Origin of the sequence: Sphingomonas sp. 10B4 (assembly GCF_035019905.1) — a bacterium.
In the GTDB taxonomy this organism is placed as follows: Bacteria; Pseudomonadota; Alphaproteobacteria; order Sphingomonadales; family Sphingomonadaceae; genus Sphingomonas; species Sphingomonas glacialis.
In genome coordinates this window covers 1-53,176 of record NZ_JASJVC010000024.1, presented here as the reverse complement: position 1 = coordinate 53,176, position 53,176 = coordinate 1, and the positions used below count along the sequence as shown (strand labels likewise).

39 protein-coding genes are annotated in these 53,176 nt (G+C 67.7%); 20 read left to right on the top strand and 19 right to left on the bottom strand.

All coding sequences use genetic code 11. From position 1 onward, the window contains the following. From QN347_RS09430 to bchF, 4 genes are all read right to left on the bottom strand, one after another. A partial coding sequence (locus QN347_RS09430; RefSeq protein ID WP_322161876.1) for a magnesium chelatase subunit H occupies positions 1-3,203 on the bottom strand: 3,203 nt, incomplete at its 3' end. Continuing rightward, positions 3,193-4,848, bottom strand: a complete 1,656-nt coding sequence (bchB, locus tag QN347_RS09425; protein ID WP_322161877.1) for a ferredoxin:protochlorophyllide reductase (ATP-dependent) subunit B — start codon at positions 4,846-4,848, stop codon at positions 3,193-3,195. The genes bchB and QN347_RS09430, both read right to left, overlap by 11 nt. Positions 4,849-4,888: 40 nt before the next feature. Continuing rightward, positions 4,889-6,175 (bottom strand): ferredoxin:protochlorophyllide reductase (ATP-dependent) subunit N, encoded by a 1,287-nt coding sequence (locus QN347_RS09420; protein ID WP_322161879.1) that lies wholly within the window; start codon positions 6,173-6,175, stop codon positions 4,889-4,891. Further along, on the bottom strand, positions 6,172-6,699 hold the full coding sequence (gene bchF, locus QN347_RS09415; protein ID WP_322161881.1) for a 2-vinyl bacteriochlorophyllide hydratase: 528 nt from the start codon (positions 6,697-6,699) through the stop codon (positions 6,172-6,174). Before bchF ends, QN347_RS09420 begins: the two co-directional genes overlap by 4 nt. A gap of 353 nt (positions 6,700-7,052) precedes the next feature. Between bchF and QN347_RS09410 the strand changes: the two genes are divergently transcribed. The 7 genes from QN347_RS09410 (at position 7,053) to QN347_RS09380 (ending at position 13,579) form a co-directional block, all read left to right on the top strand. Beyond that, on the top strand, positions 7,053-7,820 hold the full coding sequence (locus QN347_RS09410; protein ID WP_323494018.1) for a cobalamin B12-binding domain-containing protein: 768 nt from the start codon (positions 7,053-7,055) through the stop codon (positions 7,818-7,820). 70 nt (positions 7,821-7,890) lie between these two features. Next, positions 7,891-9,315, top strand: a complete 1,425-nt coding sequence (gene ppsR / locus QN347_RS09405; protein ID WP_322161884.1) for a transcriptional regulator PpsR — start codon at positions 7,891-7,893, stop codon at positions 9,313-9,315. Between the two features lie 77 nt (positions 9,316-9,392). After that, a complete protein-coding gene (gene chlG, locus QN347_RS09400; protein ID WP_322161886.1) occupies positions 9,393-10,304 on the top strand; it encodes a chlorophyll synthase ChlG in 912 nt (303 codons plus the stop codon). Next, positions 10,301-11,620 carry a BCD family MFS transporter gene (locus QN347_RS09395; protein ID WP_322161888.1) on the top strand — a complete coding sequence of 440 codons (1,320 nt, stop codon included), beginning with the start codon at positions 10,301-10,303 and terminating at the stop codon, positions 11,618-11,620. The genes chlG and QN347_RS09395 overlap by 4 nt, the downstream gene beginning before the upstream one ends. After that, on the top strand, positions 11,617-12,798 hold the full coding sequence (locus QN347_RS09390; RefSeq protein WP_322161889.1) for a geranylgeranyl diphosphate reductase: 1,182 nt from the start codon (positions 11,617-11,619) through the stop codon (positions 12,796-12,798). Before QN347_RS09395 ends, QN347_RS09390 begins: the two co-directional genes overlap by 4 nt. Continuing rightward, entirely contained in the window at positions 12,795-13,298 is a 504-nt protein-coding gene (locus QN347_RS09385; RefSeq protein WP_133191457.1) for a TspO/MBR family protein, read from the top strand. The genes QN347_RS09390 and QN347_RS09385 overlap by 4 nt, the downstream gene beginning before the upstream one ends. Continuing rightward, positions 13,295-13,579 carry a hypothetical protein gene (locus tag QN347_RS09380; RefSeq protein WP_322161891.1) on the top strand — a complete coding sequence of 95 codons (285 nt, stop codon included), beginning with the start codon at positions 13,295-13,297 and terminating at the stop codon, positions 13,577-13,579. Before QN347_RS09385 ends, QN347_RS09380 begins: the two co-directional genes overlap by 4 nt. 60 nt (positions 13,580-13,639) lie before the next feature. On the opposite strand, the gene QN347_RS09375 is transcribed toward QN347_RS09380, so the two are convergent. The 7 genes from QN347_RS09375 to QN347_RS09345 all read right to left on the bottom strand — a co-directional run bounded on the left by QN347_RS09375 (position 13,640) and on the right by QN347_RS09345 (position 24,512). Next, a complete protein-coding gene (locus QN347_RS09375; RefSeq protein ID WP_229839376.1) occupies positions 13,640-14,200 on the bottom strand; it encodes a c-type cytochrome in 561 nt (186 codons plus the stop codon). Positions 14,201-14,319: 119 nt separating this feature from the next. After that, positions 14,320-15,546 (bottom strand): DUF885 family protein, encoded by a 1,227-nt coding sequence (locus QN347_RS09370; protein WP_322161893.1) that lies wholly within the window; start codon positions 15,544-15,546, stop codon positions 14,320-14,322. After that, positions 15,543-19,328, bottom strand: coding sequence for a LamG-like jellyroll fold domain-containing protein (locus QN347_RS09365; protein WP_322161895.1), 3,786 nt, complete (start codon positions 19,326-19,328; stop codon positions 15,543-15,545). Before QN347_RS09365 ends, QN347_RS09370 begins: the two co-directional genes overlap by 4 nt. Further along, the gene (locus tag QN347_RS09360; RefSeq protein ID WP_133191460.1) at positions 19,318-20,616 is read right to left on the bottom strand and encodes an MFS transporter; all 1,299 of its coding nucleotides are present in this window, start codon (positions 20,614-20,616) and stop codon (positions 19,318-19,320) included. The genes QN347_RS09365 and QN347_RS09360 overlap by 11 nt, the downstream gene beginning before the upstream one ends. Before the next feature lie 61 nt (positions 20,617-20,677). Further along, a complete protein-coding gene (locus QN347_RS09355) occupies positions 20,678-21,472 on the bottom strand; it encodes a 2-keto-4-pentenoate hydratase (RefSeq protein WP_189676375.1) in 795 nt (264 codons plus the stop codon). A 107-nt stretch (positions 21,473-21,579) separates the two neighbouring features. Continuing rightward, positions 21,580-23,019 carry a mannitol dehydrogenase family protein gene (locus QN347_RS09350; RefSeq protein ID WP_322161896.1) on the bottom strand — a complete coding sequence of 480 codons (1,440 nt, stop codon included), beginning with the start codon at positions 23,017-23,019 and terminating at the stop codon, positions 21,580-21,582. After that, on the bottom strand, positions 23,016-24,512 hold the full coding sequence (locus QN347_RS09345) for an altronate dehydratase family protein (protein ID WP_322161898.1): 1,497 nt from the start codon (positions 24,510-24,512) through the stop codon (positions 23,016-23,018). Before QN347_RS09345 ends, QN347_RS09350 begins: the two co-directional genes overlap by 4 nt. Positions 24,513-24,636: 124 nt before the next feature. Here QN347_RS09345 and QN347_RS09340 point away from each other — a divergent pair, with 124 nt between their 5' ends. From QN347_RS09340 to QN347_RS09305, 8 genes are all read left to right on the top strand, one after another. After that, positions 24,637-25,662, top strand: a complete 1,026-nt coding sequence (locus QN347_RS09340; protein ID WP_322161900.1) for a LacI family DNA-binding transcriptional regulator — start codon at positions 24,637-24,639, stop codon at positions 25,660-25,662. Between the two features lie 79 nt (positions 25,663-25,741). After that, positions 25,742-27,184, top strand: coding sequence for a glucuronate isomerase (gene uxaC / locus QN347_RS09335; protein ID WP_322161902.1), 1,443 nt, complete (start codon positions 25,742-25,744; stop codon positions 27,182-27,184). A 17-nt stretch (positions 27,185-27,201) separates the two neighbouring features. Continuing rightward, positions 27,202-28,044: a 5-dehydro-4-deoxy-D-glucuronate isomerase gene (gene kduI, locus QN347_RS09330; RefSeq protein WP_322161904.1), complete on the top strand. Its 843-nt coding sequence runs from the start codon at positions 27,202-27,204 to the stop codon at positions 28,042-28,044. 118 nt (positions 28,045-28,162) lie between these two features. Next, entirely contained in the window at positions 28,163-28,918 is a 756-nt protein-coding gene (gene kduD / locus QN347_RS09325) for a 2-dehydro-3-deoxy-D-gluconate 5-dehydrogenase KduD (protein ID WP_322161906.1), read from the top strand. 112 nt (positions 28,919-29,030) lie between these two features. Then, on the top strand, positions 29,031-30,035 hold the full coding sequence (locus QN347_RS09320; RefSeq protein ID WP_322161908.1) for a sugar kinase: 1,005 nt from the start codon (positions 29,031-29,033) through the stop codon (positions 30,033-30,035). Continuing rightward, entirely contained in the window at positions 30,022-31,590 is a 1,569-nt protein-coding gene (locus tag QN347_RS09315; RefSeq protein ID WP_322161910.1) for a carboxylesterase/lipase family protein, read from the top strand. The genes QN347_RS09320 and QN347_RS09315 overlap by 14 nt, the downstream gene beginning before the upstream one ends. Before the next feature lie 218 nt (positions 31,591-31,808). Next, on the top strand, positions 31,809-34,754 hold the full coding sequence (locus tag QN347_RS09310) for a TonB-dependent receptor (RefSeq protein ID WP_322161912.1): 2,946 nt from the start codon (positions 31,809-31,811) through the stop codon (positions 34,752-34,754). A 148-nt stretch (positions 34,755-34,902) separates the two neighbouring features. Next, positions 34,903-35,922, top strand: a complete 1,020-nt coding sequence (locus tag QN347_RS09305) for an oxidoreductase (protein ID WP_322161914.1) — start codon at positions 34,903-34,905, stop codon at positions 35,920-35,922. Positions 35,923-36,118: 196 nt separating this feature from the next. Here the strand turns inward: QN347_RS09305 and QN347_RS09300 are convergent, their stop codons facing one another. Next, complete coding sequence (locus tag QN347_RS09300; protein ID WP_322161916.1) at positions 36,119-37,189, bottom strand: LLM class flavin-dependent oxidoreductase; 1,071 nt, start codon at positions 37,187-37,189, stop codon at positions 36,119-36,121. Then, positions 37,186-38,094, bottom strand: coding sequence for an aldo/keto reductase (locus tag QN347_RS09295; protein ID WP_229839375.1), 909 nt, complete (start codon positions 38,092-38,094; stop codon positions 37,186-37,188). The genes QN347_RS09300 and QN347_RS09295 overlap by 4 nt, the downstream gene beginning before the upstream one ends. Before the next feature lie 35 nt (positions 38,095-38,129). Between QN347_RS09295 and QN347_RS09290 the strand changes: the two genes are divergently transcribed. Next, complete coding sequence (locus tag QN347_RS09290) at positions 38,130-39,206, top strand: Gfo/Idh/MocA family oxidoreductase (protein ID WP_322164161.1); 1,077 nt, start codon at positions 38,130-38,132, stop codon at positions 39,204-39,206. 103 nt (positions 39,207-39,309) lie between these two features. After that, a complete protein-coding gene (locus QN347_RS09285; protein WP_322161918.1) occupies positions 39,310-41,670 on the top strand; it encodes a TonB-dependent receptor in 2,361 nt (786 codons plus the stop codon). Positions 41,671-41,818: 148 nt separating this feature from the next. On the opposite strand, the gene QN347_RS09280 is transcribed toward QN347_RS09285, so the two are convergent. Then, on the bottom strand, positions 41,819-43,060 hold the full coding sequence (locus QN347_RS09280; protein ID WP_322161919.1) for an MFS transporter: 1,242 nt from the start codon (positions 43,058-43,060) through the stop codon (positions 41,819-41,821). A 207-nt stretch (positions 43,061-43,267) separates the two neighbouring features. On the opposite strand from QN347_RS09280, the gene QN347_RS09275 reads away from it, so the two are divergent. Then, positions 43,268-44,308, top strand: a complete 1,041-nt coding sequence (locus QN347_RS09275; RefSeq protein ID WP_322164162.1) for a YeiH family protein — start codon at positions 43,268-43,270, stop codon at positions 44,306-44,308. Between the two features lie 156 nt (positions 44,309-44,464). Here the strand turns inward: QN347_RS09275 and QN347_RS09270 are convergent, their stop codons facing one another. Both QN347_RS09270 and QN347_RS09265 read right to left on the bottom strand, forming a co-directional pair. Beyond that, entirely contained in the window at positions 44,465-45,472 is a 1,008-nt protein-coding gene (locus tag QN347_RS09270) for a LacI family DNA-binding transcriptional regulator (RefSeq protein ID WP_416194480.1), read from the bottom strand. Positions 45,473-45,553: 81 nt separating this feature from the next. After that, positions 45,554-47,179 (bottom strand): alkaline phosphatase D family protein, encoded by a 1,626-nt coding sequence (locus QN347_RS09265; RefSeq protein ID WP_322161920.1) that lies wholly within the window; start codon positions 47,177-47,179, stop codon positions 45,554-45,556. Between the two features lie 98 nt (positions 47,180-47,277). On the opposite strand from QN347_RS09265, the gene QN347_RS09260 reads away from it, so the two are divergent. Beyond that, positions 47,278-48,708 carry a DUF2029 domain-containing protein gene (locus tag QN347_RS09260; protein ID WP_322161921.1) on the top strand — a complete coding sequence of 477 codons (1,431 nt, stop codon included), beginning with the start codon at positions 47,278-47,280 and terminating at the stop codon, positions 48,706-48,708. A 48-nt stretch (positions 48,709-48,756) separates the two neighbouring features. Continuing rightward, complete coding sequence (locus tag QN347_RS09255; protein WP_322161923.1) at positions 48,757-50,223, top strand: hypothetical protein; 1,467 nt, start codon at positions 48,757-48,759, stop codon at positions 50,221-50,223. Here QN347_RS09255 and QN347_RS09250 read toward each other — a convergent pair. From QN347_RS09250 to QN347_RS09240, 3 genes are read right to left on the bottom strand one after another with little or no spacing between them, the layout of a single operon-like run. After that, positions 50,208-51,410, bottom strand: coding sequence for a glycosyltransferase (locus tag QN347_RS09250; RefSeq protein WP_133191479.1), 1,203 nt, complete (start codon positions 51,408-51,410; stop codon positions 50,208-50,210). The genes QN347_RS09255 and QN347_RS09250 overlap by 16 nt on opposite strands. A gap of 7 nt (positions 51,411-51,417) precedes the next feature. Next, positions 51,418-51,942: a DUF2141 domain-containing protein gene (locus QN347_RS09245; protein ID WP_322161925.1), complete on the bottom strand. Its 525-nt coding sequence runs from the start codon at positions 51,940-51,942 to the stop codon at positions 51,418-51,420. 2 nt (positions 51,943-51,944) lie between these two features. Further along, the gene (locus QN347_RS09240) at positions 51,945-52,799 is read right to left on the bottom strand and encodes a hypothetical protein (RefSeq protein ID WP_240698962.1); all 855 of its coding nucleotides are present in this window, start codon (positions 52,797-52,799) and stop codon (positions 51,945-51,947) included. Positions 52,800-53,176 lie beyond the last annotated feature (377 nt).

Below are 53,176 nucleotides of genomic sequence, written 5' to 3'. Positions count from 1 at the left end.
CAGGCCAGTTCGTCGTGCGATACACAGGTGCGGCAGGTTTGGGCATCACGCCCATCTATCCCACTCGATTCCCTACGGGAATCCCCAACGTCAGTTTTGCAACAAAGCCGCTCGAAACTGTCGGCAAGCTCGTCGGGGTCGGTCCACGCGCCGGTGTCGATCATCAGATTGACGTTGGCGCCATATGCGCCCTCGGCATTCGAGAAGACCCGCAGCGCCGCGGTTTCGAGGTCGCAGCCCTGCGCCGCGGCATGGGCGCGGGCATGGCGACGGACGAAATTCTGCGCGTCGGGCTCGTCGGCTTCGGCCGCGAGCAAGGCGGCTTGCGCGAGCATCCGCGTCTGGAGCGGCAACAGGTCGCGGAACACCCCCGACAGCGTGACGACGACGTCGATCCGCGGGCGACCGAGCTCTTCCAGCGGGACCAGTTCGGCGCCCGCCAGCCGGTTATAGCTGTCGAAGCGCGGGCGCGCGCCCAGCAGCGCGAGCGCCTGCGCGATCTGCGCGCCCTCACTCTTGAGATTGTCGGTGCCCCACAGCACCATCGCGACCGTCTCGGGGAGGTGGCCCGAATCGGCGAGGCTGCGCTCGATCAGCCGCTGCGCCTGGGCCGCGCCGTCCTTGACCGCGAAGGCCGAGGGGATGCGGAACGGGTCGAAGCCGTGGATGTTGCGCCCGGTCGGCAGGATCTCGGGGTTGCGCAGCAGGTCGCCGCCGGTGACCGGGTGGATGTAGCGCCCGGCAAGCGCAGTGACGATGCCGTCGATCTCGCCATTGGCCGACAGTGCAGCGTCGAGCGCGGCCATGTCCTTGAGCAAGGGCGTGTCGGCGGCGCGCGTGCCGTCGACCAAAGCGACGATCGTCTCGGGCGGGAGCGTTTCGCCGCGCGCCTGGAGCGTGGCGGCGATCATCGCGATCCGCTCCTCGCGGCTCGCCGCTTCGCCGGCGACGTGGAGCCCTTGCGGGATCAGCTCGCGCTCGATCTCGTAGAGGCGCGCGGCGAGGTCGGCGATCCATGCGTCGTCCTGCGCCGGCGCAGCCCCGGCATCGGCCGGAGCACGCGCGAGGTCGAGGTCGTTGGCCTGGTCGCGGATCAGTTCGGCGAGGTCGCGCGCTTCGTCGCTGCCCGGTGCGGCGACACGCCAGCGCTCGACCGACGCCTTCAGCGCGGCGAGGCCCTTGTAGACGCCGGCGTTGGTCAGCGCAGGCGTGAGATACGATACCAGCGTCGCGCCCGAGCGGCGTTTGGCGAGCACGCCCTCCGAGGGGTTGTTGGCGGCGTAGAGATAGATGTTGGGCAAATCGCCGATCAGCCGGTCGGGCCAGCAGGCCGCGCTCAACCCGGTCTGCTTGCCGGGCATGAATTCGAGGCTGCCATGCGTTCCGAAGTGCAGCACCGCGTGCGCCGCGAAATCCTCGCGCAGCCAGCGGTAGAAAGCGGCGAAGGCATGCGTCGGGGCAAAGCGGCCCGCGAACAGCAACCGCATCGGATCGCCCTCATAGCCCAACGCGGGCTGCAGGCCGACGAACACGTTGCCGAACTGCCGGCCGAGGATCTGCACCGAAGTGCCATCGGACTGCAATTTGCCCGGCGCAGGGCCCCATGACGCCTCGATCTCGGCAAGCCAGGTCTCGCGTGCGACGATCGCGTCGGCGCCGACCTTGGCGTGGACGTTGGCCTCGGTCCCGAAGCGCGCGGCGTTCCCGCCGAGGATCGCCTCGCGGAGCGCATCGACGTCTGCAGGAAGCTCGACCTGATAGCCTTCGCGCCCGAGCCGCGCGAGCGTCGCGTGGAGCGAGGCGAAGACGCTGAGGAATTGCGCGGTGCCCGCGGCACCGGCGTTGGGCGGGAAGTTGAACAGCACGATTGCGACACGCTTCTCGGCATTCTCGGCACGGCGCAGCGCGATCAGTTTCAGCACGCGCGCCGCCAGCATGTCGGCGCGCTCGCTGCAGGGCTGCATCGCGCGCGGCGTCGTGGCGTCGGGGAAGCTGCAGTGGCGTGCGCAGCCGGTGCAGGCGGTGCCGTCGGACTTGCCGCCGAACAGCATCGGAACGGTGCCGCCGTCGAGCTCGGGGATCGCGATCATCATCGTCGATTCGAGCGGGAGCAGCCCTTGCGCATTCGCCGCCCAGGCCTGGAGCGACTGGAACTCGACCGGATGCGCGGCGATGTAGGGGACGTCGAGCTTGGCGAGCACCGCTTCGGCCGCCGCGGCGTCGTTATAGGCAGGACCGCCGACCAGGCTGAACCCGGTGAGGTTGATCACCGCATCGACCGTCGCGACACCGTCGTGCTGGAATAGCGCCTCGATCGCCGGACGCCCGTCGAGCCCACCGGCAAACGCCGGGATCACGTCGAGACCGCGCGCTTCGAGCGCGGCGATCACGCCGTCGTAATGGCCGGCATCCTTGGCGAGGATGTACGAGCGCAGCATCAGCAGCCCGACGGTGCCGCGCGCATCGCGCCGACGCGGCAGTTCGGTCGCGGTGGTGGCGATGCGGCCGGGCAGCGCGGGGTGATAGACGCCGACTTCGGGATACTCGCGCGGCGCCTGCGCCTTGATCGTCCCCCGCAGCGCGCGGCGCGGGCCGTCTGCATAGCGATCGACCAGCGCGCGGATCATCTCGACGACGTTGTCGTCCGACGCCGCGAGCCAATATTGCATCGTCAGGAAATAGGCGCGGACGTCCTGCGCGGTGCCGGGGACGAAGCGCAGGATTTTGGGCAGGCGCCGCAGCATCGCCATCTGCTTGGCGCCGCCGCTTGCCGCAGGCTTGGGGGATCCGCGCAATTTCTTGAGCAAGGCGAGCATTCCGCCGCTCGGGCGGTCCATGCGATAGTCGCCCATCCGCGTGAGCTTGACGACATCGCCGCCCGACATCAGCCCGACCATCGCGTCGCAGTCCTCGCGGCGCGCCTCGAGCTGCGGCAGAACCGCGCGGATATGATCCTCGAGGAAGAGCATCGTCGCCAGCACGATATCGCCGCGCGCGATGTCGGCGCGGGCGGCGGCGAGCGTTTCGGGCTTTTCCTCCCAATCGGCGGCGGCGTGGAGGCCGATCGTGATCCCGGGATTTTCGCGCGCCAGCCGCGCCTGCGCGCGCTGGACCGCGCCCGCCAGATGATTGTCGAGCGTGACGATGACGACGTGGACCGCGGTCGATCCAGAGCCGGCGGGGCTGGTTGCGCTAGCGGGCATAATGCGCCTTTGCGTCATAGAGCGTGTCGAGCGTGATCGCGGCGATGCCGTGCTCGGTGGCATAGCGCTCGGTGTTGCGGCGCGCCTTGCCGCGGACGAAGAACGGGATCTTCAGCAGCTCGCGCTCGGCCTCGGCGGACCAGCCCTCCTGATCCTTCCCTGCTTCGGCGGGGGCGGGGGCGGGGGACAGCTCGGCGCCTTCAGCCAAGGGGTGGAGGGGGGCGGGCGCGACACCTGCTGTCGCTTCCCCGCCACCGTTCGCTGACGGCGTAGGGGCCGCCTCCTGCGGTTCGCGGGGGAGGATTGGGGCGGCGCCATGCCCCAGATGGCTCGCCCCCGCATGGTCCGAAAACTCGAAATCGTCGCGGAACATCGTGAGCAGATGTTCCTCGAGCCCCATCACCAGCGGGTGGACCCAGGTGTCGAACAGCACGTTCGCACCCTCGAACCCCATTTGCGGCGAGTAGCGCGCGGGGAAATCCTGGACGTGGACCGGCGCCGAGATCACCGCGCACGGGATGCGCAGCCGCTTGGCGATGTGGCGCTCCATCTGCGTGCCGAGCACGAGCTCGGGCTGAAGCTTGGCGATCGCGTCCTCGACTTCGAGATAGTCGTCGGTGATCAGCGGCTCGAGCCCGTACAGCTGAGCGGCGGTGCGGATTTCCCGAGCGAACTCGCGATTGTAGCAGCCGAGGCCGACCACTTCGAAGCCGAACTCATCACGCGCGACGCGCGCTGCTGCGACGGCGTGCGTTGCATCGCCGAAGATGAAGACGCGCTTGCCGGTGAGATAGGTCGAATCGACCGAGCGGCTCCACCATGGCAGCCGCGACGTATCGAGTGCGGCGGTCGGATCTACGCCGGCAAGCGCGGCGACCTCGGCGATGAAGTCGCGCGTTGCGCCGTGGCCGATCGGCACGGTGCGGACGGTCTTCTGGCCGTGCGTGCGCTCGAGCCAGCGGCACGCGGTGTCGGCGATCTCGGGATACAGGCTGATGTTGAAATCGGCGTCGGGGATCCGCGCCAGGTCGGCGGGCGTCGCACCGAGCGGAGCGACGACGTTGACGGCAATGCCGAGCGTCCCGAGGAGCCGGGTGATCTCGACGACGTCGTCGCGGTGGCGAAAGCCGAGCGCGGTCGGGCCGAGGATGTTGGCGCTCGGCTTGTGTTGGCCATCCTTGCGCGGCTCGGCCTCGGCCTTTGCCGGCGGACACAAAGCGCGGACCAACTGGTAGAAGGTTTCGGCCGCGCCCCAATTCTCCTTACGCTGATAGCTCGGCAGTTCGAGCGCGATCACCGGGATCGGCAGCCGCAGCGCCGAGGCGAGCCCGGCGGGATCGTCCTGGATCAGTTCGGCGGTGCACGATGCGCCGACGAGCAGTGCCTGCGGCGCGAAGCGATCGATCGCCTCGCGCACCGCGGTCTGGAACAGCGCCGCGGTATCCTTGCCGAGATCGCGCGCCTGGAAGGTCGTGTAGGTGACCGGCGGGCGTTTGCCACGGCGTTCGATCATCGTGAACAGCAGGTCGGCATAGGTGTCGCCCTGCGGCGCGTGAAGCACGTAGTGAACGCCCTCCATCGCGGTCGCGATCCGCATCGCGCCGACATGCGGCGGGCCCTCATAGGTCCAGACGGTCAGCTGCATCGCAGCCCCCGGTCGAGCGGAGCGGACGCGGACACCGACGTCATACCTTCAACACGTCGCGCCGCCGCAGCGGACGCGCGAAGAGGTCGGCGAGATCGCCCGCCTGGTCGAAGCCGTGGATCGGCGAGAAGACGAGTTCGATCGCCCATTTCGTCGTCAGCCCCTCGGCCTCGAGCGGGTTGGCGAGCCCGAGACCGCACACCGTCAAGTCGGGTCGCGCCGCACGGACGCGGTCGAGCTGGCGGTCGACGTCCTGCCCTTCGCTGATCACCGTCTCGGCGGGCAGCAGCGCGAGCTCGCGCGCCATATGCGCGCGGTGGAGATAGGGCGTGCCGACTTCGAGCGGCACCATGCCGAGCTCTTGCGCGAGAAAGCGCGCCAGCGGCAGTTCGAGCTGCGAATCGGGGAGAAAGAAGATGCTCTTGCCGCCAAGCCGGTCGCGCGCATGCGCGATCGCGCGCTTGGCACGCTCGCGGCCGGGCGCGATCACCGCGCGGAAGTGCATCTCGTCGATCCCGAACGCGACCGCGGCAGCGTGGAGCCAGGCGGTCGTGCCCTCGGCGCCGAACGGGAACAGCGCATCGAGCCGCACCGCGCCGCGATCTTCGAGCGCGCGCGCGGTTTCGCCGAGGAAGGGCTGCGCGAGCAGGAAGCGCGTGTTGGGCCCGACCGGCGGCATCGCGCCGGAGCGCCGCGCGGGGAAGCTGTGGACGCGCGGGATCCCCAATTGCGCGAACAGCCGCAGGAACTGGTCCTCGACCACGTCGGGGAGCGCGCCGACGATCATCAGCTCGGGCGCCGCACCAGGTGCCGTCGCGGCAAGCTCGGGCACCAGCGCGGCAAGGCACGCATCCTCGCCTTCGGTGAAGGTCGTCTCGATCCCGCTACCCGAATAATTGAGTACGCGCGTCGCGCCCGAATGCTTGAGCGACAGCCGCTGCGCCGCGCGCGACAGGTCGAGCTTGATCACTTCGGACGGGCACGAGCCGACCAGGAAGAGCAGCTTGATATCGGGGCGGCGCGCAAGCAGCCGGTCGACGACGCGGTCGAGCTCGGCATTGCAATCGACCATCCCGGCGAGATCGCGCTCCTCGATGATCGCCGTGCCGAAGCGCGGCTCGGCGAACACCATCACGCCCGCCGCCGATTGCAGCAGATGCGCGCAGGTGCGCGAGCCGACGACTAGGAAGAACGCGTCCTGCACCTTGCGGTGCAGCCAGATGATGCCGGTCAGCCCGCAGAACACTTCGCGCTGGCCGCGCTCGCGCAACACGGCGCGCGGGGCGGGTGCGCAGTCGCTGCTCGCGGGCAGGGTCAGCGCGGTCATACCGTCACCGCCTGCAAGCGCGCGGCGTGGCCGTTGCTCTGCAGCCGGGCGGCGCGCAGCTTGAGCAGGAATTGCGTCGCGTTGACGACATAGGTGGCGTAGGCGGCGAGCGCGAGGAGCATCCGCCCGCGTTCGCTGCCGAGCCCGAACGCCAGCATCGCCAGATAAGCGGTGTGCAGGCCGAGCACGAGGAAGCTGACGACATCCTCCCAGAAGAAGGCGTCGGCGAACAGCCAGCGGTCGAACACCGCCTTTTCCCAGAACGACCCGGTGATCATGATCGTGTAGAGCGTCAGCGTCTTGAACACGATCGAGACGGTCGCCGCGGTCGCGCCGTGTCCGGTCGCGAGATAGCGCAGAACCAGCACCGTGCTGACCAGGAAGACGAGGAATTGCAGCGGCGCAAGCAGCCCCTGGACGAGCGTCCAGCGAGTCGCATCGCGCCGCAGCCGCTGTTCGGGCGTGTAGAGCCCCACAGCTGCCGGGGGGCTCAATTTCGTGCCGGAACGCCCGCTCTGCTGCATTTCCCCGCTCCACTTGTCGTGAGGAAAGACTGGGCCAGCCCATTCAGAGTGTCAATATAAATTGACGTCCAATAATTATGACATAATGGTGCGGTGCCGCATCGATAGTGCGTTGTCATGGACTTCCGAGAGGCATAGGTTGCGAGTCGCCGGACCAGCCAAACATGGCCGCCGACGTACGTCGCGTGATCAACCAGACCGGGAGAGTCGGGGTGGCTTCGGTGCTCAGGTTCGAAGAGTTCGTGCAGCGCGGTCGTGCGCGGTTAAGTCGCTTGCGCGATCGATCTACGCCCGAAAGGCGCGATACCACGCAGCCCGCGCCTCCGGCTGACAAGGCGCGCGCGCTAAATCACTTGATCGAATGCGAGATCATCCCGCGCTTGCTCGTTGCGCACGCCGCGCCGATTGCCGCGGCCGAGGGCATGCACAGCGATCGGATCGCCGAGACCGAGGTCGCGACGTTCGCGCCGCTCGCGCTGCAAGTCGAGGCCGACGAACTGCTCGCGCATGTCGAGGCGCTGCTGGCCCGCGGCGTGTCGCGCGAGACGCTGCTGGTCGATCTGCTCGCCCCCGCGGCGCGGATGCTCGGGCAGTTCTGGGAAGAGGATCGCTGCGATTTCGTCGATGTGACGATGGGCCTGTGGCGGCTGCAGGAGGTCGTCCACGAAGTCTTCGGGCGTACCACCCCCGATGGCCATATCCCGCATCTCGCACGGCGCGCGCTGTTCGCGTCGCTCGAGGGCGATCAGCACAGCTTCGGCACCGTCGTCATCGACGAGCTGTTCTGCGCCAATGGCTGGATGACCGATCGCATCGCCGAAGCGACAACGGCGCAGTTGCTCGAGCGCGTTCGCGACACTTGGTTCGACCTGGTCGGATTGACGATCACGTGTGACTGCCATATCGCGACCTTGCCTTCGATCGTGCGCGCTATCCGTGCGGCGTCTTGTAATCCGCGGATTTGCGTGATGGTCGGCGGACGAGTGTTTGCCCTTGATGCCAGCCGCGCGGCCGCGGTCGGTGCCGACGGGACGGCACCCGACGCGCGTGCGGCGGTTCGCGTCGCTGGCGAGCTGGTCGATGCGGTGGCACGGGAGGCTGTTGCGTCGATGACGGGCTGATCTAATTTCGGGTCGCGCGGGGCAGGCACCCCGCGGGACGAAGGACTTCAGGAGTATGAACGGTTCGGCGATGAACGATCGTCCCCCCCATCCTGCACCCAATGCCTTTTGCGATCCCGAAACGGTGGTGCGCACGCTTGCGCCCCACGCAGCCGTGTCGTTGCTTGCCTCGGTAGGCGATGTCGCGCTGGTGCTCGATTCCGCTGGCGTGATCCGCGACATCGCGGTCCCCAATGCCGAGCTCGACGCGCAGGGCGTGCGCGACTGGGTCGGCCAGCGCTGGCACGATGTCGTCACGTCGGAAAGCCAGCCGAAGATCGTCGACATGCTTGCCGAGCATGGCGAGTCGACGCGCTGGCGGCAGGTCAATCACATCCTGCCCAGCGGCGACGTGCCGATCCGCTATCTCGTCATGAAAACGGGTGCCGATGGCAGCATCATCGCGATCGGTCGAGAGATGCGCGCGGCGGCGGCGCTCCAGCAGCGCTTGCTCCAGACGCAGCAGTCGCTCGAACGCGACTATATCAAGCTGCGCCAGGCCGAGGCGCGCTATCGCATGCTGTTCGATCTCGGCACCGAGCCGATCCTGATCGTCGATGCCGCGACGCGCCGCATCCGGGAGAGCAATCCGGCGGCGCTCAATCTGCTTGGCGTCACGGACGGGGCCCTTGCGGACCAGTCGATCGGCGCGATCGTCGCAGCCGAGGATCGGGACAGCTTCATCGCGCATCTCGGCGCGGCGAGCGCGACCGACGATCTCCCGTCGATCGCGGTCCGGCTCGCTGGCGAACACGGCAATGCGGAAATCTCGGCGCGGCTGTTCCGCCAGGGGCGCGCGGCGCTGTTGCTCGTGCGGATCGTCGCTGCTGCGCCGCAGCCGGTGCTCGCCTCGCATGCCGCGGCGGTGGAGGATGTCATCGAGCACATGCCCGATGCCTTCGTGCTGACCGATGCCGACCTCACTATCCTTGTCGCGAACGCCGCGTTCGTCGAGCTGGCGGGCGTTGCGTCGGCCGAGCGCGTGATCGGCGCGCCGCTCGGCACATGGCTCGGGCGCCCCGGTATCGATCTCGACCTGATCCTCGCGCAGATCCGTGATCATACCGCCGTCCGCAACGTCGCGACGATTCTGCGCGGTCAGAACGGCGCGCAGGAAGAGATCGAGCTGTCGGGCGTCGTTGCGCCGCAAGGCGATTCGCTATGCTACGGCTTCACGATCCGCAATGTCGCGCGGCGCTTGAGCAGCGTGGCGCCCGAGGAGCGCGCCGCGCCGCGATCGGTCGAGCAACTGACCGAATTGGTCGGGCGGATGTCGCTCAAGGATATCGTCCGCGAATCGACCGACTTGATCGAGCGGCTCTGCATCGAAGCGGCGCTCGCTTATACCTCGGACAATCGCGCATCGGCTGCGGAAATCCTCGGGGTGAGTCGGCAAAGCCTCTATTCCAAGCTCCACCGGCACGGATTGGGCAATCTTGTCTCGGGCGACAATTGACGCACTGACAGCCCTGCTTGACACAGCAAGTGTCAAAATCATTTGACGTTGAAACGTGTCCGCCATAGCTTTGCGGCATGGCACGTGTGACGACTCCTTCGCTCGCTGCTCCGCAGCTTCCGCGGCTTCGCGACGTGCTCGAGCTGCTCAAGCCGATCACGTGGTTTCCCCCGATCTGGGCGTTCGGCTGCGGCGTGGCGTCGGCGGGCGTGCCGGTAGCGAGCCGGTTGCCGTTTCTCATCGCCGGGATCTTGCTCGTCGGGCCGCTGGTGTGCGGCACCAGCCAAGCGGTCAACGACTGGTTCGACCGCCATGTCGACGCGATCAACGAGCCTGGACGGCCGATCCCCTCGGGCCGGATCGCCGGCCAATGGGGTCTGTGGATCGCGATCATCGGCACCGTGCTGGCGCTTGTCGTCGCGGCGGCGACCGACCGCTGGGTGTTCGCTGCGACGTGCCTCGCGCTGGTCTTCGCCTGGGCGTACAGCGCGCCGCCGTTCCGGCTCAAGCAAAGCGGGGTCTGGGGGCCGATCGCGGTGGCGCTGACCTATGAGGGGCTGACCTGGTTTACCGGCGCGGCGGTGATGGCGGGGGCGTTCCCGTCGCCGCAGATCCTCGCGATTCTGCTGCTGTACAGTGCCGGCGCGTTCGGCATCATGACGCTCAACGATTTCAAGGCGGTCGAAGGCGATCGCGCGATGGGGATCCGCTCGCTGCCGGCGACGCTGGGCGTCGATCGTGCGGCGCGGCTCGCCTGTAGCGTGATGATCCTCCCGCAAATCGGCGTGATCGTGCTGCTCGGGCTGTGGCAGCACTCGCTCGTCGCGGCGAGCGTTACCGCCTTGCTCGTCGGGCAGCTGGCGTTGATGACGCGCCTGCTGCGCGATCCGCTGCGCTTCACGCCGTGGTACAATGCGACGGGCACGAGCCTGTATGTCCTCGGCATGCTGGCCTCGGCGCTCGGGCTCGGGGGAGTGCTCGGGCTATGACGCGCGCGGGATCGCAGGCGGGGCTCGGCTGGGTCGGTATCGTCCGGTTGGGGCTGGTGCAAAGCGCGATCGGCGCGATCGTGATGCTGGCGACGTCGCTGCTCAATCGCGTGATGGTGGTCGAATACGCCTTGCCCGCGGCGCTGCCCGCCGGGCTCGTCGCGTGGCATTATGCGGTGCAGCTCTCGCGCCCGCTATGGGGGCATCGCTCGGACAGTGGCCGGCGGCGGACGCCGTGGGTGATTGGCGGGATGGCGGTGCTCGCATGCGGGGCGATGCTCGCGGTCGCGGCGGTCGGAGTGGTCGCGCAGTCGGCCGCGATGGGGATCGCGATCGCGGTGCTCGGCTTCAGCTTGATCGGCGCAGGTGTCGGGGCAGCGGGAACGTCGCTGCTCGCGGTCCTCGCCACCCGCGTTGCACCCGAGCGTCGTGCGGCGGCGGCGTCTATCACTTGGATCATGATGGTCGTCGGGATCGTGGTGTCGGCGGGCGTGGCGGGCAAGCTCATCGATCCCTTCTCGTTCGCGCGGTTGCAGCTGGTGGTCGACGGCATCGCCAGCGCCGCCTTCCTGCTCGCGACGGTGGCGATCTGGGGGGTCGAAGCAGCGGGCGGGACACCGCGTCCAGCGACTCCTGCCGCGCGCGTTCCGCTCCGCCCGGCGCTCGCAGCGCTGTGGGCCGATCGCCGCGCGCGCGGGTTTACCGGCTTCGTCTTCCTGTCGATGCTCGCATACGCGATGCAGGACTTGATCCTCGAGCCCTTTACCGGGTTGCGCTTCGGGATGACGCCGAGCCAGTCGACTCAGGTTTCGGGGATCCAGCATGGCGGCGTGCTGCTCGGCATGATCGTGGTTGGGCTTGCCGGGGGCGCGTTCGATGCGCGGCGCGGCACTACGCTGCAACGCTGGATCGTCGGCGGGTGTATCGGGTCGGCGCTGGCGCTGGCGGGGCTCGCGCTGGCGGCGCGCGTCGGGCCGGGCTGGCCGATCCTTGCCAATATCTTTGCGCTTGGCTTTGCCAATGGCGTGTTCGCAGTCGCCGCGATCGGCGCGATGATGGCGCTGGCGGGCGCGGACGGCGAAGCGAAAGCGGGCTTGCGGATGGGCGTGTGGGGCGCGGCGCAAGCGATCGCGTTCGGGCTTGGCGGGCTGACCGGTGCAGTCGCGGTCGACGTCGGGCGTGCGATGCTCGGCTCGCTGCCCGAGACCTTCATGCTCGTGTTTGGCGCGGAGGCGCTGTTGTTCCTCATTGCCGCCGCTGTTTCGATCGATGCACCGCGCCGCGCCGGCGCGATTGGCCGCGAGGTGACGATATGACACCCGATTTCGACTGTGTTGTGATTGGCGGCGGGCCCGCGGGGGCAACCGCCGCGACCGACCTCGCGCGCAGCGGACGCCGCGTGCTGCTGCTCGACCGCGGCGGGCGGATCAAGCCGTGCGGCGGGGCGATCCCACCGCGCGCGATCCTCGATTTCGAGATACCCGAGCATTTGCTCGTCGCGCGTGCCACCGCCGCACGGATGGTCGCGCCATCGGCCAAGTCGGTCGACATGCCTGTCGGCGACGGTTTCGTCGGGCTGGTCGATCGCGCCGATTTCGACGAATGGTTGCGCGCACGCGCCGCGTTGGCGGGGGCCGAGCGGCGCACCGGCAGCTTCGCGCGGATCGAACGCGATGACGGGCATCCGGTGGTCGTGGTGCGCGGTGCGCGCGGCGAGGCCGAGCAGCGCATTTCGACGCGCTGCGTGATCGGCGCCGACGGGGCACGCTCCGAGGTCGCGCGGACCGAGCTGACGGGGGTTCCGCCGGTACCGTGCGTCTTTGCCTATCACGAGATCATCGCCGCCCCTGCCGATGGCAGCGCCGATTTCGACCCGGCGCGCTGCGACGTCTTCTATCAGGGCAAGCATTCGCCCGACTTCTACGCCTGGGTGTTTCCGCACGGCGACACCGCGAGCGTCGGCGTGGGCAGCGCACGCAAGGGCTTCGCGCTCCGCGCATCGGTCGCGGCGCTGCGGGCGCAGACCGGGCTCGATGCATGCGAGACGCTGCGCTGCGAAGGCGCGCCGATCCCGCTCAAGCCGCTCAAACGCTGGGACAATGGCCGCGACGTGCTGGTTGCAGGCGACGCTGCCGGCGTCGTCGCGCCGGCGTCGGGCGAGGGCATCTATTATGCGATGGCGGGGGGGCGCTACGCCGCCGAGGCGATCGAGGCGTATCTCGTGACGGGCAAGGCGGCGGTGCTGCGGCAAGCGCGCAAGCGCTTCCTGCGCGCGCACGGCCGGGTTTTCTGGATCCTCGGGATCATGCAATATTTCTGGTACGCAAACGACAAGCGGCGCGAGCGCTTCGTCAAGATCTGCGAGGATCCCGACGTCCAGCGGCTGACCTGGGACGCCTATATGCACAAGCGACTCGTTCGCGCGAAGCCGGTCGCGCATGTCCGCATCTTCCTCAAGGACATGCGCCATTTGCTCGGGCTGGCACCGGCATGAGGCGCACACCATCCGTCGTGCACCCCGCCTGGGGCTTGCCGATCGCGGTTGCGGCGTGTGCCGCGCTGCTCGTCGCGGTGATGGGGGGGACGATCACTGAGATCGGGCCGTGGTATCACGGCTTGGTGCAGCCGCGCTGGGCCCCGCCCGAGGCGGCGTATGGCGTCGTGTGGACGACGATCTACCTGATCACCACTTGCGCTGCGGTCACCGGCTGGCGCGCGATCCCCGACCGGCACGGCGCCGAGTGGATGATCGGGCTGTTCGCGCTCACCGGTTTCCTCAACATCGTGTGGAGCGTGTTGCTCTTCCGGCTGCATCGGCCCGATTGGGCGGCGGTGGAGGCGGTGGCGTGGTGGGTCGCGATCGTGGTGTGGATTTACACGCTGTGGCCGCGTTCGCTCGCGGCGGCTTTGCTGCTGCTGCCGTATCTCGGTGTGGTCACCTTCGCCGGCTATCTCACGATGACGATTGCGCGGCTCAACGGGCCGTTTGGGTGAGCGCGCTTGCCGACTGGCTCTATGCGCGGGGGCACGCGATCGACTTGATCCTCGGCATCGTGCTGCTCGAGGCGATGTGGTTGACGCGGTGGAAAGGCTGGACGCTGCGCGCGGCGGCGGCGTGTCTGTTGCCCGGTGTCATACTGCTGCTGGCATTGCGCGCGGCATTGGTCGGGATGGCGTGGCCGTGGATCGCGCTCGCGCTGGTTCTGTCGTTTCCGGCGCACCTTGCCGACCTGATGCTGCGTGATCGCGGTAGGCGCGCGCGGCAAGCGCGGTAATCGGGGCGGGTGATCGCCACCCCAGGCCAAGGCCCGGAGTGACGATCGCTCAAGCGGTGTTTACGAATTTGCCTTGAGATAGGCGATGACGTCGGCGCGCTTCTGCGGGTCGGTTGGCCAACCGGCAAACGACATCTTGGTGCCGGGGACGATGCGCTGCGGATTTTCGAGGTACTGGAACAGCTTTTCCTCGGTCCAGGTAATGCCGCTATTCTTGTTGGCGGTCGAATAGACGAAGCCCGGAATGATCCCGGCCTTGCGCCCGACGACGGCGTGCAGCGACGGCCCGATCTTGTTCACGCCCGCTTCGATCGCGTGGCAGGTCTTGCACGTGATGAAGTCGGCCTCGCCCTTCTTGGCGTCGCCGGTATAGGCGGCGAGCTTGACCCCGGCGATCGTGTCGACATTGTCTGCAGCGACCGCAGCCGCGGCGGCGGGCGCAGCGGCACCCGGTGCCGTCGCAGGCGCTGCGGCCGGCGCGGTGGCAGCCGCAGTCTCGGTCGTCGTGGTAGTGCTGGTCTGTTCGGTTTCGGCTTTCTTTGCGCACGCCGTCAGCGCAAGCGCGGCGCATGACACGCCGAAGATAATATGGCCAATCCGCATCGTTGATGGTGTGCGCATGATCCTGCTCCTGTTGGTCTGAAGTCTCTCCCGCCCGGCATATTCGACACTATCGGCGCATGCCTGTCCAGCGGAATTGACACTGGTTTGCGATCCGCAGCGGCACGGGGGAGCGGTCTTCAGTGCCGCGCGCGGCGGGCGATCTCCTCGCGGCGCATCCGCCCGTCCTTGAGAATCGCCTGATGGTAGCGGCGCAGCGCAGCGCCCCTGCGCCGCTGCGCGCCGTCCTCGACCGCCAGCGCGGCGAGCATTTCGGCGGTGCGCGTCATCGGATCCTGCGCGATTCGCGCGAGATCGGCGTCGAACGGCGCGAAGGCGACGGGCTCGCCTTGCCACGCGACCAACCGCGCGCGCGCCTCGTCGATCGACTGGCCGTCGCGGTGGATCGCGAGATCGGCGAGCGCGCGCCCGATCCGGAACAGCCGCCAGTGAAGCTGGCCGAGCGCGGCGCGGGGGTCGCGTGCATAGCCCCCGTCCTGCGCGATCCGCTGCTCGATCGCGATGCTCCAGCCTTCGGGGAAGCACGGTGCATAGTCGAGCCGCAGCGGATGCGGATCGGCGATCGCCTCGATCGGCAGCTGGATCATGTGCCCGGGGACGAGTTCGTGCGCGACGACGCTGGGGAGCGTCCAGCGCGGTCGATCGTGGACATGCGTGAGATCGACGCGGTAGCCGCCGGTATGACCGGGCGTCGGCAGCGTGCGCGCACCGATCCGGCCGGCGGCGATGTCGGTGGCGCTCGGCCGGATCGCGGCGACGTCGAGCGCGTAGCGCGGCACGGGACCGATCAGCGCCGGCACTTGCGCGCTGAACATCGCGAGCCAGCGGTTCATGTCGGCCACCGCGGCATCGCGACCGGCGTCCGAATCGGGGTACAGGTCGCGCTCGTCCTGCCATAGCCGCGTGAAGCCCGCGCCGGTCGTCGTGCCGCTGATGCCGATCGCAGCGAACAGTTGCGCCGCCTGCACCTCGCAGCGCGCGCGTTCGCGCTCGAGCCGGTGTGTCGCGGCGTCGAGCGTGACGCCGTCGCCCAGCTTGCGGCGCAGCAGGAGCGTGAGCAGGCCGGCATCGTGGGTGCCGCTCGGCTTGGCGCGCGGATCGACCCCGCGCGCGACGATCGCGGCATCGACCGCGAGCCCTGCGCGCGCCGTCACGAGATCGAGCCGCGCGGCCGGCGAGAGTGCGGCTGCATCGAAGGGCGCGAGAAAGCGCAATGCCGTGACCGGATCGCGCTCGGCGCGTGCGGTGTCGAGTGCCGCGCGCAAGGCGTCGCTGGCCGCACGCGCGCGCCATGGCAGCAAGGCGAGCGCCGCGCCGCCGGCGAGGACCGCGCGCCGCGTCGTCATCGCACGCGGTCGGCGAGCGCCACGCGGTTGTTCTGGCGCGTCACTTCGGCTGTGTCGTCGAGCGGATCGACCTGAATTGCGAGCTGGTGCGGATCGCGTCCGGCGGGGATCGTCAGCGTGACCGTGGCGGTGCGGGGCAGCAGATCGCTCGGCGCGGCAAGCGGGGCAAGCGGGACGCTGGCGAGCATCGCGTCGCCCCACAGCGAAACGCGCGCTCGCGGCGTCGCGACCGCGCCGAGGCTGTGGACGGTGACGCGCACGGTGCGCCCCTCGACCCGGATGTCGTCACGGCCGATGCCGAGATCGGGCCGCGTCTCGACGGGCGCCGATGGCGTGACGAGCGCGAAAGCGTAGACCGTCATCGCAGTGGGGGCGAACGCCACGGGCACGCTCGCGCTGCGTTCGAGCGTGATCGCCTCCGCTGGGCCGACCGCGATCATCGTCTTGCCGTCGTCGGTCGTCGTGCCGCGCGTCATCGACCAGCGGCCGGCGGTGACATTCCAGGTCGTCATCGTCGCGGCCTGTGCCGTCGCGCCGATATTGTAGCCGAGCACGCGGAAGTGCGTCGGCGTCGCGTTCGGCAGCAGGATCGCGACCTGTTCCGCAGCCCCGGCTTGGGCGAAGCGCCAGCTCACCGTGTTGCCCGGCCAGGTCTGGTTGCGCTTGAGCGCGATCCCGCCGAGCCGTTCGCGCTGGAGGATTTCGTTGGGCTGCTCGACACGGTCGGACCACCAATGCCCTTCGGTGTACATCGCCATATGCTGCGATTTGTCGGCGATCGCGTCGGCGTGGAGCGCGGCGAGCGTGCCGAGATCGCCGCTTGCCGACCAGGCGGCGTAGCGTGCGAACGCCTCGTCGCCCTTCGCCGCGCGTGCCAGTAATGCCGAGCCTTGGGGGAGCGCGGTGAAGGCATTCTCGTTGAACTCGGCGAGCGCCGCGCCGCCGCCCTTCGCCGCGCGCGCCTCGATCGGGCGGAGATATTTCGCGTCGCCCGTGAAGCGCCATGCCGCCCACGCCGATTGCAGCGGCGTCGTCACCCCACCGCCATCGCCGACGCGCGTGGCGTCACTGCGCCAGTTGATTTCGTTGGGGTAGGACCACAGCCCGTCGTCGCCCTGTTTGCCATGCGCCATCCAGCCATCGACCGTGCCGGTGACGAGACCGCGCGCCGCGGCGTTGCCGTTGTAGAGGCCGAGCAGGATCGGCGCGTGCATCACCGTCCAGCTATACGGCTTCTGCCACTCCCACGCGCCTTCGCGGTACATCGTGCGCCCCCCATACCAGTTGCTGGCGAAGTGGAGATGCCCGGCGGGGTTCCTGAGGATCACGCCCTGGAGCGCCTTGGCGGTCGCCATCAGCCGCTCGACCGCGATCGGCTCGCCCCAGTTGAGATAGAGCCGCTCGGCGTCGGAATTGAGCCCTTCTTCATAAGCGTGGAGCTCGTCGGTGGTGATATAGCCGAGGCCGTTCACGCGCATGCCGTTCTTGTACGCCGCATCGGCGAGCGCGCGCAGCGAGGCGTTGATCTTGTCGGGCTCGACGCCCATCAGCGCGAGGCCCGGCCATTGCTGCGTCAGATCGGTATCGTCGGAAATGCCGCCGCCGAAATCGCCGTACGGGACCTGGCGATGGTTGATCCACCAGTCGACGAACTGCCGTGTGAGCTTGAGATCCTCGAGCTGGCGGAACGCCCACAGCGGGACCCCTGCGGGGGCGGTGGGTTGCACGAAGGCGGGCATGTTCTCGGGCCGATAATCGATGTCGGCCCAATATTGCCGCGCGAGGACATTGTCGGGATCGACGCGCAGCAAATCGGTAATGTCGCCGAACACGCGCGCGTAGAGCGCCTCGCGCTTCGAGGCGGTGTGCTCCTCGACGAGGAAGCCCCAATTGTCCTTCACCTGGTTGAGCCGGTCGGCGATATGTTCGGGAAGCGCTGCGGCGCGGTCCTTGAACACCAGGCGGATCTTGGCGCCGTTGAGCGCGGCGGCGTCGAAGCCCGCGTCGCTCGACGCGATGCTGAGATAGAGGCTGTCGTTCGACAGGATGCGGTCGCGCAGGTCGAGCCACAGCGTGCGGGCCTCGCCGGGGCGGACCGCGACCGACAGGTCGATCATGTCGCGCGCGGGCCAGATCGGGTCCTTCACGCGGATGTTCAGCGCGATCGGGCCGCTGCCCTTCAGCGCGGGCAAGTCGAGCGCGATGCCGTCGAGCCCGTCATGGAGGTTCTGCCATCCGTAATCGAACGCGCGCGCGAGCGGCTTGTCGGGATAGGCGTCGCCCAGACTCGCCGGAATGAGGATGTGGACGATCGGCAGGCCCGCGCTGCGCGGCTGGACGGGCGCACCGGCACCCGCCGCGCCCGCACCGACCGCGGCCTTGATCCCCGCGCTCGGCAGCGCGACGACGGTGCTGCGCTCATCGGGCGCGTATCGCCCGGCGATGAAGCTCTCGAGCGGGGCAAGCGACGCGATCCGGGTCGAAGCGTTGGCATCGAGCGTGTAGGAAAGTTTGAAACGTCCCGCCGGCTCGGCCCCGGCCTGGACGTCATACGCCCACAGCTCCTGGATCGGTTGCTCCTGCATCGTGTTGACGAAGCTCAGCGTGCCGCCCTGCCGCTCGGGCGTACTGGTGACGCTACGCACGACGCCCTTCGCCCGCGTCGCGAGCGTCGAGGATGCGCCGCCCTCGGACCACAGCAGCGACCCATAGGCCGCGCCGCGGATCTCGACGCGGTTGAAGCGCTCGCCCGCCGGGACGGTCAGATCGTAGCGCTTGCCGCCTTCGACATAGACGTTCCAATCGGGCAGCTCGAAATAATCGTCGCGGCCGGGGAGCTTCGAGCGGTTGTAGACGCCGGGCCAGGTCGTCTCGGCGATGCCGTCGACGCCCTTCCACATCCATTGCTTGAGATCCTTCGCGTCGGCGAATTCGACCTTGCGCACGGTGGTGACGGGCGCGTCGAGCAGCGGCGGCAGCGTCTTGTCCCAGCCGTAGCGGTGGAGCCAGGCGGTGCGCCGGCCGGTAGTGTCAGGCGCCGCCGCGGCGGCAGGCTCGCGCTTGTCGGCGAGTGCCGCGACATCCTCGGGGCGCAGCATGTGATCGTAGACGCGAATCTCGTCGAGATCGCTGCCGCGCATGAAATGATAGCGGCTCTGCACCTGGTGCGGCGACATCACGCGGCCGGCGAGCCCGAACTGGTCGAGCCCCGAATCGAGATCGGCGACTTGATCCTTGCGTGCGACGAGCGCGCCGTCGACGAACAGCTGGACGCCCTTGGTCTCGTCCCAGGCGAAGGCGATGTGCTTCCAGGCATCGGCCGCAGGCGTTTGCGGGATCGTCCACGAGACGCGGATTCGCGACAAATTGGCGTCGGTGACGAAGGCGTCGAAGCCGTGGCCGTTCCAGTCGATCCGCAGGAACGCCATGTCCCAGCTGCTGTGATCGGCGAACCCTGTGCGGAAGATCACGAACGGCGCCTGGCCGAGCGGGTCGCGCGGCCGCCAGAAGAAGCTCAGCGTGCCGCGCTGCGCGCGAAAATTGCCTGGCGCCTTCCACGCGACATAGCCGTCATCGGCCCAGCGCGCCGCGCCGCCGATCGCGCCGTTGGGGACGACGGTCACATTGCTGCGGAAGTTCGGGACGGGATCGCCGACTGCCACATCGGCAGTCAGGCTGGTATCGGCCGAGGCGCGGAAGAGCAACCCAGTCGCATCCTGCGCCGCAGCGGGCGACGCGACCGCGATCGCGATCAGGCTCGCCAGTCCGACCTTACAGCGCATCGACGCGAGCCAGGCGCGGGGAGAGGAGATGGATCACGCCGACCGCGATCAGATAGACGCTGCCCGCGACCGCGAAGATCAGCGTGTAGCTGCCCGTCGTCTGGAGGATGTAGCCGGTGAACTTGGCCATCCCCATCCCGCCGATCGCGCCGACCATCCCGCCGATCCCGACGACCGAGCCGACCGCCTTGCGCGGAAACATGTCCGACGGGATCGTGTAGAGATTGGCCGAGAAGGCCTGGTGCGCCGCGGTCGCCAGCCCGACGATCGCCACCGCCGCCCACAGATTGGCGACATATTGCGCAAAGAAGATCGGCATGACGAGAAAGGCGCACGCCAGCATCACCGTCTTGCGCGCGCGATTGGCGCTCCAGCCGCGCTTCATCAGTTTCGACGACGACCAACCGCCCGCGATGCTGCCGAAATCGGAGATAAGATAGATCACGACAAGCGGCGGGCCGAAGCTCTTGAGATCGAGGTGGTATGCCTTCGACAGGAAATCGGGCGTCCAGAACAGGAAGAGCCACCAGATCGGGTCGATCAGGAACTTGCCGAGCGCATAGGCCCAGGTCTCGCGATAGCCGAGCAGCTGGATCCACGGCATCTTTCCGCTCGCATCGGCGGGGTCGCTCTCGATGTACGCAAGCTCGGCCGCCGACACGCGCGGCTGTTCGCGCGGGCGGCGATAGATCGCGATCCACGCGACGAGCCAGACCAGACTCGCCACGCCGGTGACGATGAACGCCATCCGCCAGCCGAAGGCGAGCGTGATCGCGGGGACGATCAGCGGCGTGATCACCGCGCCGATATTGGCGCCGGCGTTGAACAGGCCGGTGGCGAAGGCGCGTTCGCGTGCCGGAAACCATTCCGACACGGCCTTGATCCCCGACGGGAAATTGCCCGATTCGCCGAGCCCCAGCACCGCGCGCGCGGCGGCGAACTGCAAGGTCGATCCGGCAAAACCGCACAAGGTGTGGCCCGCGGTCCAGATGATGAAGGCCAGCGAATAGCCGACGCGCGCGCCGAGCCGGTCGACGATCGATCCGAAGCTGATATAGCCGATCGCATAGGCCGCCTGGAACCAGAAGACGATGTCGGCATAGGCGTTCTCGTCCCAGCCGAATTCGCCCGAGATGTTGGGCTTGAGCAGTCCGATCATCTGCCGGTCGACATAGTTGATCGCGGTTGCCGCAAACAGTAGCCCGCAGATCAGCCAGCGATACCGCCCGCTCGCGCCCGCCACTGCGGCGCTGCCCGTGCTGTCGATCGGAAATTCGGCCGTCGCCATCATCGCTCTCCTGTCGGCGGCCCTATGCTGGGCCTTTTTTCCGAAAATCGTCGGGGTCTCGCTATTGCGCGGAAATGCTGCACGCCACCTGCAGGCGGTTATCGAAGATCGCGACGACCTTCGCACCGATCGCGACCGGATGCACGCCGCTGACCGCGCCGGTCGAGATCCATTGTCCCGCAGACAAGGCGATCCCGCGCGCCGCCATCAGCTCGAACAGGAAGCGCGCCGCGCCGAACGGGCCGTCGAGCATCGTCGCGGCGGTCGCGACGCCGGTCGTGACGCCGTCGATCGTCAGTTCGACCGGCCAGGCGTTGACGTCGATGTCGCGCCAGTCGGACACGTCGGCGCCGATGACGAGCCCGTTATTGTTGCCGAAGTCGGAAATGGTGACGCCTGCGCCGTGATCGTTGATCCCGCCGAAAGGCGAGCTCGCGATCTCGATGCCGACGCAGACGCGGTCGATCAGCGCTGTCGCCTCGGCGAGCGTATAGTCGGGCTTGGCGGGGTCGGGCGCAGTGCCGATGCGCAGCAGGAACTCGGCCTCGGCGGCGGCGAAGCCACCGGCGAAGACGGGCATCGCGCGCGGCGTGTCGCCTTCGTCGAAGGTCTGGTCGGCGAAGATCGGTCCGGCGAGGCGGTCGGCGCCTTCGAATGGCGGGTTGATCCGCCCGACCTTCCAGCCGGCGATCGGCTTGTCGGTCAGCGCGATCGCGGCGTCCTGCATCGCATAGGCTTCGGCGAGCGCTGCTGGCATCGTGCCGGGATATTCGACCAGGGCGGTGGCGTTACGCCGCGCCGTGACGAATTCGCTGGCGATCCGCGTGATATTCGTTTGACCGGTTTCGGACGTCACGTGCCGCAATCCCCCCTCGTGCCGTTCGATCGGCTTGTCGCGACTGGGTATGGGAAACCGGTGTCATTGACAAGAGGGGGTGCGACGGATCGCGGCGCGCGCGCCGCTCAATCGGACGAAAGCATCGCCCAATCGCCATCGAACGCAGCCTGTGCGGCGGCGGCAATCGCTGCGACGGCGGCGGGATCACCGGCCAATTCGCCCGAAAAGCCAAGCTTTGCGGCGATCAGCCGATCGAGCACGGTCGCGGCGCCGCCCTCGGCAGCGGCGGTGGCGAGTGCGGCGGCCGCCGGGTCGAGGATCGGCACGCCGGCACGTGCGCGCTGCATCAGGAAGGCGACCCAGCAGCCGAGCGCGATGACGACATGCTGTGGCATTTCGCCGCGCGCACGGTGCGCCGCGAGCGTATCGCCGAGCCGATAGGGGATCTTCTGGCTGCCATCGGCGGCGATCTGGTCGAGCCGGTGGACGATCGCGGGGTTGCGGAAGCGCGCGAGCACGGCTTCGCGGTACGCATTATGATCGAGCCCGGCGACCGGCTGCAGCGTCGGCACGATGTCTTCGCGGATCATCGCATCGACGAAACCGGCGAGCGCGACATCGCCCATCGCCTCGGACACGCTGGCATGGCCGCGCAGCAACCCGGCATAAGCGAGCGTCGAATGCGACCCGTTGAGCACGCGCAACTTGGCCTGTTCATAGCCCGCGACATTGTCGGTCAGCGTCGCCCCGGCGCGCGCGAGGGCGGCGCAGACGGGGGAGCCGACATCCTCGATCACCCATTGCGTGAAGGCCTCGCGCTGGACCGCGGCGCGGTCCCCGACGCCGAGCGCGGCGGCGACGGTTTCGTACAGTGCCGCGTCGCTGGCGGGGGTGATCGAATCGACCATCGTCCCGGGAACGAGCACCTGCGCCTCGATCCAGGCGGCAAGATCGGCGTCGGTCGTGGCGGCGAACGCCACCAGCGCGGCCTTCACCTTGGCGCCGTTATTGGCAAGATTGTCGCACGGCATCATCACGAAGGGCGGGGTGCCCGCCGCGCGCCGTGCGGCGAGGCCGCCGACGATCCAGCCGATCACGCTGCGTGGTACTGCAGGCGCGGCGAGATCGTGCACCACGTCGGGATGCGCGAGATCGAGGCTGCCATCGGCTGCGAGGCAATAGCCCTTCTCGGTCACCGTCGTCGTGACGAGCTTCACCTCGGCGTCGGCGAGCAGCGCCTGCGTTTCTGCAGCATCGTCGGGGCCGAGGAAGCGGCTATGCGCGCCGATCACGCGGAACCCTGGCGCGGCATCGCGAATCGCGAGCGTGTAGAGCCCCTGTTGCGCCGACAGCGCCTCGACGGTGCCAGCGCTGCGCAGCGAGACCGCGGCGATTCCCCAGCTCGGGTCGCCATCGAGCAGCGTGTCGATATAGCTCGCCTGGTGCGCGCGGTGGAACGCGCCGGGGCCGAAATGGACGATCCCGGTGGCAGGCGGGGCGGTGCGCGCGGGGCGGGCGATCGCGGCGGGGAGCGCGTCGAGCGCTGCATACTCAAGTCGGTTCACAGCGTGACACCCCGTTTCCAGATTGCGATCTCGCGCTCGCCATTGCGTTCGGCCGCGGTCGCAGCCCCCGAGGCGATCGCGCATAGCGTCGTGGCGAGCGCTTCGGCAACCGGCGCGAAACCGTGCTCGAGCACCGCGCCGGCGTCGAAGTCGATCCAGCCGGGTTTCCGCGTCGCGAGATCGCTGTTCGACGCAATCTTGAGCGTCGGCACGGGGAAGCCGAGCGGCGTGCCGCGGCCGGTCGTGAACAGGATCGCGGTCGCGCCCGCCGCGGCGAGCGCGGTGCATGACACGGCGTCGTTGCCCGGCGCTTCGAGCAGCGTCAGCCCGGTCGACGAAACTCGCCCGCCATAAGCCAGCACCTGCGACACCGCCGCGCGGCCCGCTTTCTGCACCGCGCCGAGCGATTTTTCCTCGAGCGTGGTGATCCCGCCCGCGACGTTGCCGGGCGAGGGGTTCTCCGAAACGGGCTCATTATGATCGAGGAAATAGCGTTTGAAATCGTTGACCATCGTCACGATCCCGTCGAACACGCGCTCATCGACTGCGCGGTCCATCAGCAGGCGCTCGGCGCCGAACATTTCGGGGATTTCGGTCAGCACGACGCTGCCGCCCGCCGCGACGACGCGCTCGCTGATCCGCCCGACGAGCGGGTTGGCGGTCAGCCCCGACAGCCCGTCCGACCCACCGCACTTCACGCCCAGCACGAGCCGGTCGAGCCCGACCGTGCTGCGCTCGGCGCGCGCGAGCGCGACGAGCTCGGCGACCTTGGCGACGCCTTCGTCGATTTCGTCGCCGGCAAGCTGCGTCACCAGCGTGCGGACCATCGGGCGCCGCGCCGCCGGGATTTCCTCGAGCAACGCAGCGATCTGGTTCGATTCGCAGCCGAGCCCGACGATCAGCACGCCACCGGCATTGGGATGGCAGGCAAGCGCGGCAAGGATACTGCGCGTCCCGTCGAGATCGTCGCCAAGCTGCGAACAGCCGAACGGATGCGTGAAGGCATGGACGCCGTCGATCGCGCCATCGCCGCTCGCGTGGGAGAGCGCCGCATCGGCGAGCGCGGCGATTCGCGTCGCGGTGCGCGCGACACAGCCGACGGTCGGCAGCACCCAGATCTCGTTGCGCGTCGCGACTCGGCCGTCGGCGCGAACATAGCCCTGGAAGGTCGCGTGGTCCGGGTCGGCCGGCGGCGAGGCGACTACGCCCGGCGTGAAGCGATAGTCGAGCGTCCCGTCGAGCGCGGTCGCAAGATTGTGCGAATGGACGTGCGCGCCGACCGCGATGTCGGCGGTGGCGGTGCCGATCGGGAAGCCGAACTTGATCACGGGCGCGCCCTTGGCGATCGGCAGGATCGCGATCTTGTGGCCGCTCGGCGTGTCGGCCAGCGCCGTCACCTGCTGCGTTCCGAAGGTGAGCGTATCGCCGGAAAACGCGGGCTCGACCAGCGTCGCCACGGTGTCGTCGGGATGGATCAGAAGCGCTTTGGGCACGGCAAAGGTCTTTCGGTAACCGGTATCAGCGCTGTGCCCCAGCGCGCGCGCGCTTGGCAAGGCTTGCCCGTGTTTTGGTCAGGCCACTAGCCAAGCCCGCCCCGGGGCGATTATGTCATGGCCGATGAAGAGCAGCGGACAAACGACGATCAACGATGTCGCGCGGATCGCGGGCGTTTCGAAGAAGACCGTCAGCCGGGTGATCAACCGCTCGCCGCTGCTCAACGACGATACGCGCCGCCGTGTCGAAGATGTCATCGCCGAGCTCGCCTACATCCCCAATCCGCAGGCGCGCGCTCTGGCACTGCGGCGCAATTTCCTGATCGGGCTCGTCCACGACAATCCCAACGCGCAGATGGTGATGAACGTCCAGCAGGGCATTCTCGAAGCGCTGCACGGCACCGAATTCGAGCTGGTGGTCCGCCCGGTCGATCGCGGATCGGCGACGATGCTGGTCGATCTGCGCCATTTCCTCGAGCGTCAACGGCTGTTCGGGCTCGTGCTGCTCCCGCCGATCAGCGAGAATGACACGATCGCCAAGCTGTGCGCCGAGATCGGCTGTCGCTATGTCCGCATGGGGTCGGCGCCGCTCGACGATGACGATCACATGGTCGCGTCGAACGATTGCGAGGCGGTGCGCGGCGCGACCGAATATCTCATCGCGCAGGGGCATCGGCGGATCGGGCTGATCGCTGGGCCGCATGGCTTCCGCTCGGCGCGCGAGCGGCGATTGGGCTTCGAGCAAGCGCTCGCCGATGCCGGAATCGCCTTGCCGCGCAGCATGATCGCCGACGGCAATTACACCTTCGAATCGGGGCTGACCGCGGCCGAGCGGCTGCTCGACCTGATGCCGCGCCCGACCGCGATCTTCGCGTGCAACGACGAGATGGCGGCGGGCGTGATGCACGCCGCGCGGCAACGCGGGCTCGATATCCCGAAGGATCTGTCGATCGTCGGGTTCGACGATACGCCCGTTGCCGCGCATGTCTGGCCGCCGCTGACGACGGTGCGCTGGCCGATCGCTTCGATGGCGCGCTCCGCCGCACTCAAATTGACCGCAGGGCTCGACGGCGAGGATATCGTCGAGGAGCCGTCGCTTTTCCTGTCGACGCTGATCCGCCGCGCGTCGGTGGCGGCGCCGAGCCATTAGCGATTTTGCGGCGCGATCTTGCGACGCACCCTGACACCGGTTACCAAGCCCGCAAAGACAAGCGGGGAGGGAGATGATGATGACACGACCACTCGACCTGAACCCCGATCGCCTCTTCCCGAGCGACCCCGCGACGCGCGCGATCGCGCGCACGCTGTATGCCGAAATCGCCGACCTGCCGATCGTCAGCCCGCACGGCCACACCGATGCCGGCTGGTTCGCCGACGACGCAGCCTGGAGCGACGCCACCGCGCTGCTGCTCGCGCCCGATCATTACATCTTCCGCATGCTCTACAGCCAGGGCGTCGACCTCGACGCGCTGGCGATCCCGAGCCGCGCGGGCGTCCCCGCGACCGATCCGCGCGAAGCGTGGCGGCTGTTCGCGCAGAACGTGCATCTCTTCCGCGGCACGCCGTCGCGCCTCTGGCTCGACCATGTCTTTGCCGAGGTGTTCGGCTTCGACGTCGCGCTCGATGCGACCACCGCAGATCTGTATTACGACACGATCGCCGAGAAGCTTGCCAGCGCGGCGTTCCGGCCGCGCGCGCTGTTCGATCGCTTCAAGATCGATTTCCTCGCGACGACCGAAGGTCCGCAGGACGATCTCGGCGCGCATCACCGGATCCGCGCGTCGGGCTGGCAGGGCCGTGTCGTCACGACGTATCGCCCCGATGGCGTGATCGACGTCGAGCATGAGCAATTCGGTCGCGCGATGACGCGCTTCGCCGAACTGACCGGCGAGGACGTCCATAGCTGGACCGGCTATCTCGCCGCGCACCGCAAGCGCCGCGCCGATTTCCGCGCGGCGGGTGCGACCGCGACCGACCACGGCCATCCGACCGCCGCCACCGCCAACCTGACGCCGCACGAGGCCGAGGCGCTGTTTGCAAAGATCGTCGGCGGCAGCTGGACCCCGGCCGATGCCGAGCTGTTCCGCGCGCAGATGCTGACCGAGATGGCCGCGATGTCGGTCGAGGACGGGATGGTGATGCAGCTCCACCCGGGGAGTTTCCGCAACCACAATGCCGGCCTGTTCGCGAGCCACGGCCGCGACAAGGGCGCCGACATTCCGATGCGCACCGATTACGTCAATGCGCTGAAACCGCTGCTCGATCGCTTCGGCACCTCGACCGCGCTGTCGATCATCCTCTTCACGCTCGACGAAAGCGTCTACGCGCGAGAATTGGCGCCGCTCGCCGGGCATTATCCGTGCCTCAAGCTCGGGCCGTCGTGGTGGTTCCATGACAGCCCCGAGGGGATGCGGCGCTTCCGCGAGATGACCACCGAGACCGCAGGTTTCTACAACACCGTCGGCTTCAACGACGACACGCGCGCCTTCCTGTCGATCCCAGCGCGGCACGATGTCGCGCGGCGGATCGATTGCGGCTTCCTCGCGCAGCTCGTCGCCGAGCACCGGCTCGAGGATTGGGAAGCCGTCGAGCTCGCGCACGAGCTGACCAGCGGCCTCGTCCGCCGCGCCTACCGTATCGACCAACCCGAAGCCGCCGCCAAAGCGGCCTGACCCCGGAGAGCCTCCCCATGTTCGACCGTACCTATTACGCCACGCATCCCGACATGATGGAATGCGTCTCGAATGACGAATTGCGCGATCGCTATTTGATCCAGGACCTGTTCCGCGCGGGCGAATGCGTGCTCAATTACACGCATGCCGAGCGCTTCGTGATCGGCGGCGTCGCGGTGGCGGGCGGCGCGGTCAAGCTGCCCGACCAGACCGAACCGGCCTCGGCGGCGGGGCATCCCTTCCTCGAGCGGCGCGAACTGGCGATCGTCAATGTCGGCAAGGCCGTGGGCACCGTCACCGTCGATGGCGAGACGTTCACGCTCGGCAACAAGGACTGCCTCTACGTCACGATGGGCGCGAAGGACGTGCAGTTTTCGGGTGAAGGCGCGCGCTTCTATCTGGCGTCGTGCCCGGCGCACAAGGCGTTCACGACCAAGCTGATCTCGACCAAGGATGCGACCGCGCTCGAGCGCGGTAGCCTCGCCGAATCGAACGAGCGGACGATCTTCCAGATGGTCATCCCCGGCATCTGCGACAGCGCGCAGCTGGTGATGGGCCTGACCGTGCTCAAGCCGGGCTCGGTGTGGAACACGATGCCGCCGCACATCCACGAGCGCCGCAGCGAAATCTATTTCTACTTCGAGCTCGACGATCTCGAGAAGGATCGCGTGTTCCATTACATGGGCGAGGGCGAAGCGACGCGTCACATCGTGATGGCGAACGAGGAGGCGGTGATCTCGCCGCCGTGGTCGATTCATATGGGGTCGGGCACCAAGGCGTACGCTTTCATCTGGGCGATGGCGGGCGAGAACCAGGATTATACCGACATGAACGTGCTGGATATCTGCCAGCTGGCGTAGCGCAGCCTGCTCCCCTCCCGCTTGCGGGAGGGGCGGGGGGAGGGCAGTCGCAAAGGAGCGCGCCCTCTCCATTCCCTCCCCTAGCCCCTCCCGCACGCGGGAGGGGAGGAGAAGAACAATGACCAATCCCTTCGATCTCACCGACAAGGTCGCCATCGTCACCGGCGCCAACACCGGCATCGGCCAGGCGATCGCCGTCGCGCTTGCCGCCGCTGGCGCCGACGTCGCCTGCGTCGGCCGCACTCCTGCCGAGGAGACCGTGGCGCAGATCCGCGCGCTCGGCCGCCGCGCCGAAATCGTCTCGGCCGATCTCTCGACGATCGCGCCTGTGCAAAGAGTCGTGGACGAAACCGTGGAAAAGCTCGGCGGGCTCGACATTCTCATCAACAATGCCGGTATCATCCGCCGCGCCGATGCGGTCGATTTCACCGAGGCGGATTGGGACGCGGTGATCGACACCAACCTCAAGTCGGTGTTCTTCCTGTGCCAGGCGGCCGGGCGCCACATGATCGCCAATGGCGGCGGCAAGATCGTCAACATCGCCTCGATGCTGACCTTCCAGGGCGGTATCCGCGTGCCGAGCTACACTGCGTCCAAGAGCGGGATCGGCGGCCTCACCAAGCTGCTCGCCAACGAATGGGCGAGCAAGGGGATCAACGTCAACGCGATCGCGCCGGGCTATATCGCGACCAACAACACCGCGGCACTGCAGGCCGACGAAAGCCGCAATCGCTCGATCCTCGAGCGCATTCCGGCGGGCAAATGGGGCGATGCGAGCGATCTCGGCGGCGCGGCGGTGTTTCTGTGCAGCGCGGCGGCGGCCTATGTGCAAGGGCATATCCTTGCGGTCGATGGCGGCTGGCTCGCACGCTGAGCCTGCGGCCGTCACCCCGGCCTTGTGCCGGGGCCCACCGCGCCGCACGCGGGGGGCGCTTTGAGAAGTGGACCACGGTACGAGGCCGGGGTGACGTAAGGGGTATCGACACATGACGTTTCTGGCTTTCGGCGAACTCATGCTGCGTCTGTCGCCGCCGGGGCGCGAGCTGTTGATGCAGACCCCCAAGCTCGACGTGTGGATCGCGGGCGCCGAGGCAAATGTCGCGAGCGCACTCGCCCGGCTCGGCCACGACGTCGCGGTCGCGAGTGCGGTGCCCGACAACGATCTCGGCCGCGCCGCGCTGACCAGCCTGCGCGGATCGGGGGTCGACACCAAGGGCATCCTGCTGCGCGGCGAGCGGATGGGGCTGTATTTCGTCACCTCGGGCGCGGGTCTGCGCGCGACCGAAGTGATCTACGACCGCGCTTACTCGTCCTTTGCCGAAACCCCGACCGAAGCGTGGGACTGGGATGCGCTGCTCGACGGTGTCGATCGGCTGCATCTGTCGGGCATCACCCCCGCGCTCGGACCCGTCCCTGCCGCCAGCGCGATCGCCGCAGCGGAAGCGGCCGCCGCCAAGGGCATCGCGATCTCGTTCGACGGCAATTGGCGCGGCAAATTGTGGGAGCGCTGGGACAGCGACCCGCGTCGCATCCTGGCGCAATTGGTCGCGCATGCCGACCTGATGTTCGGCAACCACCGCGACATCGCGCTGCTGCTCGATCGCGACTTCGGCAGCGATGGCGAGGATCGCCGGCGCGAAGCCGTCGACGCGGCGTTCGCGGCCTTTCCCAAGCTCCAGACGATCGCCTCGACCGCGCGGCACGTCGAGCATGTCGACCTCCACCGTCTCTCGGCGCGGATCGATACGCGCGCGGGGCATGCGCAGACCGAGGAAGTCGTGCTCGCCGGGATCGTCGACCGGATCGGTGGCGGCGATGCGTTTGCCGCCGGCGTGCTCCACGCCTTGCGGCGCGGTGGCGACATTGGCGAGGCGGCCAGGACCGGCCTCGCGCTGGCCGCGCTGAAGCATTCGCTCCCGGGCGACGCATCCTTGTTCCGCCAGTCCGATATCGATGCGTATCTGGCGGGCGGGCTCGATGTCCGCCGCTGAGCTGACGCGCCGCGCGCTGCTCGGCAGCGGCGCGGCGACGCTGGCGCTCGGGGCGAGCGGGTTGCGCGCGGCGGGACCAGCCGCACCGCGCATTGCGTGTCAGGCTGGCCGCTTCGAGGGCGTCCGGGATGGCACTACGGTTGCGTACCGCGGCATCCGCTACGGCCGCGCCGAGCGCTTTTGCGCGCCGACGCCGTTCCGCTACGGCAGCGACGTCCACCGCGCCGATCAGTTCGGCCCGGTCGCGCCGCAGAGCGGGACCGGCTACGGCGCGCAAGCCGAGGACTGCCTGTTCCTCAACATCTGGACCGGCCCGGGCGCGGCGCGCGGCAAGCCGGTGCTGCTCTACATCCACGGCGGGGCCTATTCGAACGGCAGCGTCACCGATCCGCTCAACGACGGCGCGACGCTTGCGGCGCGCGGCGATGTCGTCGTCGTCACGGTCAACCACCGGCTCAATGCGCTCGGTTACCTCTATCTTGCGCGGCTCGATCCGCGCTTTGCCGACAGCGGCAATGCCGGGCAGCTCGACCTGATCCTCGCGCTCAAATGGGTACGCGACAATATCGCGGCATTCGGCGGCGATCCGAACCGCGTGATGGTGTTCGGCCAATCGGGTGGCGGCGCGAAGATCGCCACAATGATGGGGATGCCCGCCGCACGCGGCCTGTTCCAGCGTGCCGCGACGATGAGCGGCCAGCAAGTCACCGCCTCGGGCCCGCTCAACGCAACCGCCCGCGCGCGCGCCTATCTCGCCAAGCTCGGCGTCGACGAGCGCAACCTCGCGCCATTGCTCGCCATGCCGCCCGAACGACTCGTCGCCGCGCTCGACGCGACCGATCCGATCCTCGGCGGCGGGGTGTATTTCGGGCCGGTGCTCGACATGAAATGGCTGGTGCGGCACCCGTTCTGGCCCGACGCCAATCCGCAAGGGCTCGGCATTCCGCTGATCCTCGGCAACGTCCGCGACGAGACGCGGGGTTTCGTCGCGATCGACGGGCCCAAGATCAAGGGGCTCGGCTGGGACAATATCGCCGCACGGATGGCGCCCGAATTGCGCATCGACGTGCTCCCCGAATGGGTCGTGTCCGAATATCGCACGCATTTCCCCGATTGGTCGCCGGTCGACGTGTTCTACGGCGCGACCACGGCGGGTCGCAGCTGGCGGGGGCAAGTGATCGAGGCCGAGGCGCGGGCGCGTGCCGGGGCGCCGGCCTGGGTCTATCAAGTCAATTTCGGGTCGCGCACCGATCCGCGGCGCGGCGCCTTCCATACGATGGACATTCCCTTGGTGTTCGGGACGCTTGGCGAACGCGGGTCGCAGACGGGCACGGGCGCCGACGCGCGCGCTGCATCGCAGGCGCTGCAGGACAGTTTCGTCGCACTCGCCAAGACCGGCGATCCCAACCATGCCGGCTTGCCCGCCTGGCCGCGCTACGACCTGACGCAGCGCGCGACGATGATGATCGATGCGGTGTCGCAGCGCGCCGACGATCCCCGCCGCTGGCAGCGCGAACTGTTTGCGCGCGTGCCCTATATCCAGCCGGGCAGCTGACTCAAAAACGCCGTTGACACCGGTTACCAAAGGCGACATTTTGGCGTCAGGACGAGATCGCCGCAGAGCGACCGTCGGGCAGGAGAGGTGCCATGCGCCGCACAGGCGCGCATTTTCCTCTCCTGTTCGCTGATCCGACGCTCCACCGCGGAGCCGGCCCAGCAACCGGTGTCAATCACCGCCGCGCGACGACGCATGGCGGTTAGGGGGGATGAGAAATGAGCACGCTTTCCAAGGGCCTGAAGCTGCAGCACGGTGTCTCGGTCGGCGCGATCGTCACCGCCTTGCTGCTCCCCGCCGCCGCGCTGGCGCAAGCCGCGCCGGGTTCGCCCGCGCAGCCGGCTGGCGCGCCCCCGGTCGAAAGCCAGGCTGTCGACACGGCCGCCGATGCGACCGGGCAGGACATCGTCGTCACCGGCTTCCGCCAGTCGCTCCAGGCGGCGCTCAACGTGAAGAAGAATTCGGTTGCCGCGGTCGATTCGATCGTCGCCGAAGACATCGCCAAATTCCCCGATCAGAACCTCGCCGAATCGCTCCAGCGCATCCCCGGCATCTCGATCCAGCGCGACGCCGGCGAAGGCCGCGCGATCACCGTGCGCGGCCTCGGCGCGCAATTCACCCGCGTCCGCGTCAACGGGATGGAGACAGTCGCGACCTCGACCGATGGCGCGAGCGCGAACCGTGACCGCGCGTTTGATTTCAACGTCTTCGCCTCGGAGCTGTTCAGCTCGCTCGTCGTCCACAAGACCGCCGAGGCTTCGCTCGACGAAGGCTCGCTCGGCGCTGTCGTCGATCTCAACACCGGCAACCCGCTTGGCGGCAAGAAGGCAGGATTCACCGGCGCGCTGTCGGTGCAGGGATCGTACAATACGCTGTCGAAGACGACCGGCCCCCGGGTCGCTGGCCTGCTGTCGTGGCGCAACGATGCCGGCACCTTCGGCGCATCGGTTTCGGGCGCCTATTCGAAGCTCGATACGCTTGAGCTCGGCAACAACACGACGCGCTGGGCGCAAGCGCAGTTCGACTCGGTCAACGGCACGCCGTGCTATTACAATACGAGCGGTACGGGGGCGGCGCAGGTCTTCACCACGCCCGCGGCGAACAGCGGCGGCGTCTACCGTTCGAGCGCGGCGTGCGACAAGGCATCGCTGGCGTTCCACCCGCGCATCCCGCGCTACGGGGTGATCAAGCACAACCGCGAGCGGCTCGGGCTTACTGGGAGCGTCCAGTTCGCGCCGACCGAGAAGACCAAAATCTCGATCGACGGGCTCTATTCGAAGTTCAAGGAAACGCGCGAGGAGCAATGGGTCGAGGTGCTGTTGCGGAGCAACGAGCGGTCGATCGACTTGGTCAATCCGGTCTATGACGCGAACAACAATCTGATCTCGTCGACGCTCAACGACGCCTACAACCGCAACGAACATTATCTGCGCAAGTCGAGCACCGAATTCTACCAGATCGGCGGCACCTGGGACCAGGATGTCACCGACAAACTCCGCTTCACGCTGCTCGGCGGCGTGTCGAAGTCGGATGCAAGCATCCCGGTCGAGACCACCATCCTGTTCGATAACAAGGCGGCTCAGGGGTATCAGTACGACTATACCAACATGAGGAGCCCGAAGCTGACCTTCGGCGGCAATGTCGCCGATCCGACCAGCTACCAGCTCTCCGAAATCCGCGATCGCCCGTCCGATACGGTCAACAAGTTCCGCACCGCGCAGCTGCGCGGCGAATGGGACGTCGCCGAGGGTTTCCAGATCAAGGCGGGCGGCGTCTATCGCAAGTTCAGCTTCGATACCGCCGGCTTTACGCGCGACACGGTGGTGTGCGGCAATGGCGGCAAGGATCTCGTACTCGGCACGCTGAACTGCTCGCCGACGAGCGCGATCGCGCCGGGGTCGGTGTACGGCTTCCCGGTGACCTCGGCATTGGCCGATATCGTAAGCCTCGGCTCGGCCGGGCAGCCGGCGGGCACGACCACGCAATTTGCGATCGCCAACATTCCTGCGGCGGCGGCCTACACCAACCTGTACAGCCGGACCCCGGTCGTCGATCCGGGCAACACGCGCAGCGTCTCGGAAGAGGTCAAGGGCGCCTATCTCGAGTTCGACACCAAGGGCGAGCTTTTCGGCCTGCGCTACGCCTTCAATGCAGGCGTGCGCTATGCAAAGACCAATCAGGTCTCGACCGGCATCATCAACAGCGCGACGCTGACGGTGAAGCGCGATTATGACGACTGGCTGCCATCGCTTAACGTGGCGCTGTATCCGACCGAAAACATCATCGTGCGCGGCGCGGTCGCCAAGGTGATGACGCGTCCCACGCTCGGCAATCTCACGCCGGGCGGCTCGGCCGATGGCAACAACTTCCGGATCACCAACGGCAACCCGTTCCTCGATCCGTTCCGCGCGACTGCCTATGATCTTGCGATTGAATGGTATTTCGCCCCGCAGTCGATCGCATCGGTCGCGGTGTTCAAGAAATCGATCGACAGTTTCCCGGTGTCGAACAGCGTCACGCAGACGCTCGCCGAGGCGGGGCTGACGCGCGACGTGCTGCTGCCGAGCTCGGCTGGCTACATCCGGAACGATCCGACCCAGCTCTACACCGTCTCGAACACGATCAACGGGACCGGGGCATCGCTCAAGGGGATCGAGCTGTCGGTGCAGGCGCCGTTCAAATTCCTGCCGGGCTTCCTAAAGAATTTCGGCGGGATCGCCAACGCGACCTTCATCGACAGCACGGCGAGCTACGGCGTGGTCGGGCCATCGACGCTGGTGTGCGCGACGCAGTTCACTTGCCGGCTCGTCGCGCCGGCCGCGGTGCAGCGGACCTCGACGCTGTTCGGGCTGTCGAAAAAGGCGTTTAACGGCACGCTCTATTATGAGGACAGCAAGTTCAGCGCGCGCGGCTCGATCAGCTATCGCGGGCCGTATGTCGACCAGAACAGCGGCACCGGCAACGTGTTCGAAGGCTATAACGCCACGACCAATATCGATGCGTCGGTGCGCTATCGCTTCACCAAATGGCTCGAGCTGTCGATCGAGGGCACCAACCTCACCGATACCTATCGCGATCGCTATACCGATCTCGATGCGAACCGGAATTACGAGAACAACCATTTCGGCCGCACGATCATTTTCGGCGCGCGCATGAAGCTCTGACCTAGAGCGCGTTTCCTCCCCTCGCGGACGGTGCCGGGTTCGGCATCGTCCGTTTTTGTTTCGGGCGCGCGCCGCGGCTCGACGGTCGCGGGTTTGTCGACCGCTTCCGGTCTGGGCACGGGCGCGGCGGCTCGGCTAGGAGAGTATGATGATTGATGTCGGACTGATCGGGTACGGGCTCGCCGGAGCCTCCTTCCATGCGCCGTTGATCGGCGCGGTGCCGGGGCTGCGGCTGGCGGGGGTGGTGACCTCGCGTGCCGCGGCGGTGGCGCGTGACTGGCCGCAGGCGAAGGCGGTGGGCGATGCCGAGGCGCTGTTCGCCGATCCCGATATCGGCCTGGTGGTGATCGCCACGCCCGACCATCTCCACGCCCCGCTCGCCAAGGCGGCGCTCGAAGTGGGCAAGCCAGTCGTGATCGACAAGCCGTTCGTCACCGATCCCGCCGATGGCGCGGCGCTGATCGCGCTCGCCGAGGCGAAGGGGCTGATGCTGTCGGCGTTCCACAATCGCCGCTGGGATGCCGACTTCCTGACCGCGCGAGCGCTGGTCGATGCCGGGACGCTCGGCGACATCGCGCTCGCCGAATTGCGCTGGGACCGCTTTCGTCTCGCGATCAAGCCCGGCTGGCGCGAGACCGAGGGGGCGGGGCTGCTCAACGATCTGGGGCCACATCTGCTCGATCAGGCGCTGCAGCTGTTCGGCATGCCCGAGGCGCTGACCGCGGACCTCGCCGCCCAGCGTGCGGCGGCGACGACCGAGGATTATTTCGAACTCACGCTGCACTATGGCGCGCGCCGGGTGATCGTCTCGGCGGCAACCCTGCTCGCGGCACCGCGGCCGCGCTTCGCGCTGCACGGGACGGGCGGGAGCTTCGTCAAACATGGCATCGACCCGCAAGAAGCCGTGCTGCGCGCGGGGCTGCCGCCGACGACGCCCGGCTTTGGCGAAGATGCGCCCGCCGCCTATGGGATGCTGACCGATGCCGAGGGCGTCGCGCGCGCGGTGCCGAGCGAACGCGGCGACTGGCGGGGCTATTACGAAGGGGTCGTGGCGGCGATCACCACGGGCGCGGCGGCGCCGGTCCCGGCCGAGGAAGCGCTGACGGTCATGCGCCTGATCGCGCTTGCGCGCGAAAGTGCCGCGGGCGGACGGAGGCTTGCTATTTAAGCCTGCTTGTTGCGCGTGTCGGCGGTGGATTGAGTTCGCGCAGAGGCGCAGAGGACGCAGAGCGAGAGGGTTGCCGGCGGCAGCCCGCCCCACTTTCGTACCGCACGTGCTGGCAGTCGCTTCCTCGCTTCGCGCGCTACCCCTCTGCGTCCTCTGCGCGAACCCAGCCCGCTCGATCGAACGCGCGACGCCCCTGTCAGCGCGCCAACGCCCCATGTTCGATGTGCGGCAGCACATGCCGCGCGAACAGATCCGCCTCGGCCGCATGCGGGTAGCCCGAGAGGATGAACGCCTCGATCCCCATCGCGCGATAGGCGTTGAGCTTGGCGAGCACCTGGTCGGGATCGCCGACGATCGCAGCCCCACAGCCCGAGCGCGCACGCCCGACGCCGGTCCACAGATTGGCCTCGGCATAGCCGTCGTCCGACGCGCCTTCGCGCAAAGCGGCCTGCGCCGCGACGCCAGCCGAGGTCGAATCGAGCGATTTCGCGCGGATCGCCGCGCCTTCGGCAGCGTCGAGCTTCGACAGCAAGCGGTCCGCCGCAGTGCGCGCCTCGGCTTCGCTGTCGCGGACGATGACATGCGCGCGGTAACCGAACTTCAGCGTGCGGCCGTGCGCCGCGGCGCGTGCGGTCATGTCGGCGATGATGCCGGCAACGACTTCCTGCTTGTCGGGCCACATCAGGAACACGTCGCAGCCCTTGGCCGCTGCTTCGCGCGCGTCGGGCGATAGTCCGCCGAAGTATAGCAGCGGTGCCTTGCCCGAAACGGTGCCGATGCGTGGCGGATCGATCTTCAATTTCCAGAACTCGCCGTCATGGTCGAGCGGCTCGCCGTTTAGCAGCGTCTTGAGGATCTGCATCGCCTCGACCGTGCGCGCATAACGCGGTGCCGAGCCGAGCGTTTCGCCGGGCATGTCCGACGAGATGATGTTGACGGTGAGGCGCCCGCCGAGCAGCCGGTCGATCGTCGCGATCTGCCGCGCGAGCTGTGGCGGCCAGGTCTCGCCGATCCGCACCGCCATCAGCAGCGCCATGCGCGTGAGCATCGGAGCGATCGCGGCGGCGAAGGCGGTCGTGTCGATGCCGAGCTGATAGCCCGAGGGCAGCAGGATATTGTCGAACCCGCCGCTTTCGGCCTGGAGCACGATGTCGCGGCAATGTTCCCAGCTCGATTTGAGCTTGGCATCGGGGACGCCGAGGAACTCGTAATCGTCATCGCACAACGCCGAGAACCAGCTGATCTCGCAGGGCGGGAGCGCGCTCATGGCAGCTTCTCCCCGCGCGCGGCGACGAGCACGTCGTACCACGTCTGGCGGGTGAACTTGACCTTGTAGACGTCGGCAATCTCGCCGATCCGCGCGACATTCTGCGTGCCGACGATCGGGATCACGCGCGCCGGATGCGCCATGATCCAGGCATAGGTCGCTGCCGCGCGCGACACGCCCGCCGCGTTGGCGACGACATCGAGCGCCGCTGCGACATTCCTGGACCGATCGTCCTCGGGTGCGCCAAGCCGCCCGCCGCCGAGCGGCGACCAGGCGAGCACGGCCATGTCGCGCTCCATCGCGAGATCGAGCAGGCCGTTGGTGATCGGCTCGAGCTCGAGCGGCGAGAATTCGGGCTGGACGGTCGCGAGCGGAATCGTCAGAAGCGCGGCGAGCGCCTGCGTCTGTGCGATCGTGTAGTTCGAAACGCCGACCGCGCGGACCTTGCCGCTGGAAACCATTTCCTCGAGCGTGCGCGCCACTTCCTGCGGATGCGCGAGAATGTCGGGGCGGTGGATCTGGTACAGATCGACCTGCTCGACCTGCAGCCGCTTGAGCGAGGTCTCGAGCGCGCGCATCAGATAGGTGCGGCTCGAATCATATGGCACGGGCGGGGTAATCCCGCCCTTGGTCGCGAGCACCATCCGGTCGCGCATACCCGGCGTCGCGCTGAAGATCTGCCCGAGCAGCGACTCGGCATCGCCGAACCCGCCGCTGCCGTTGAAGCCGTAAATGTCGGCGGTGTCGAACAGCGTGACGCCAGCGGCAAACGCCGCCTCGATCAGCGCGCTGCCCTCGGCCGGAGTGACGCCGGCGAAACGCCACATCCCCCAGGCAATCGGCGAGACCATGATTCCGCTCTTGCCGAGCGGACGCATTTCGGGTGTAAGTGTGATTTCAGACATCGTTGTCATATGAGGCGAATCCCGTGGTAGAGCAAGTGCGATATGGCCTGGTCGGCACTGGAATGATGGGCGTCGAGCACATCACCAACCTTGCCATCACGCCGGGTGCGGTGGTGACCGCGCTTGCCGATCCCGCAGCGGGGTCGCTCGGTTGGGCCAAGGACGCGCTCGGCGACAAGGCCGCGCAGGCGACCGCGTTCGATTCGGTCGAGGCGCTCGCCAGCAGCGGACTGTGCGATGCAGTGATCGTCGCCAGCCCCAATTTCACGCACCGTGCGGTGCTCGAGCCGCTGTTCGATGCGGGGCTCCACATCCTGTGCGAGAAGCCGCTCGCGACGACGCTCGACGATTGCCGCTGGATCATCGATCGCGCGGGCGCCACCGACAAGGTCTTCTGGACCGCGATGGAATATCGCTACATGCCGCCCGCGGCCGAGTTCATCGCCGATATCCATGGCGGCAAGATCGGCAAATTGCAGATGCTGTCGATCCGCGAGCATCGCTTTCCGTTCCTGGTGAAGGTCGCCGACTGGAACCGCTTCAACCGCAACACTGGCGGGACGATGGTCGAGAAATGCTGCCACTTCTTCGACTTGATGCGGCTGATCACGCAGAGCGAGGCCGTGCGCGTCTATTGCTCGGGCGCGATGGACGTGAACCATCTCGACGAAACCTATGGCGGCGAGCGGCCCGACATCATCGACAACAGCTATACGACGGTCGATTTCGCGAACGGCGTTCGCGCGATGCTCGACCTGTCGATGTTCGCCGATGGCGCGGAGAATCAGGAAGAGATCACCGCGGTCGGCAGCGATGCGCGGCTCGACGTGCTGATCCCCGAGGGCGCGCTGGTCCACTCCCCCCGCGTCGGCTTCCGCAATCCCAAGCAGGCGACGCGCCGCGTCGTCCATACCGACGAGACCGCGCTCAACGCGGGCAGCCATCACGGATCGACCTTCTACGAGCATCAGCGCTTCAACGCTGCGGTGCGCGGGGCGGGCCCAGTCGACGTCACCGCGCATGATGGTATGATGGCGGTCGCGATCGGCACCGCCGCCGAGATCAGCGCGCGCGAACATCGCGTCGTCGAAATGGCCGAGCTCGGAGTCTGAGCGCGAAGCGGAACTTTACTGCTGGCAAGCCTGATCACGCTGTCAGAACGATCAAGACGATAATACCCATCGCCAAGATGGGATTTTACCGAAGGGGATGATGATGAAAGCTCTTTACCTGACTGGCGCTGCCACGCTCGCGTTGCTCGCCGCCACGCCGACCTATGCGCAGACTGCGCCCGAACCCGCCCCGCAAGCCGAACCGGCTGCCCCCGAAGACGCCGCCCCCGGTGACATCATCGTCACCGCGCAGAAGCGCTCCGAGCGTCTGCAGGACGTGCCGGTCGCGGTGACGGTCGTGTCGGGCGACGCGCTCGCCACGCAGGGCAAGACCAGCCTCGAGGGCGCGCAATATCTCGTGCCGTCGCTCAACTTCCTCAAATCGGGGACGACGCTCAACCAGTCGCTGTTCCTGCGCGGCGTCGGCACCTCGACCTTCTCGATCGCGGGCGAGCCGTCGATCTCGACCGTCGTCGACGGCGTCGTGTTCGCGCGCGCGGGCGAAGCGTTCGGCGATCTCGTCGACATCGATCAGCTCGAAGTGCTGCGCGGGCCGCAGGGCACGCTGTTCGGCAAGAACGCGTCGGCGGGCGTGATCAATATCATCTCGAAAAAGCCGACGAGCACGCTCGGCGGCTATGCCGAGGCGGGCTTCTTCACCGACAGCGAATATCGCGGTCGCGCGGTGCTCAACGTGCCGCTCGGTGACAGCGTGCGCTCGCGGTTGACGGGCTTCTACACCAATTACGACGGCAACATCCGCAACACCGCCAATGGCAAGCTGGTCAACGGCTTCGAACATTATGGCGGCCGGCTGCAGCTCGATGCCGATGCCGGGCCGAACGTGAAGCTCGCCTTCATTGCCGATTATCACCACAACAATGACGATTGCTGCGGCGAGGTGATCGCCACCGGGCCGATCAACGGCGCGACTGGCCTCGTCACCACCAACGCCTCGACCGCGGTACTGCCGACGCCGCGTGGCGCCGACACGCGCGAGCTCGCGCAAAACCTCGTCACGCGCACGACCGAGACTGGCTACGGCTTCTCGCTCCAGGCCGATATCGAGGCGGGGACGCAGACCGTCACCTCGATCACCGCCTATCGCAACTACAAGAATACCGAGATCCGCGACGGCGATTTCCTGCCCGCCGCCTATATCGGCTTCAACCAGCTGCACGATTTCGGTCCGCAGACGGGCAACACCTTCAGCCAGGAATTGCGGCTGACCTCGCCCGGGCACCAGTTCCTGACCTATGTCCTCGGTGCCTATTATTCGCGCGCCGAAAGCGAGCGGATCTTCACGCGCAACGATCAGGTCTGCAATTCGCTGGCCACGCCCGCGCCGACCGTGCTGACGCCGTGCTCGAGCCCGCTCGCCGCACCCTCGACCTTCCCGACGGGTACGGCCGATTTCGGATCTGTGTTCAAGAATTTCGCGCTGTTCGGCCAGGGGACGATCAACATCGCGTCGCGCTTCCGAGTGATCGGTGGGTTGCGCTATACGGTCGACCAGCTCGACGTGTTCCACATCCGCCGCACGGCGCTCAATGGCCCCGGCATCAACACCAATTTCGACGCGGGCGTGTACAATAACGGTCTCGGCGGCGGCGTTTCGAACGGCGTGCCGTTCCGCGGCAAGGCGACCAACGAGAATCTGTCGGGCAAGGCCGGCGTCCAGTTCGATATTTCGCGCGGATCGACCGCGTATGCGACCTACGCCCGCGGCTATAAGGGGCCGGCATTCAACGTCTTCTTCAACCTGACCGCAACGGGCACCAACGTGATCGCGCCCGAGACGTCGGATTCGTACGAGATCGGGCTCAAGAACACCTTCTTCGGGGGCAAGCTTACGCTCAACCTGGCCGCCTATTACGCCAAATATCATAATTTCCAGGCGAACAATCCCGATCTCGTCGCGGGTGTGGTCGTCACGCGCTTCACCAATGCGGGTGACGTCTCGACGCGCGGCGTCGAGCTCGACACGACCTTCCGCCCGGTCCGCGATCTCAGCCTGACCGGCGGGCTTGCCTATACCGACGCGCATGTCGACAATTTCCGCGTGCCGGCACCGGGCGCCGCCGCGGTACCCAACGGCACGCCGCTTGGCTTCGCACCGAAGTGGAAGGGCAATCTCAGCGCCGACTATCGCGTGCGCACCAGCGGGTTCGCCGATATTCTGCTGGGCGCGCAGGGATCGTACCAGAGCAGCGAGCTTGGGCTGTTCTCGGCCGATGCAGTCCAGCGGCGGCTCGGCACGATCGGGGCGTACGGCCTGGTCAATCTGTCGGCCGGGCTCGTCAGCAAGGACGAACATTACAAGCTGACCTTCCAGGTGCGGAACCTGTTCGACCAGAGTTTCGCCGCGTCGATCATCAATGGCGGGCCGGGCGGTGCGTATCGCTACCAGATCCCGCGCGACGCCGATCGCTATTACGGGGTGACCGGACGCGTTACGTTCTGATCTGTCAAATCCTCCCTCGCGCGGCGGGGGAGGCGGCAGCCGACGGCTGACGGAGGGGGCTTTCCGCAAGCGATGCGCATGCGGCGGCGCTCCCTCCACCATTCGCTAAATGCGCATCCTCCTCCTCCCCCGCTTCGCGCGGGAGGATTTAGTGTGCGGCCACCAAGCCGTCGCCGCGCTCGCTCTCGTCCACCGGCACGATCACCGGGATCAGCAGGTGGATCGCCAACAGCGCCGCCAGATACGACCCGGCGCAGATCGCTAGTGCCGGCGCGTAGCCCCAGCCATGCGCCAGCGCATAGGCCTGGAACTGGATCATCCCGATCGAGCAGAGATTGCCGCAGAACGCCGCGATCCCGATCCGCGAGCCGACCGAGCGCGCCGGGGTGATGTCGGTCGTCACGCCGAACACGTTGGTCGAGAAGCCCTGATGCGCGAACAGCACGAGGCCAAGCAGCAGCGCTGCACTCCACGGGCTCGACACCGACTGGACGAACACCACCGGCAGCACGAGCAAGGCATAGCCCAGCATCGCGGTTTTCCGCGCACGGTTGACGCTCCAGCCCATCGCCATCAGCCGCGACGGCACGAAGCCGCCGGTCAACGCACCGCACGCCGCAAGCACATAGACCAAGGCCACCGGCAGCCCGAGCGTACCCTGCGGAAGGCCGAACAGCCGGTGGAACAGATCGGGCAGCCACAGCAGCATGAAGAACCACACTTGGTCCGACAGCACCTTGGCGATCGCGATCGCGGCGGTCTCGCGGCTGCGCAGAACGCTCAGCCACGGCACTGGCGCCGGCGCGACTGCGTCGAGCGCGACGGGCTTGATGCGGACCCCGAACCACACGACCACCCACACGACGCCAAGCCCGCCCGCGAGCAGAAACGCCGCCTGCCAGCCGAACGCCACCGCGAGCGCGGGGATGAACAGCGGCGTTATGATCGCGCCGATATTGGGTGCGGTGTTGCCGATGCCGAGCGCGATCTGGCGGTCCTTGTGGTTGAAATAGGTCGCCGCCGATTTGACCGCAGCAGGCGTGCCCACCGATTCGGCGATTCCCAGCACGATGCGCGCGGCGAAGAAGGCGGGGACAGAGGTCGCAAAGGCATGCGCCATGCCCGCGAGGCTCCAGATCAGCACGCCGAGCGCGAAGCCGAGCCGCAGGCCGACGCGGTCGAGGAACCAGCCGGTGCCGAGAAACGCGAACGCCGTCGCGATCTGGAAGGCGGTGCCCATATTCGCATAGTCCTGATCGGACCATTGGAACTGCGCCTCGAGCGTTGGCTTGAGCAACGCGAGGATCTGTCGATCGACATAATTGAGCATTACCGCGACGAACACCATCGCGACGATGATCCAGCGCGCTGCGCCGCCCCTGATTGCCATTCCGCTCCACTCCCATCTTTTTCTTGAGACAGCGTTGTCAGATAATCGCGCTTCGGGCTAGACCTTCCGCGCACGGGCTTGTCCCGGGGACCGCCGCGTCGCAAGACCCAAGGCTGCGCTGTGGTGTACGGGAGACCGCGGGACAAGCCCGCGGCGGCGCAAGGGTGGAGCAAGATGGCGACCAAGCAACCGAAACGTCCGCTCCCGATGGCTGCCGATCTCTATGGCGATCTGTACGGCGACATCGAAACCGCGCCCAAGCATGACTGGCGCGGCTATGTCCCCGGGCTCGTCGTGGTGGCGATGGGGACGCTCGCCGCGGGCTTCCTGTCGGATCATTACGGCGTGCCGCTGACGCTGATGGCGTTGCTGATCGGCCTCGCGCTCAATTTCCTGAGCGCCGACGCGCGGTTGACGCCGGGCCTCGCCTTCGCCTCGCGCTCGCTGTTGCGCTGGGGGATCGTACTCGTCGGAGTTCGGATCACCTTCGGGCAGATCGTCGCGCTAGGTCCTGTCGCCTTGCTGTGCGTCGTGCTGATCGTCGCGCTGACGATGGGCGCGGGGATCCTCGCGGCGCGGCGCTTCGGTTTCGATACCGCGTTCGGCATCCTTGCCGGCGGGTCGGTCGCGATCTGTGGCGCGAGCGCGGCGATGGCGCTGGCGACGACGCTCGGCGAGAAGCGCACGACGCAAGCGCAGCTGACGCTGGTGCTCGTTGGCATCTCGGCGATGAGTGCGTCGGCGATGATGCTCTATCCGCTCGTCGCGCACGCTTTCCACATGAGCGATCTCAAGGCCGGCTTCCTGCTCGGCGCGGCGATCCACGACGTCGCGCAGGCGCTCGGCGCGGGCTATTCCTATTCGGACGGCGCAGGCGGGATCGCAGCGATCGTCAAGCTGACGCGCGTCGCTTTGCTCGCGCCGGTGCTCGCGGTGGTGGCGATGGGGCTCGCGCGCTGGGGCGGCGGCGGCGAAGGTGCCGCCAAGGGGCCGGGGGTGCCGTGGTTCGTGATCGGCTTCTTCGTGCTCGCCGGGATCAATTCGTTCGGCGTGATCCCGCCGATCGTTGCGGGCAGCGCTGAAAAGATCGCTGCGGCGATGCTCGCGACGGCGGTCACCGCGACCGCAATCCGCTCGCCGCTCGCGCAGCTGCTTGAGGCGGGGCCCAAGCCGCTGCTGGTGATCCTGATCGCGACGCTGGTGGCGTTCGGCCTGGCGCTCGCGGCGGCGCTGCTGCTGATCGGTTAGCGTGGTTTAGAACGGCTTTGCATCGTCTCTCCGTTCGCCCTGAGCCTGTCGAAGGGCCTTCGCCGCTCGCGAGCGGCGTGCGTGGAGCGCGGGGCTTCGACAAGCTCAGCCCGAACGGATGAGAGCACACGCCTTGAGCAGATGCGGCGCGATCCCTCAGCCCTGCGCGACCGGCCCGGTCGATTCGCGCACGATCAGTTCGAGCGCCACTTCGCGCCGCTCGATCGGCGCATCGGCGGGGGCGAGGAGCAGGTCGGCGGCCTGATACGCCATTTCGCGCGTCGGCTGGCGGATCGTGGTGAGCGGCGGCCAGACGAAGCCCGCGAGCGCGGCATCGTCGAACCCGGCGACCGAAAGCTGCCCCGGCACCGCCAGCCCCCGGCGATGCGCGACCGTGAGTACGCCTGCCGCCATATCGTCGCTCGATGCGAAGATCGCGGTCGGCGGCACGTCGAGCGCGAGCAACGCCTCCGCTGCGCGTGCGCCCGAGGCGAAGTCGTAGCTGCCCTCGCGCACCAGGATCGGATCGAGCGAAAGTCCTTCCTGCCCGAGCGCACGCGCATAGCCGCGCATCCGTTGCCCGCTCGTCGCATAGCTCGGATGCCCCGCGATGAAGCCGATCCGGCGATGGCCGAGCTCGAGGAGATGCGCCGTCATCACGCGCGCCGCGCGCTCATTGTCGATGAAGGTCGAGCTCGCCAGATCGACCGCACTCCCCGGCGAGACGCGAACGAAGCGCACGCCGCGCCGCTCGAGCAGGTCGAGCACTTGCGGGTGATCCGACACCGGCGGGGTCAGGATCAGGCCGTCGACGTGCGTCGCATCGACCAGATTCTCGATATCGTCGAGCAGCGTCGCAGCGTTGCGGTCATACGGTTGCGCGATCATCCGCACGCCGTCCTGCGCGCAGCGATCGCGGATCCCCGACTGCATCTCATAGACATAATAGGGGCTGGGATTGTCGCAGATCAAAGCGATCTGGAAACTGCGCTTGCCAGCGAGCGAGCGTGCCGCAATGCTCGGGCGAAAATTGAGTTCGGCGACCGCGGCCTCGACCTTTGCGCGCGTCTCGACGCCGACATAACGCTCCTTGTTGAGGACGCGCGAGACGGTCTTGATCGATACGCCCGAAACTCGCGACACGTCCTTGATCGTCACGCGCAAAATGCCGGCTCCCCATTGCCCTGCCGCGGGGTGTGCCGCAGCAGGGCCGGGTCGGCAATACGCATCCACCCCGGGCGCGTGTTATGCCATCGTGTTGCGGCCGCGCTCGATCGTCGCGGTGTGGCCGATGCTCGCGCTGGTGTTCGCGGCCTTGATCGTCTCGAGCATGATCCAGTCGTTGCTCGCCTTGGTCGGCGTCAGCGTCATCGCCATATAGCCGCGGCGCGACGTGTCGCACCATTTGAGCTCGGGATTGGCGCGGACGAGCGTCGCTGCGATCACTTTGGGATCGGTGCGCGAAGCGGCCTCGTAGCCGGGCGAGCTGACCGCGTGGCCGGCGAATTCGACGCCGGCGGGCTTGCCGTCCTGGCCGAGATCGTACGCCCAGGCATTGTGGCTGTCGCCCGACAGCACGATGAGGTTCGCGCCGAGCGCCTGCGCGCCCTTGAGGAAGCGCGCGCGCGCGGCGGGATAGCCGCCCCAATTGTCGTAGTTGAACGGCAGGCCCGCCTTGGCGGCGGCGACACCGGCGAGGATATAGTTTTTCGCGCGCGCCGGCGCATCGGGGGCGACCCAGCTCAGCGCGTCCTGCGGCATCATCGTTTCGCCCATGATCGTGCCGAAGCCGACGACTTGCCAGCGTTGCCCGGCGCGGACCGATTGCGACATCGCGTGGCTGAGCCAGCTTTCCTGCTGGCTGCCCATCATCGTCACCGCCGGGTCCATCCACGCGCCGTTGCGGAATGCCTTCAGCGCCGCGGTCGGATCGGCTTCCTTGAACAGCGGCGCCACGTCGGGCTGCTTGGTGCGCGCGAGGAGGCGCGTCTCGGTGCGGAACAGCGTGGCGAGCGTGCCGATCTCATATGCCTTCCACGGCTCGTCCGAGACCGGCATCCACTCGCGATACGCCTGGATCGAGGCGGCGCGGCGGGCATTCCAGTCGCCTTCGTCGGCCTGGTGGTTTTCGGCGCCGCCCTCCCAGCTGTCGTTTGCCGATTCGTGGTCGTCCCATTGCACGATCATCGGCAGTTTCTGGTGGAGCGCCTGCAACGCCGGGTCGCTGCGATAGCTGGCGTAGCGGATGCGATAGTCGGCGAGGTGGAGCAATTCGGTCGCGGGCAGCGGCACGCGGCCGGCGACTTGATCCTTGAGCGCGGGATAGTCGCCGGTGCGATATTCGTAGAAATAGTCGCCGAGATGGATCGCGAGGTCGATGTCGTCGCGCGCGGCGGCGTGCGCATAGGCATTGAAATAGCCATAGGGCATGTTCGAGCACGAAAAGGTCGCGGTGCGGAAGCGATCGACCGGGCCGACGGGGAGCGTGCGCGTCGTGCCGACGGGCGAGAAGCTGCCGTCGGGGGCGACGAAGCGGAAGTGATAGCGCGTCGCGGGCTTCAATCCGTCGACGGTGATCTTGGCGGTGAAATCGCGCCACACGCCGGTGATCTGCGATCCGCCGGCTGCGACGCGCGCGAAATCGGGGGTTTCGGACAGTTCGACGCGGACTTCGGCGGTGTCGCCGGCGGCGGGAACGTAGCGCGTCCACAGCAGCATCGAATCGCTGGCAGGCTCGCCGCTGGCGACCGAATGCGTGAAGCCGCGCCCGCTCGTCACCGAGGGCGTCTGCGCGAAGCCCGGCACGGCAAACGCGCCGATCCCGAGCGAGCCGGTCAGCAGGAACGAGCGGCGGTCGATACGGATGGTCATGCGCGGATCTCCAGAAGATTGCGATTCCCTGCCACCGGGATATGGCGCGTTCGTGACAGCGGCAATCGTGCAGCGTAAGCCGCGTCCATGAGGGCGCGATGACACGATCGGTGGGTTTGCCGTGGCGCTGGCTGGCGGCCGCGCTGGTGGTGTTCGCAGCGCTCGCCTTGCTCCACCCGATCGACCATGACGAAAGCCAATATGTCGCCGCGGCGTTGCTGAGCGCGCAAGGCGAACTGCCGTATCGCGACTATGCCTATCTCCAGACACCGTTGCAGCCGCTGGTATTTGCGCCGATCGCGTGGGCGGCGGGGTGGCATGCGTGGCTCGCGTTGCGGCTCGCCAATGCGTTGCTCGGCGTGTGCATCCTCGGCTGCGTCTGGCGCGCGGCGCGCGAGGCGGGGGCGGGGGCAGGTGCTGCGCTGGCGACTGCCGGGCTGCTCGGCGCCTGCGACATCCTGCTGTTCAGCCTTTCGACCGCGCGCAACGACGCGCTTCCGGCGGCCTTGCTCGCTGCCGCGTTGATCCCGATCGGGCGGGCGGAGCGCGGCGGTGGGACGCGAGGGTCAGCGATGCTGGTCGGGGTGCTGCTTGCGGCGGCGGCGGCGGCGAAGCTGTCCTATGCAATCCCGGCGATGGCTTACGGTGGCTATGCGTTGTTCGACCGGCGGCATCGCCCGGTATCGGTGCTGCTCGGGGCGATGCCCGTGGCGGGGCTGGTGGCGTGGTGCTGGGCGCTCGCGCCCGCGGCGTTCGTGTTCGAGACGATCACCTTTCCCGCGGTGGCGCCTGCTGAATTCTACGCCGATCGGCCGTGGAAGCTCTCGCTGCTGGGCAAGGCGATCGACAGCCTCAAATTCCTCGCGCTGGGGCCGGCGCTGCTGGCGCTGGTCGCCATTCGCAAGCGGCTGTGGCGGCCGGATGTGCTCACGGTTCTGCTGGGCGCGGGGCTGGTGGCGGCATTGCTGCCGCTGCCGACCTGGCGGCAATATCTGCTACCCGCGCTGCCGCCGCTGTTCGTCTTGCTCGCGCTCGAATGGCAGCGCGCACGACCTGCGCGCTGGATGCGCGTAATGGTCGCGGTGAGCGTTGGCGCGGGGCTCGCCCCGACCCTGATCGAAGCGGCACAGTCGCGCGGCCCAACTTCGCTCCTCGCGGCCGTGAGTGAGGGGCGTGCGATCGCGCTTGCGCTCGACCAAGCGGGCGTCCGCGGCCCGGTCGCGACGCTCTCGCCGCAATTTCTGGGCGCGACGCACGCGCTGCCCGATCGTCGCTTCGCGACCGGGCCGTTCTATTTCCGCAGCCATGCCTTGCTTCCCGCGCCCCGCGAGGCCGCGATGCATCTCGTGTCGGCCAATCGTCTAGTCGGGCTCGACCAGGCGCCGCCCGCAGCGATCCTGGTCGGGGGCGAGGGCGGCTGGAGCAGCGGCGACGCGACGCTCGATGCGCGGCTCGAGCGGTGGGCGCTGATGCGGCACTATCGCGCGGTGCCGATCGCGAGCGCGCGCTTCCGGTTGTACGTCCGCTAACCCCCCTGCGCCCTCGTTTCGCCCGAATGTCGACCTAGCGACGCAGCCGTGACGGATATCGCCGCTTCCTCGTTCCGATCGTTCGTCGCGCGCGTTCCGCGTTGGGTGCTGCTGTTCGGGGTCGCGCTGCTCGTCCGCGCGCTGACCTTCGGCAACCCGATCCTGCATGTCGACGAGGAATTCTATTACGCCACCGCGCACGCGATCGTGCACGGCGCGATTCCCTATGTCGATGTGTGGGACCGCAAGCCGGTCGGGCTGTTCCTGCTCTACGTGCCCGCCGCCGCGCTCGGGCTGCCGCTCGGGATCTGGGCGTACCAGGCGATGGCGCTGGCGAGCGTCACCGCGACCGCGACGCTGATCGCGCGACTGGCGGATCGCGCGGGCTGGGCGAAGGGCGCGCTTCCTGCGGCGATCGCGTATCTGCTGTGGCTCAACCTGCTCGAGGGTGAAGGCGGGCAGACTCCGGTATTTTACAATCTGCTGATGGTCGGCGCAGCGAGCTTGCTCGCGCCGCGGCCCGACGAGGCTGCTTATCCGGCGCGCCGCCTCGCCCAGGGCTGTGCCGCGCTCGCATTGGTCGGGCTTGCGCTGCAGATCAAATATACCGTCGTGTTCGAAGGCGCGTTCTTCGGGCTGTGGTGGATGGCGCGCGAGTGGCGGCTCGGCCGATCGTGGTGGGGCGTCGTGCTGCTCGCCACGCCGCTTGCGGTGCTTGCCGCTGTACCGACGCTGGCAGTGTGGGCGTGGTTCGGGGCGCACGGGCTGGGCGACGCCTTTCTCTACGCCAATTTCGAATCGATCGGCGTGCGCGGGAGCGATCCGATACCGCGCGAGCTTGGCAACCTTGCGCTCATGCTGCTGATCGTGTCGCCGCTAGGCGCGATGGCGATCCTCGCGGCGCGGTTGCCGGCGCGCGACGACGCCCACGCATTGCGCCGCTGGCTCGTCGGCTGGGCGATCGTCGCGGCGCTCGGCGTATTGGTGTTTCGCGGCTATTTCGACCATTACGGCTTGCCGTTGCTGGTGCCGTTCTGCGTCTGCGCGGCAGGCTTTTTCGCGGAGCATTATCGCGCGACGCAGGTCCGAGTGCCGCTGCTGATCGTCGTCCTGCTGGCGTCGCAGATCGTCCTGCTGGTCAAGCGCCATGAGCGCGGGACGCCCGCCGACCTTGCCGCAGTCACGCGCGCGATCGGCCACGGGCCGGGTTGTCTCTATGTCTTTTCGGGTTCGCCGATGCTCTACCCGCTGGCGGATCGGTGCACGGTGACGCGCTACCGTTTCCCGCGCCATATCGGCCAGGCGAAGGAACGCGGCGCGATCGGCGTCGATCAGCAGGGGGAGCTCGAACGGATCATGGCGCAGCGGCCCGCAATCGTCGTGCTCGGGCCCGTCTATAGCGGCGAACGCGCCGATTTGCGCGCGCTGTTCGAGCGCTATGTCGCTGCGCGCTATCGCCAGCGTGCCGATCTGCCGCTCGGTCGCGGCAGAGTTGCGGTCTACGCGCTGCGCTGAAGCGGTAGCGCCCGCTTGTCGTCGACCAAGCCCTGATAATAGGCCATCAGGTCGATCGCATGGTCGCGGTCGCTGCGGACCTTGGTCGCGGCCACCAGCACCGCGCGGCGCAGCACGCGCTGGTCGCGCGCGAACAGCCGATGGATCGCCATCGCCGCGCTTTGCGCATCGCGCGCAGTGTAGAATTCAGACGCGTGACGGTCAGCGACCTCGGCGCAGCCGCCGGTATCGGGGACGATCAGCGGCAGCCCGCCCGCCATCGCCTCGGACGCGACGAGCCCGAACGGCTCGGCCTCCGACCCGTGGATCAGCGCGTCGCAGCTCGCGACGATCCGGGCGAGCCGCTCGCGGTCATAGACCGGGCGGAACATGCGGATGTGCGGGGATCCCGCGATGCGCGCTTCGATCTGGCGGCTCTCGACGCCAGTGCCGAGCAGGATCAGCCCGACCGGCAATTCGGAACCGGCACGTTCGACCGCGTCGATCACCAGGCGCCAGCGTTTCTCGGGATGATGGCGTCCAAGTCCGAGCAGCAAATGCCCGCTCGGCGGCAAGTCGCACTGCGCGAGCAGCGCCGCGCGGAGCCGATCGTCGCGCAGATCGGGCGAGAAATGGCCACGCTCGATGCCGAGCGGCATCGATGCGTCGATATGCACGCCGCGCCCCTTGAGGCGTTTTTCGAGCGCCGGGCCGTTGGTGACGACCGCATCGAAATGCTTGAGGAAGCGCGACATGTAGCGGCTGTACCAATCGAACGCCTGTTCGAGGCGCTCCTGCGGCGCCATCCCTTCGAACCAGCGCAGCGCATAGGCCGCCATGTTGTCGTTGTGCATGAAGAACGCCTTGACGACGCCCTCGGGATATTTGGGCTGCCACTTGCCGATCACCCAGGGCAAGCGCCACGGCGACGACGTCTCGACGACGTCGGGTTGCAGTTCGTCGAGCCAGCGCAGGATCGGCGCGGCGTCCCAGAACAGCCCGTAATTCTGGTCGAGCGGCAAATGGCCGGTCTGGATCCAGATCACCTTGCCGCCGCCCGGGCGTTCCTCGATCGCGTTTTCGCGACCGGGCGCGAGCACGATCAGCTCATGCCCGAGGTCGGACATGATCCCCATCTTGCGATCGATATAGGTCCGCACCCCGCCACCGGTCGGCGAGTAGAATTCGTTGACGTCGACGATACGCATCGCAGGATCAGCTCCCGAGCGGGCCGAAACCACCGAGCCCACGCAGATATTGGGCACGAATGGTCGTCGTAACAACCCCCTCGGGTACGACGATCCGCGCCATGTCGAGCTTGGGGCGGGTCCGACCGAGCTTCACGTTGCTCGCAAAACCCGCGCCGTCGCTCCAGAAATTGAACTTGTTCTTGCCGTCGCGATTGTGCGTGAAGAGCAGCGCATAGGGGCCAGGCGTCGGCACGCGGATGCACAGGCTCACCGGGCCGGTCTGCGGTGTCGGCAGGCGGACGCGGCGGAAGAACTTCCCTTCCTTGATCAGGTCGCGATCGTCCTTGAGGAAATCGGCCTCGGTCGCGGGATAGAGTTCGAGCTTCAATTCCCCGGTGCGGTCCTTCAACCCTTCGACGTTGACGCGAATCGCGGGCCCCCCGGTGCTGCACGCCGAGGCATCGCTGCCGAGCACTTGCGCAGCCTGCGCCGCAGCGGGGAGTCCTATCACTGCGAGCAGCGCCGTCACCCCAGCCAGAATCTTGCGCATCTTCAATTCTTCCTCACCAGGCCGACCAGCCCGAAGATCGCGACCAGCACGACATGGACGAGTAGCGGCAGCGCCGCCGTCACTGCGATCAGCACCGACAGCTCGGCATCTTGCCCGATCAATAAGGTGGCGAAGGTGGCGAAAAGGAGGTCTTTGTTCGGCACCAGCGGCAAGCGTCCGACGATCATCCGCGCCGCCGACAGCAACAGCCACATACCGAGCGTGACCGTCGGCAGGCCGAAATGCCATGTAAAAGCGATCAGGACGCAGCCGGCGATCAACCGCAGGCAATGGACCCCGAAGATCCACCACAAGGTCGCGCGCGGCAGCGAGAAGACGCGCTTCGAAAAGATCAGGAACGGCAGCGACATCGCGAACACCGCGACCACCGACCAGATCGCGTTGTGCAGACCGTGCGGGGTGAGCAGACCGATGCCGAGCGGCATGGCGACGGCGATCATAGCGAGCGTCACCATGTTGCCGGCGATCGCCGACAGGATGCTGACGTCCTTCACCGCGCCGAACGGGGCGGCGACCATCGACGAGCGTTGGCGTGCCCAGGCGTAGAAATACGCCTCGCCCGAATAATTGAGGATGTCGTTGGCGATTCGCTTCTTGGTCAGCGCGACGAAGCCGGCCGCGGGGATCCCCCACAGCCGCCGGAAGATGATGAAGTCGCCCGTCACCGGCGCGATATAGAGGAGCGCGAAGAAGAGGTAGAAGAGCGGGTTGGTCGGCATCGCCGCCAGGAGGCTGTCGACCCCGAGCGCGCGCAGCTTGAGCCCGAGCCAGACGATCATCACCACCGTAACCGCGGCGCCGAGATACGACGGCCAACGGCGCTTGAGCGGGGCCATCGGCTCCAATCCGGCAAGGTCAGCGCTGCCGGTCAATCCCGGCAAGGGGGGCAAAGGGGCGTAGGGTCCCGACCCGGGGGTCGTAGCGCCAGGTCCGGGGCCGGTCTTCATCTGTGTCACGTGGCGCGTTTGTCCGCTGGTTCAAGCCGGTCGAAGCGCTGCATTGGCCCGGCTTAGCGGCAGAAGTGTGGCGCGGGCGCGTCCGTATGTCGAGCAACGCGACGGCGTGCGTCATCGCACGAACACCGCGTTTCCTCGTTTCCGGGGAAACTTTTGCTACAAAGTGACGTTATAGCCTGTCTCATTGAGGAGCCGGAAAAGAGGTTGCGTTGTGGTCCGGAAGCGATTCATGTTCCAACATGATCCGCGGCGGTTTC

What these genes read in the sequence shown, in the direction of transcription:
- bchB (WP_322161877.1), bottom strand. Translation starts at nt 4,848, where the DNA reads ATGCAGCTGACCGTCTGGACCTATGAGGGCCCGCCGCATGTCGGCGCG.
- QN347_RS09420 (WP_322161879.1), bottom strand. Translation starts at nt 6,175, where the DNA reads ATGACCGCGCTGACCCTGCCCGCGAGCAGCGACTGCGCACCCGCCCCG.
- bchF (WP_322161881.1), bottom strand. Translation starts at nt 6,699, where the DNA reads ATGCAGCAGAGCGGGCGTTCCGGCACGAAATTGAGCCCCCCGGCAGCT.
- ppsR (WP_322161884.1), top strand. Translation starts at nt 7,891, where the DNA reads ATGAACGATCGTCCCCCCCATCCTGCACCCAATGCCTTTTGCGATCCC.
- chlG (WP_322161886.1), top strand. Translation starts at nt 9,393, where the DNA reads ATGGCACGTGTGACGACTCCTTCGCTCGCTGCTCCGCAGCTTCCGCGG.
- QN347_RS09395 (WP_322161888.1), top strand. Translation starts at nt 10,301, where the DNA reads ATGACGCGCGCGGGATCGCAGGCGGGGCTCGGCTGGGTCGGTATCGTC.
- QN347_RS09390 (WP_322161889.1), top strand. Translation starts at nt 11,617, where the DNA reads ATGACACCCGATTTCGACTGTGTTGTGATTGGCGGCGGGCCCGCGGGG.
- QN347_RS09385 (WP_133191457.1), top strand. Translation starts at nt 12,795, where the DNA reads ATGAGGCGCACACCATCCGTCGTGCACCCCGCCTGGGGCTTGCCGATC.
- QN347_RS09375 (WP_229839376.1), bottom strand. Translation starts at nt 14,200, where the DNA reads ATGCGCACACCATCAACGATGCGGATTGGCCATATTATCTTCGGCGTG.
- QN347_RS09370 (WP_322161893.1), bottom strand. Translation starts at nt 15,546, where the DNA reads ATGACGACGCGGCGCGCGGTCCTCGCCGGCGGCGCGGCGCTCGCCTTG.
- QN347_RS09365 (WP_322161895.1), bottom strand. Translation starts at nt 19,328, where the DNA reads ATGCGCTGTAAGGTCGGACTGGCGAGCCTGATCGCGATCGCGGTCGCG.
- QN347_RS09360 (WP_133191460.1), bottom strand. Translation starts at nt 20,616, where the DNA reads ATGGCGACGGCCGAATTTCCGATCGACAGCACGGGCAGCGCCGCAGTG.
- QN347_RS09340 (WP_322161900.1), top strand. Translation starts at nt 24,637, where the DNA reads ATGAAGAGCAGCGGACAAACGACGATCAACGATGTCGCGCGGATCGCG.
- uxaC (WP_322161902.1), top strand. Translation starts at nt 25,742, where the DNA reads ATGACACGACCACTCGACCTGAACCCCGATCGCCTCTTCCCGAGCGAC.
- kduI (WP_322161904.1), top strand. Translation starts at nt 27,202, where the DNA reads ATGTTCGACCGTACCTATTACGCCACGCATCCCGACATGATGGAATGC.
- kduD (WP_322161906.1), top strand. Translation starts at nt 28,163, where the DNA reads ATGACCAATCCCTTCGATCTCACCGACAAGGTCGCCATCGTCACCGGC.
- QN347_RS09320 (WP_322161908.1), top strand. Translation starts at nt 29,031, where the DNA reads ATGACGTTTCTGGCTTTCGGCGAACTCATGCTGCGTCTGTCGCCGCCG.
- QN347_RS09315 (WP_322161910.1), top strand. Translation starts at nt 30,022, where the DNA reads ATGTCCGCCGCTGAGCTGACGCGCCGCGCGCTGCTCGGCAGCGGCGCG.
- QN347_RS09310 (WP_322161912.1), top strand. Translation starts at nt 31,809, where the DNA reads ATGAGCACGCTTTCCAAGGGCCTGAAGCTGCAGCACGGTGTCTCGGTC.
- QN347_RS09305 (WP_322161914.1), top strand. Translation starts at nt 34,903, where the DNA reads ATGATTGATGTCGGACTGATCGGGTACGGGCTCGCCGGAGCCTCCTTC.
- QN347_RS09300 (WP_322161916.1), bottom strand. Translation starts at nt 37,189, where the DNA reads ATGAGCGCGCTCCCGCCCTGCGAGATCAGCTGGTTCTCGGCGTTGTGC.
- QN347_RS09295 (WP_229839375.1), bottom strand. Translation starts at nt 38,094, where the DNA reads ATGTCTGAAATCACACTTACACCCGAAATGCGTCCGCTCGGCAAGAGC.
- QN347_RS09285 (WP_322161918.1), top strand. Translation starts at nt 39,310, where the DNA reads ATGAAAGCTCTTTACCTGACTGGCGCTGCCACGCTCGCGTTGCTCGCC.
- QN347_RS09280 (WP_322161919.1), bottom strand. Translation starts at nt 43,060, where the DNA reads ATGGCAATCAGGGGCGGCGCAGCGCGCTGGATCATCGTCGCGATGGTG.
- QN347_RS09275 (WP_322164162.1), top strand. Translation starts at nt 43,268, where the DNA reads ATGGCTGCCGATCTCTATGGCGATCTGTACGGCGACATCGAAACCGCG.
- QN347_RS09265 (WP_322161920.1), bottom strand. Translation starts at nt 47,179, where the DNA reads ATGACCATCCGTATCGACCGCCGCTCGTTCCTGCTGACCGGCTCGCTC.
- QN347_RS09260 (WP_322161921.1), top strand. Translation starts at nt 47,278, where the DNA reads ATGACACGATCGGTGGGTTTGCCGTGGCGCTGGCTGGCGGCCGCGCTG.
- QN347_RS09250 (WP_133191479.1), bottom strand. Translation starts at nt 51,410, where the DNA reads ATGCGTATCGTCGACGTCAACGAATTCTACTCGCCGACCGGTGGCGGG.
- QN347_RS09245 (WP_322161925.1), bottom strand. Translation starts at nt 51,942, where the DNA reads ATGCGCAAGATTCTGGCTGGGGTGACGGCGCTGCTCGCAGTGATAGGA.
- QN347_RS09240 (WP_240698962.1), bottom strand. Translation starts at nt 52,799, where the DNA reads ATGGCCCCGCTCAAGCGCCGTTGGCCGTCGTATCTCGGCGCCGCGGTT.